Origin of the sequence: Microbacterium sp. NPDC012755, assembly GCF_042901325.1 — a bacterium.
Taxonomy (GTDB): Bacteria; Actinomycetota; Actinomycetes; order Actinomycetales; family Microbacteriaceae; genus Microbacterium; species Microbacterium natoriense.
Map to the genome: position 1 here is coordinate 1,468,426 of NZ_JBIBCT010000001.1, position 57,671 is coordinate 1,526,096.

Here is a 57,671-nt window from a genome sequence, read left to right on the forward strand (position 1 = left end):
CCCTTGTCTGGGTTGTGTGTTAACTAATTGGGGGGTGGGTACCAGGGCATCCCGAATTTTGCGACCCCTATTGGGGGGGGGGGGGGGGGGGGGGGGGGGGGGGGTACGGCTTGGGGGTGGGGGGGGGGGGGGGGGGGCCCCCCCCCCCCCCCCACCCCTCACAAGAGAGGCCCGCCCATGACGGCACCCAGGAGAGCGTCCAGACAGGCGCGCCATGAGCGCACCTGGAGCGTCGTCTTCGTCGCGCCGATCACCCTGCAGCTGCTGCTGTTCTTCGTCGTCCCCGTCTCGGTCGCCGTCTACGCCGGCTTCACCGACTGGAACGTGCTGAGCGGCGAGCAGCACTTCGTCGGAGTCGACAACTTCACGGCGTTCCTCTCCGACCGCAAGTTCTGGATCGCCTCGGGCAACACCCTCTTCATGCTGCTGCCGATCCCGTTCTACCTCGCGTTCGGGCTGTTCTTCGCGATCGCCAGCCACCGCCGCACCCCCGGCAACAAGGTCTTCCGGGTGCTCTACTTCCTGCCCTACGTGTCGTCGATCGTCGCGCTCGTGGTGATGTGGAAGTGGCTCTTCAACTACCAGTTCGGTCCCATCAATCAGGGGCTCAGCGACTGGTTCGGCATCCGCGGGCCCGACTGGCTGGGAGACCCCGCCTGGATCAAGGTCACGATCGTGATCATGATCGTGTGGAAGATGATCGGCATCACGTCGATCTACTACCTCGCCGCCCTCAACAACATCCCCGACAGCTACTACGAGGCCGCGCGGCTCGACGGGGCATCCGGCATCCGGACGTTCTTCTCGATCACCCTGCCGATGCTCTCTCCCGTGACCTTCTTCCTGATCGTGGTCGGCATCGTCGGCTCACTGCAGACCTTCGTCGAGGTGCAGCTGTTCACCAAGAACGGCGGGCCGAACTACAGCGCGGCCACCATCACCTACTACATCTGGGAGAAGGCCTTCGCCTCGAATCAGATGGGCTACGCCTCGGCCGTCGCGGTGTTCTTCGCGCTCGTCATCCTCGTCATCACACTGATCCAGTTCCGGGTGTCCCGGCGCTGGGTGCACACGGAGGACTGAACCGACATGGCCACTCTGCGAACCCTCACGGCGCGACGTCGCGCGACGACCGTCGTCTTCTTCGTGCTCGTCCTGCTCGGGGCGCTCACCATGGTGCTGCCGTTCCTGTGGATGGTGTCGACCTCGCTCAAGGAGTCGAAGATGGTCTTCGAGTTCCCGCCGCAGTGGATCCCCGACCCGTTCGACTTCTCGCACTACGTCGACGTGTGGAACGTGGTGCCCCTCGCCTCGGGCCTGCTGAACAGCGCCATCGTCACGCTGCTCGTCGTGGCGATCGGCACCTTCTCGACCACCATGGCGGCGTTCGCGTTCGCCAAGCTGAGCTTCCCGCTCAAGGGGCTGCTGTTCACCCTGCTGCTGGCGACCATGATGGTGCCGGTCATCGTCACGCTCATCCCGCAGTTCCTCGTCTACGCGGAGGTCGGCTGGATCGACACCCTGCTGCCGCTCATCGTGCCGGGCACCCTCGGCAACGTGCTCATGCTGTTCTTCCTGCGGCAGTACATGATGGGACTCTCCACCGAGCTGCTCGACGCCGCCAAGCTCGACGGAGCGGGGTACTTCCGCATCTACTGGAGCGTCTTCCTCCCGCTGTGCCGACCGGCGATCGCCGCCAACGTGATCATCGTCTTCATGGCGACCTGGAACGACTACCTCGGTCCGCTCATCTTCACCAACTCGCCCGACAAGTCGACCGTGCAGCTCGTGGTCGCCTCGCTCACCGGCTACTACGCCGAGCAGACCGACTTCCCGATGGTGATGGCGGCGTCCGTCATCGCCGTGCTCCCCGTGGTCGTGCTGTTCAGCCTCATGCAGCGGCACTTCGTCGACTCGTTCGCGATCAGCGGGATCAAGTGACCGTGGCCGTCTACGAGAACCCGATCGCCCGCGACGGCGACTATGCCGACCCCTTCGTGCTCCGCCATGACGGCCGCTACTACCTCTACTCGACGACCCCGCAGGTGGACTGCTGGAGCTCCGACGACCTCCTGCACTGGGCGCCGGAGGGGCCGACGATCGCGCCGGACGTCTTCCCCGGGCTGGTCCCGTTCGCGCCGGAGGTGGTCTACGCCGACGGGGAGTTCCACATGTACACCTCGCCGTCCGGTCAAGGACACCACGTGCTGCGGAGCGAGAGCCCCACCGGTCCGTTCGTCGACGTGAGCGGGAACGTCGGGCACGCGATCGACGGCAACGTGCTCATCGACGATGACGGTCGCCGGTACTTCTACTGGGCGGGCGACGAGGGCATCTGGGGGTGCGAGATGCCCTCGCCGACCGAGTTCGGGGAGCCCGTGCTCACCGGCATCCACATGAACGGCTGGACCGAGGGTCCCTTCGTGGCGAAGCGCGACGGCAGGTACCACATGACGCTCACGGGCAACCACTACCTGAGCGCCGGCTACCGGATCGACGCGGCGTCGAGCGATCATCCGCTCACCGGGTGGAGTCCGGGGCCGCTGAATCCGCTGGTGGTCAGCACCGACCCGGAGTACACCGGGCTCGGGCACAGCTGCAGCATCGTGGGCCCCGACCTGGTGTCGACGTACCTCGTGTTCCACAACATGAACCCCGACCTGACCCGGCATCTGAACATCGACCGTCAGGTGTGGGGCGGCGGTCGGCTGCTCGTGCTCGGGCCGTCGCGCGAGGCCCCCGCCCCCGCGGAGCCGACGCACCGCTGCGCCTGGAACGACGGCGACGCCGCGTCCTGGGAGGTCGAGGGAGGGATGCTGGCCGCCGGTCATCGTTCCGCCGTGCTGACCGGCGCGCTGGACGCCGCTGCGCTCTGGCGCATCGGGGCCGTGCCCGCGCTCACCGCCGAGGTGTCGCTGACGGTGTTCGATGCCGCCGAGCACGGAGTGATGCTCGAGACGGAGGACGGCCGTCGGATCGTGGTCGGGATCGATCGGGACGCGCATCGCGTGCACGCGATCGACGGCGGGGAGCCGGTAGGGAATGCACCGCTCCCGCCAGGCTTCGCGCACGCCGCGCTGCACACGTGGAGGATCGTCGCCGACCACGACCGCATCGAGGTCTTCCTCGACGGACGGCGTCAGCCGCTGGAGCTTGCGCCGCTCGACGCCCCCGCCCTCGTCGGCGTGCATGCGCGGGGCGGCGGCGTGCGCATCGGCCACGTCGCCCTCACCGACACCACTCCCGATGAGTCCGATCGCCGGGCCGTCGTCCCGGTGCCGGGGAGGCTCTGGGCCGCGCTCACGCCCGACGCCCCGTCGACGCAGGGCGAGAGCCTCGCGCTCGCCGCAGGGGAGTCCGCCGGCTACCGCCTGCACGCCGCGCGTGGGGGCGCGTTCTCCCTGCAGCTCGCGGGGGTGTTCTCCGCCGGAGACGTCATCGGGGTGGATGCCGGAGGGGAGAGCACCCGCGTTCCGGTGCGGCACGACGGTCACGTCGTGACGACGGAGATCCGCCTCACGCACGGGGAGAACCCGCTGCGGATCTCCGCCGTGGCAGGCAGGCCCGTCATCGAGCTGATCACGGTCTCGCCGGGACTCGGCGATGGTGACGCGGGCCCGGTCGACGGCGCGCTCTCGGGCTACGGCAAGGCCCTCCTCGATCCGACCCCGCGCGCGGACGTCGACATCGAGGCGGCGCTCGTGTTCACGGCGACCGAGAGCGGCGGACACGGAGACCTCCTGGTGAGGGCGAGCGCCCTCTCCGAGGGGGGAGAGGGCGCAGACACCCGACTCGGCGTGAACTTCCTGCTCGGGTACTCCGTGCAGCTGCACGTCGACCGGGTGGTGCTGGCCCGGCACGACTACGACGAGCGCATCCTCGCCTCCGCAGCGGCGGACATCGATTCCGAGGTGCCGCACCGTGTCGTCGTGAGGCTGCGCGGAGAGCGCATCGCCGTCGAACTCGACGGCGTGCCGATCATCGACGTCGCGGACGTCCTCCCTCACGCCACGGGCGCCACCGGCATCCGTGCGGCGGGCGGAAATCTCCGCGTAGAAGGGCTCGTGGTGCGCGGGATCGCGCACACCTAGACCGGGACGGCGAACGTCCGTCTCGACGAAGAGAAGGAGCAGCGTCATGCAGAGATCATCCACGGGGCGGCGACGACCCTCCCGTCTGACGGCCGTCCTCGCGGCGGCGGTGCTGGGGGCGGCGGGCTTGGTGGCCCTCCCCACGGCGGCTTCGGCCTCACCGGGTTCGGTGGTCGCAGCGCCGTCGTCGCCGAGCGGCGCGGAGAACAACGACTACCCGCGCATCATCCGGCTGGGCGCCAGCGCAGACCAGAGCCGGCGGGGTGACCTGCTGGTGATGTACAGCGTCAACGACACCGGCGTGCGCACCCACTCCGTCGTCAAGCGGAGCACCGACGGCGGCCAGACCTGGTCGACGCTGAGCACCCTCTACTCGCCGACCGCCGGGTGGGGCATCTACTTCGGATCGATGTACGAGCTGCCGCAGGCAGCCGGAGGTCTGCCCGCCGGCACGATCATCGCCGCGGGCAACGCCTGGGACAACGTGAACTGGTCGAATCAGGAGGTGCAGACCTTCATCAGCACCGACTACGGAGCCACCTGGATCCGCCGCGGCAACTGCGTGACGAAGTCGGGGGCGCCCAACCAGGTGTCCACGGGCCTGTGGGAGCCGGAGATCGTGCTGAACGCCAACGGCGACCTCGCCTGCCATTTCTCCGATGAGCGTCTGCGCTCCTCCGGCTACAGCCAGAAGCTCGTGATGACGACGTCGTCCGACGGCGGCGCGACCTGGGGCAGCCAGACGGACGTCGTCGCGGTGGGGGACAGCAGCTCGCGCCCCGGCATGCCGATCGTGCGGAAGCTGCCCAACGGCACCTACGCGCTGGGCTACGAGCTGTGCCGCGACTCGGTGGGCAACGCCGACCAGACCTGTCGCGTCTACCTGAAGACCTCGCCGGACGGAGCCTCGTGGGGGTCGGCGACCGACCTCGGCACCCTCGTGCAGACGGCGGACGGCCGTCAGCTGCTGCACACCCCCGCACTCGCGTGGAGTCCGGCCGGAGGTCCGAACGGCACCCTCATCATGTCCGGCCAGCGGGTCGTCACGGGGGCGGACGGTCCGACGACGGTCGTCAAGCCCGAGTCGGGACGCGTGGTGTTCACCAACACCAACCTCGGCGTCGGCGCCTGGGAGGCGGTATCGGCGCCGATGACGATCGACCCCACCGGCGACTACAACAACGGACCGGGCAAGCACTGCGCCAACTACAGCCCGAGCATCGTGCCGACGGCATCCGGGTCGGCGATCATGATGGTCTCCCCCAAGTTCGTCGCCGGGTCGACCACGAGGTGCGACGTGCGGTTCGGCACCGGCCCGGTGGGCGCTCTTCCCCTCTATGCGCCGTTCGACTCCGGCAACGACATGGGCTGGTCCACGTACGGCGGCGCATGGTCGGTGAGCGGCGGGGTCTACTCCCAGGCCGGAGCCTCCAGCGGACCGAAGTCCCTGGTGGGCTCGACGGGATGGACCGACGTGACGCTCGACACCGACATCCGCCTCGACACCACCGGTCAGGCCGGCGTGCTGCTGCGCACCCGCGCACCAGCGGTCGGCGCCGACGCGCACGCGGGGTACTACGTCGGCGTCGAGACCAACGGCACGATCTTCATCGGCAAGCAGAACAACAACTGGACCTCACTCGCCCTGCAGAACGTGACCGGCGGCGTGAGCGCCGGCACCTGGTACCACCTCACGGCGAGCATCGTCGGCTGCACGATCACCGCCACGATCAAGCCCGACAACGGCACGGCATCCACCACGGCGACCGCGACCGACGCCGGATGCTTCGCCTCGGGTCAGGCGGGGGTGCGCACGCACCTGAGCTCGGCGTCGTTCCGCAACCTCCAGGTCACCCAGGCCGGCGCGTCGACGGCGGCCGCCTACGCCGACTCGTGGGCATCCGGCGCCTCGACGGGGTGGACGGGGTACGGCGGCAGCTGGTCGACGATCGCCGGCGGCATCGAACGTCAGTCGGCATCCGCGACCGACGGTCCGAAGTTCGCGTCTCCGATCGCCGGTGACGCGTACACGGTGTCGTCCGACGTGCGGCTCACGTCGCTGACCGCGCCGAGCGGAAACGCCGGCGTGCTCGCGCGGATGACCTCTCCCGGAGTCGGCCCCGATGCGTACACGGGCTACTTCGCCGGCGTCGACGGCAGCACCGGACGGCTGTCGCTCGGCAAGGCGAACGGGTCGTGGACGCCGCTCGCCGACACCGGGGTGCCCGGCGGCGTGCAGGTGAACTCCTGGTACCGGGTCACGCTCCGCACCTCGGGCTGCACCATCACCGCGACGGGGCAGCGCACCTCGTCGTGGGACCAGGCCAGGGTGTCGGTGACGGATCCGTCGTGCGCGACCGGTGGAACCGCCGGAGTCCGCGCGATGCTCGCCGCGGCCGACTTCAGGGAGTTCCTGGTCTCGAAGGGCTGACGACAGGCATCCGCTCTTCGGGTGATCCCCCGTTTCTCGGACGATCCGCGCAGGATCGTCCGAGAAACGGGCATCCGTCCGATAAACGCATGGATGCCGGACGGATGCCGCGCCCTCACAGGTGCCGTCACGGCGGGTGTTCGAGAAACTGTTTGCGCTTAGCCTTTCTCAAACATTGACACAGTCCAAAAACAGCGAGAAGATCGCGCTCTCAGTGGTAACGCAAACATTCAACGGAGAGTGGGACACGATGGCGTGGACAAGACGACTTTCACTGATCGCAGCCGCGGGTGCGAGCATTCTGCTGGCGGGCCTCGCGTCCGTGCCGGCGGGCGCGGCCGTGACCGGGACGTACAAGGTGACGGTGGGCAGCACCGGCACCTGGACGAAGCCGGATGACACCCCGGCCGCGAGCTACATCGACAAGGACGGCACCTACTACTTCCAACAGGCGCACGCCCTCTACGGTGCGACACAGGAGCGACGATGGTCGTTCTACACCGGCACGAACATGGACACCGCGACCCTGTCGAGCGCGCTGACCGACTCGGTGAATCCGGCCAACGCGAACGACTCGAACAAGGACACCACCTGGCGCTGCAACAACAGCCCCACCGGACTCGTGTCCTCGTACGCGCCGAGCACGACCACGTACTCCCAGCGCAACTTCTGCGACCTCGCCGGGGTCTGGGTCGATCCGGACTCGGGCGACTGGTACGGCCTCGTGCACAACGAGTTCACCCCGCAGCCCTACGGCGACGGCATCCACTTCGACGGCATCGACCTCGCCGTGTCGAGGGATCAGGGCAGGACCTGGACCATCAGCGACCGGATCATCACCTCGCCGTTCGGAACCACACGCGGCAGCAGCACGGACTTCCCGCAGCAGACCTACCACTACGGAGACGGCGACCCCCGGCTCGTCGTGGATGCCGCGTCCGGCTACTTCTACGTCTTCTACGGCTCGCGGATCGTGAACAAGAACGGCAGCTGGGCGGCATTCCATGCGCACGTCGCTCGCGCCCCCATCTCCGGAAAGATGGCCCCGAGCAGCTGGCAGAAGTGGTACGACGGCCAGTGGTCGCAGCCGGGCATCGGCGGCAAGGAGAGCAACATGGTGCCGGTGACGACCTCGAACGCCAACGGGTACACGCCCGTCGGCGCCGAGTACTCGCCGTCGACCCCCGGCACGGTGGCCCAGCAGGTCGCCGCGGGCACGACTCCGCCGACCTCTCCGCTCTTCGTGATGGACGTGGCCTGGAACGCCTACCTCGGCCTCTGGATCGGCGAGCCGCAGGCCGTCGATCAGAGCGGCAACGCCCCGCAGCAGATCTACGCGACCGACGACCTGTCCTCGCAGAAGTGGACCCTGATCGGAGACACCGGGGCGTATCACACGGCATCCTGGTACCGCTGGTTCCTCGATCCCGTGAGCAAGACCAGCTCGGCCATCGTCGGCAAGGACTTCCGGATGTACTGCTCGTTCGGATGCTCCGGCGGCAAGTCGGGTGAGTACGTCAACGTCTCGCTCGGCGGTACGGTCGCGACCCCCGTCGACACGACGAAGACCTACCGCATCGGCTCGGGAGGACGGATGCTGGTGCAGTCGACCGCTGACACGAGCGTGACCTCCGCGACGGCTGACAACGGCCGGGCGACCTGGAGGTTCTCGCCGACGGGAGACGGGGCGTTCACCGTCGCGAACGACGCAACGGGCGCCCTGCTCGGGGTGTCGTCGCAGTCGCCGGCCGGACGCGCCTGGGGCGCCCCGCTCACGGCCGTGGCCGCGGCATCCCCGTCTGCGGGTCGGCAGTGGTGGGTCGTGCAGAACCGCTCGGCCACGACGAATGCGCCGGACGGCACCGTCCGTCTGGTCAACCGCTACAGCGGACTCGTCATCTCGGTGTCCGCCACGACCGGACGCCTCGCCGAGACCACCCCGGTCCGCAGCTGGACAGCCGCCGGAACCGCGGTCGGAGGCACCCGCAGCGTCGCAGAGCAGACGCTCTCCCTGACCCCGGTCGCGTCGACGGGAGCGCTCGACGGCATCCGCACCATCGGTTCGGGCGGGAAGTCCATCGACAACCCCAACCACAGCACCACGGCCGGAACGCAGCTGGTGATCTGGACGAGCAACACGGGAGCGAACCAGAAGTGGCAGTTCACCCGGCAGGCCGACGGCTCGTACGAGGTGAAGAACGTCGAGTCGGGGATGTGCGCCGACGTCGACGGAGGGTCGGTCGCCGCGGGGGCCAAGATCATCCAGTGGACCTGCAGCGGCGGGACGAACCAGCGCTGGACCGCGGCCGCCCAGTCCGACGGCACGTACACGCTCACGTCGGTGAAGAGCGGGCTCCTGCTCACCGCGACGGCGTCGACGAACGGCACGTGGCTGACTCAGCAGGCCGTGTCGGCGAGCGCCGTGCAGAAGTGGCAGATCCAGTAGCCGGATGACGCGACGGGCGTGTCGTCGCGCTGGGCGAGAGCGCGACGACACGTCCCCCGTCCGATCGTTGAGCGAGGAGCGCAGCGACGAGACGAAACGGGGTGCGGCGTTTCGTCTCGCTTCGCTCGCTCAACGACCGGGCGGGGAGACCGTTCAGCCCAGGAACTCGCGCGCCGCCGTCGACAGGGCGGTGACGCCGACCTCGATGGTCGGGTGGATCTCGGGGGCGAAGTAGGGCGAGTGATTGGTCGGGATGTCCTCGGCCACACGTCCGGCGGCGTTCGCCGCGGCGAACTTCGTCGGATCGGCGCCACCCCAGAACCAGAACACCAGCGGGACTCCGGCATCCCTCGCGAACCACGAGACGTCCTCGCTGCCGGTGAACATGCCGGGGTCGATGACCGACGCCTCGCCGAGCACCCGCTGCAGCGCGGCGGTCACACGCGCCGTGGCCTCCTCGTCGTTGATCGTGGCGGGCAGCGTGTGGTCGGTGCGGATCTCCGGCTCGCGCTCGGCGCCGGATGCCGCGGCCTCGGCGCGCACGATGCGCTCGACGCTGGCGAGCACCTTCTCCCGCGCGTCCTCGTCCGGGTAGCGCAGGCTGAGTTCGAGCTTCGCCTCTGCGGGGATGATGTTGTTCTTCAGGCCGGCGTGGATCGAGCCGACCGTCACGACCGCGACGCCCTGGGGGTCGATCTCGCGCGAGGTGATGGTCTGCAGCCGCATGACGGTCGCGGCCGCCATGACGACGGGGTCGATCGTCGCGTGCGGGCGGGAGCCGTGGCCTCCGCGCCCGTGCAGGGTCACGGTGAGGCCGTCGGATGCCGCCATCTGGGTGCCGCCGCGCACGCCGATGATCCCGGCGGGGAGCGGGGTGACGTGCTGTCCGAGCACGATGTCGGGCTTCGGGTAGCGGTCGAGGATGCCGGCGTCCAGCATGGCGCGCGCCCCTGCTCCGTACTCCTCGGCGGGCTGGATGAGCACGACGAGGGTGCCGCTCCAGTCGGCGCGCTCGGCGACGAGCTTCTCGACCGCGCCGATCATGGCCGTCACGTGCATGTCGTGGCCGCACGCGTGCATGACGGGGACGGTCGTGCCCGCGGGGTCGACGCCCTTCGCCGTGCTCGCGTACGCCAGTCCGGTCTGCTCCTCGACGGGCAGGGCGTCCATGTCGGCCCGGATCCAGACGACGGGGCCGTCTCCGGACTCCCCTGAGCCTGACGAGGGGTTGCGCAGCACGCCGACGACGCCTGTGACGCCGACGCCCTCCTCGACCTCGAGGCCGAGATCTCGAAGGTGCTGCGCCGCGATGCCGGCGGTGCGGGTCTCCTGGAACGACAGCTCAGGATGCTGGTGCAGGTCGATGTAGAGCGCTTCGAGGTCGATCGTCATGGCCCGAGCCTACCGGCGGGTCGGGTGCGCTCGACGGCGCCCGGGGCGAGCGTCGAGCTCAGTCCTCGCGCAGGCGCTGGGGGCCGGCGCCCTGGCTGCCGAGGGCGTCGTCGGGGTTCAGCAGCCCGCAGGCCTTCATGGACAGGCAGCCGCAGCCGATGCATCCGGTGAGTTCGCGTTCGAGCCGTTCGATGCCTTCGCGGCGCTTCTCCAGCTCGCGCTTCCAGCGGCGTGAGGCGCGCTGCCAGTCGGCGTGGCTCGGCGTCTGCGTGAGGGGCACGTCGGCGAACGCCTCCTGCACGTCGGAGAGGGGGATGCCGAGGCGCTTCGCCACGGTGATGAGGGAGACGCGACGGAGCATGTGCCTGGCGTAGCGGCGCTGGTTGCCGGAGGTGCGGGTGGAGGCGATGAGTCCGAGGCCCTCGTAGAAGTGCAGCGCGGAGGGGGCGACGCCCGTGCGTCTGCTCATCTCGCCGATCGTCAGAGGCTCGTCGGGGCCGTGCGGCGTGCGGTCCGTGTCTGCGCTCATCGGGGCGTCCTTCGCTCGATTTGACCTCAAGTGTACTTGAGGTCTTAGCGTTGCAGATGTGACCCGAACACGAGAAGCACGCGCCCCGCATCGGACGGTGCGCGCCCGATGACGATGAACGACACGCGACCGGCGGCCCCGGTCCCCACCGAGGTCGGCGAGGGCCTCAAAGCCGCTTTCCGACAGCATCCGGCCGGCGTCGCGATCATCACCGCGGCGAGCCCCGCCGGGCCCGTCGGCCTGACCGCGTCGAGCGTCGCCTCCGTCGCCGTCGACCCCGCCGCCATCGTGTTCTCGGTGACCAGGGCGACCGGCAGCGCGGGGGCGATCCTCGCGGCCGACGGCTTCGTCGTCCACCTCGTCGACGACGAGCACTCCGCCCTGGCGCAGAGCTTCGCCGTGAGCGGGTCGGAGCGGTTCACCCCCGAGCAGGGATGGCGCACGCTCCCGACCGGGGAGCCGTACCTTCCGGAGGCGAGGGTCGCCCTGCGCTGCCGTCCGATCCAGAGCGTCCCCGTCGGCTCCTCCACCGTCGTCATCGCCGAGGTGCTCGAGGTGCGGCACGGCCGCCCAGGGCGTCCGCTCGTCTACGTCGACCGTCGATTCCACGCGCTGCCACCCGGCGGCGAGCACTGACCCCCGAACCTCCATCGAAAGGAAGACGCATGTCCGCTCCGTACACCCTCCCCGAACTGCCGTACGACTACTCGGCCCTCGAACCGCACATCTCCGGAACGATCATGGAGCTGCATCACTCCAAGCACCACCAGGCGTACGTCACCGGCGCGAACACCGCCCTGGAGCAGCTCGCCGCCGCACGCGAGACGGGTGACCTCTCCGCCGTGAACAAGCTCGAGAAGGACCTCGCCTTCAACCTCGGCGGCCACATCAACCACTCGGTGTTCTGGGAGAACCTCTCGCCCGACGGCGGCGGCTCCCCCGAGGGCGAGCTCGCCGCCGCCCTCGACGACGCGTTCGGCTCGCACGACGCCTTCCGCGCGCACTTCACGGCCACCGCGCTCGGCGTGCAGGGCTCCGGTTGGGCCGTGCTCGCCTGGGACGGCGTCGGCGCGCGTCCGGTGATCTTCCAGCTCTTCGACCAGCAGGGCAACGCGCCCCTCGGCGTCACCCCGCTGCTGCAGCTCGACGTCTGGGAGCACGCCTACTACCTCGACTACCGCAACGTGCGCGCCGACTACGTCACGGCGTTCTGGGAGATCGTGAACTGGCCCGACGTGCAGCGCCGGTTCCAGCGCGCGCAGGAGGCGACGAAGGGGCTCATCGTCGCGAAGTGACGGATTCCCTCCGGATGCTGCCGCCGCAGCGGTCCGGAGGAGCACAATGTACTGCCGGGGGTCCGTCCGATCCCCGGCAGTACGCCGTCGAGAGGAATCGCGCATGACAGAGCAGCACTGGTCCGGTACGGGCACGGCATCCGACCCGTGGCGGCTGAAGACCGCTCCGCTCTCGTCGGAGTACATGATCCATCGCGACGACGAGTCCGATCCCGCGCTCCTCGTGTGCCAGGTCGGTTCCACGAAGCTGACGTACCTCGCCCGTGCGGTCGACGACCTGCACGCCGAGCTGCTGCGCCGCGGAGACTGGGTCGCGCTGGGGGCAGCGGACGAGAAGAAGGATGCCGCGCCCGACACGGTCGAGGCGTGGGGTCGCTCCGCCGACAACCCGGTGGGCGGCTGGTACGGGCAGCGCAAGGGGTACCGGGGCCGGTTCGGCATGTACGTGCCTCCGCTCCTCGAAGCGCTCGGGCTCGTCGAGCTGGAGCACAACCCGCGCAACAACAGGGTGCGCGCGCTTCCCTCCGCGTGATCGCCGCCGCATGACCTCCCAGGGAAGGCCGCGCGGCGCCCGGTAAGCTGGGCGGCGGAGAGTCGGGAAGCCTGGTCGACACATCGTTGTCGAGACCCCGGGAGATCCCATGACCATCCCTCCGCACGTCGCCCCTCAGACCTTCCCTGCGCGCGGCAGTCACCGCGAAGCCCGCCGCATCGGCGCGCTCCTGCGCAAGGAGAGCGTCGGGGGGATCCTGCTCGTCGTCATGGCGGGCATCGCCCTCGTATGGGCGAACTCGCCCTTCGCCGACGGGTACTTCGCCCTGCGGGACCTCGAGATCGGCTACGAGCCCTGGCACCTCAAGCTGAGCCTGGGCGCGTGGGCCGCCGACGGGCTGCTCGCGGTCTTCTTCTTCCTCGTGGGGCTCGAGCTCAAGCGCGAGTTCGTCGTCGGCGACCTCCGCGACGTGCGCACCGCGCTCGTGCCGGTGATCGCGGCCGTCGGCGGGGTCGTCGTTCCGGCCGTGATCTACCTCGCCGTGGTCGGCCCCGACCCCGTGCTGCTGCGCGGCTGGGCGATCCCCACGGCGACCGACATCGCCTTCGCCGTGGCGGTCCTCGCGATCATCGGCTCACACCTGCCGAGCGGGCTGAGGCTCTTCCTGCTCACCCTCGCGGTGGTCGACGACCTCATCGCGATCGTCATCATCGGCGTCTTCTACACCGACGACCTCAATCCGATGCCGCTGCCCGCCGCTCTCCTCGGACTCGCCCTCTACGCGGCGCTCGCGCAGCGCCGCCGCGGCTTCTTCCTCCGTCACCGGTTCGCGGCGTGGGTGGTCCTCCTCCCGATCGGCGTCGCGGTCTGGGCGTTCGTGCACGCCTCCGGCATCCACGCGACGATCGCCGGCGTGGCGCTGGCCTTCATGATCCCGGTGAAGCCCGCAGACGGCTCCTCCGACGCCGGTCTCGCCGAGGAGTTCGAGCACCGGTTCCGCCCGCTCTCCGCGGGGTTCGCCGTGCCCGTCTTCGCGTTCTTCGCCGCCGGGGTCACGGTGGTGGGCGACGGCTTCGTGCAGACCGTGACCCATCCGGTGACCATCGCGATCGTCTGCGCTCTCGTCATCGGCAAGCCGCTCGGCATCGTCGCGGCCACCTGGATCACCACGACCGTGACGCGGAGCCGCCTGAGCGACGGACTGCGCTGGGTCGACCTCGTCGGGGTGGGGATGCTGGCCGGCATCGGGTTCACGGTGTCGCTGCTCATCGGCGAGCTGAGCTTCCCCGCGGGGGTCGCGCACGATGCGGCGAAGACGGCGATCCTCGGCGCCTCGGTGATCGCGGCGCTCGCGGCATCCGTCCTCCTCGGCCTGAGGAACCGCCGCTACCGTGCGATCTCCGAGAGGGAGGCTCTCGATGAGGACGGAGACGGCGTGCCCGACGTGTATCAGCAGGACGCCTGACGTCGGGGCGTCGCGGTCGTGGTGGCGCCGACTCTGATTGGATGGCGGGGTGCGCGACGTCGAGGGGGAGAGGGCCGATGGCGCCCGTGGCGCAGGCGTCGGAGCGCTCGTGTGGCTCGCCGTCGCCACGTTCTCGATGGGCATCGACGGCTACGTCCTCGCGGGCCTGCTCCCGCAGATCGCCGATGACCTGAGCGTCGGACCGGCGGCGGCAGGTCAGCTGATGGCGGTGTTCGCCCTGACGAGCGCCCTCGCCGGACCCGTGCTCGGCGCGATCACCGGAGGGTGGGAGCGCAAGGCGACGATCGTCGGCGCACTCGGGGTCTTCGTGATCGGCAACCTCGTCGTCGCGCTCGCCCCCACCTACGCGATCGCCATGACAGGGCGGGTGGTCTCGGCGCTCGGCGGCGCTCTGCTCAACGCCGTGATCAGCGCCTACGTGGTGGCGAAGACGCCTCCGGAGCGCCGAGGGCGCGCCCTCTCGCTCGTCCTCGGCGGGTGGCTGACCGCCACGGCGCTCGGCGTGCCCCTCGGCCTGCTGCTCGGGCAGAGCGACTGGCGGATTCCGCTGTTCCTCGTCGTCGCCGTCGGCTCGGCCGCGCTCGTCGGCATCCTGCTCCGGGTCCCGCGGCTGCGCCTGCCTCCGCGCTCGCTCCGGGAGACGCTGCAGCCGCTGCGGGAGCCGCGTCTTCTGGCCGCGCTCGTCGTGCCCGTCGGCATCATGTGCGCGAGCTACCTCTGCTTCACCTATGCGACGCTCATCGTGGGTCCGAGGGTGGGCGGCGGGCTCGTCATGGTCCTGGTGATGTTCTGCTACGGCCTGCTGAGCCTGGTCGGCAACGTGCTCACGGGCAGGCTCACCGACCGACGCCCGCCCGTGCAGGTCGTCACCGGCATCCTGGGGCTGCTCATCGCCTCCGCGCTGCTCGGCTCGCTCGGACTGCTGCTGCCCGGCGCGCTGGGCACGGTCGCCGCGATCGTGTGGTTCTTCGCGTGCGCGGTCGGCAACGGCGGCTCCGGCGTTCCGCTGCAGGCTCGCCTCAGCGCGATGGCTCCGGACTCGGCGGCGCTCGTCTTCGCCCTCAACGGCAGCGCGATGGCGCTGGGATCGGCGCTGGGCAGCGGCCTGGGCGGGGCTGCCCTGGAGATCGGCGTGGCCCCCGATCGGCTGCTGCTGATCTCGGCCGTCGTGCTGGCGGCGACGACGCTCGTGCACCTCGCGGTGGGGCCGAGGTCCGTCGCGTCGGCGCTGCGCGCCTGAGGCTCTCGGCGGCCGAGGCCGTCAGGCGAGGAGCTCTCCCGCGAGGGCCTCGATGCGGCGGCGGATCTCGTCGCGGATCGGCCGCACGGCGTCGATGCCCTGACCGGCCGGGTCGTCGAGAGCCCAGTCCTCGTAGCGCTTGCCGGGGAAGAACGGGCACGCGTCGCCGCATCCCATCGTGATGACCACGTCGGAGTCCTGCACCGCCTCGGTGGTGAGCACCTTCGGCGACTCCGCGGTGATGTCGATGCCCAGCTCGCCCATCGCCTCGACGGCGATCGGGTTGATCTGCTCGGCGGGCAGGGAGCCTGCCGAGCGGACCTCGATGCGGTCGCCCGCGATGTCGCGCAGGAAGCCGGCGGCCATCTGCGAGCGCCCGGCGTTGTGCACGCAGACGAACAGGACGGAGGGCACGGAGGCGGTCATGGAGTGGCTCCAGGGGTAGGACTCAAGCGAGTGAGAGGAAGAGCTTCTCGAGCTCGTTCAGGGACATCGTACCGTCGGCGAGGGCGTCGGCGTCGGCATCCTCCCCCTGTTCGCCGAGGCAGTCCTTCATCGCCGTGGCGATGATCTGGAACCCCGCCCGGTCGAGGGCCGAACTCACCGCGGAGAGCTGAGTGACGACGGTTCTGCAGTCCTCCTCACGTTCAACCGCACCGATCACCGCGGCGAGCTGACCCTGCGCGCGCTTGAGACGGTTGAGGATCTTCCGCTGCACCTCGGGATCTGTGCTGGTCATGCTCGCCTTTCGCTCGGTTGGACAGGTGCAACTATACCCCTTAGGGTATATCAGGAGATACCCATGGGGGTATAAGAGCGGAGAGGGATCATGTGTCGTCCAGTTGATTGCAAGACGTGCGGGAAGACGACCTGGGCAGGGTGCGGACAGCACGTCGACTCCGTACGACGCACGGTGCCCGCGTCCCAGTGGTGCGCTGGTCATGAGAAGGAGCAGCGTCAGGGCGGCCTCTTCTCCAGGCTGTTCCAGCGATGAGCGCGGAACGGGGGCTCAAGGTCGTCATCGTCGGCGGTGTAGCCGGAGGGATGTCGACGGCCGCTCGCCTCCGACGTCTCGACGAGACGGCGGATATCGTCGTCTTCGAGCGGGGACCCGAGGTGTCGTACGCCAACTGCGGGCTGCCCTACTTCGTCGGAGGGGTGATCGCCGATCGCGAGGCGCTGCTTCTGCAGACTCCCGAGTCGCTGCACCGGCGCTTCCGCCTTGACGTGCGGGTCGGTCACGAGGTGACCCGCATCGACACCGACCGCAGGGTCGTCGAGGTACTCGATCTCGCGAACGGAGCCACGATCGAGGAGGGCTACGACCTGCTCGTCCTCGCCGCCGGAGCCCGTCCGCGGCGCGACGAGCCGGCTGGCGGTGTTCCGATGCGCAGTCTCCGCACGGTCGAGGATGCCGTCGCGATCGAGGCCGCCGTCTCTCGTGCGGGGGTTCGTGTCGTCGTCGTGGGTGGCGGGTACACGGGTCTCGAAGCCGTCGAGAATCTCGTGGCACGCGAGGCGAAGGTCACCCTGGTGCAGCGAGGGGGACAGCTGCTGGCGCCTCTCGACCCGGAGATGGCCGCGCCCGTCATGGAGGCTGTGCGGAGTCGCGGCGTCGATGTGCGTCTCGGCGTCGAGGTGATCGCGGTGCACGACGACGCCGTCGAACTGAGCGACGGCTCTGTCGTCGAGGCGGAGTTCATCGTCGATGCGTCGGGTGTGGTGCCCGAGACTCGGCTCGCCGCCGACGCCGGCCTGCTCCTCGGCGAGACGGGCGGCATCAGCGTGGACGAGAACTGCCGGACGAGCGATCCGCATGTGTTCGCCGTGGGGGACGGGGTCGAGAAGGCGGAACTGATCGGCGGGGGTGCGGCGCTCATCACCATGGCAGGGCTGGCCAATCGGCACGGGCGGCTCGTCGCCGACGTGATCGCGGGGCGCGAAGAATCCGCGCGGCCCGCGATCGGGACGGGGATCGTGCAGGTCTTCGGTCTCGCGGCGGCGAAGACCGGGCGGAGCGAGAAGCAATTGCGTGCGGAGGGCCGCGACTTCTACGTCGTACACGTGCATCCCGGCTCGCACGCCGGATACTATCCGGGGGCCGAGACCCTGTCGATCAAGCTGCTCGCCGATCCGGCATCCGATCGTATCCTCGGCGCGCAGGTCGTGGGACGCGATGGCGTCGACAAGCGCATCGACGTCATCTCCACGGCGGTGCACGCCGGACTCGTCGCGTCGGAGCTCGCGCACCTCGAGCTCGCCTACGCGCCGCAGTTCGGCTCGGCGAAGGATGCCGTGAACATCCTCGGATACGTGGCCGAGAACACGAGGACGGGGACGACTCCCTCGGTGCAGTGGCACGAGCTTGCCGCCGCGCGCGAGGAGGGCGCGTCGCTCATCGACGTGCGAACACCGGCGGAGTTCGCGGCCGGCGCGATGCCCGGAGCGATCAACGTCCCCCTCGACGAACTGCGGGAGCGCCTCGGAGAGCTCCCGGCGGGCCCGCTCGTCGTGCACTGCCAGGTCGGCCTGCGCGGACACATCGCGACCCGCATGCTCCTCCAGCACGGTCGGGATGTGCGCAACCTCGATGGCGGGTATCGCACCTGGTCGGACGGGGTGAGGAGCGATCGGTCGGGGGCTTTCGCGTCATGAACGGCGGATGCGCGGGTCTAGTGAGTAGCGCCAGTGTCCTTTCTGTCGTCAGAGCCACGTGGCTCGTACCCGGTGTCGGCACGACGGGGCCGGGCCAGCGCTGAGCCACAGGAGCCCCTCATGATCGATTGCCTTGCGAACACTGGTCCGCGCGACCTCACCCCGCTCGTGCTCCTCGCGGTCGGACTGTTGGTTCTCGGAGTGGCCGCTCTCCTGTATCCGCTGATGCGGAAGAGAAGGCCGTTGATCGCAGGTGCGCTCATCATCGGTGCCATCGCGGTGGTCGGCATGTCCTCCCTGTCGCCGTCTTCCGCATCCGCGGCGACCGCCGAGACCGAGCAGTGTAGTGAGGGCACGATGGAGCAGCCCATCGCCCCCGTCACCAGCGCCCCCACGGCGACTCCCACCCCGACTCCCACACCCACTGTGACGCCAGAGCCCGCCGGAACCGTGGATGCCCGTGCCGCTGTGACGCCCTCGAACATCGTCAACGGCAACGCGGGTTCGATGGTCCTGACCGTCGACAACGGCCCGTCCGCGACGTCCGCGGTGCCGGCGGGCTCGACCGTCCAGATCACCACGCACTTCGTCGGCGGCGATCTCGTGATCTCCTCGATCGACGCGAATCTCAGCTGCCCGACGGTGTCTGTCGGCCAGGTCGTGCCTGCCGTCGCGCTCAATCCGAGCCCGTACTACTCGACGGACTTCTCCTTCTCCTGCACGGTAATCGCGCCCATCACGATCGGGGCGAGCAGCGCCATCGTCCTGGATGCCGCGGCGGCGCCCGTGCCCGACGCGGTGAACCCTCTGCCGTACGTATCGACGACGACGATCTCCGTCAGCGTCCCCGCTCCCGCTGTAGACGTCGACAGCACCAATGACCTCGCGACGTACATCGGCACGCAGGTCTGATCCGAGAGTGTCGCGTGGATAACAACTGTGTGATTCCCATTTCGGATATCGGCATTTCGGTGTAGCTTGAGGCCAACTTCATAAAACCTGAGGATTGACTGTGTGAGCCCCCAGCGGCACAGGCGATCGTGCGAAGTGGGGAGCTTTGACATGGCGAAGAAGGCAGTGATCGGTGCGCGCGGAAAGTCCTTCCGCGCGCGGATCCGGGCGGTGACCTCAGGCGTACTCTCGAGCGCACTACTGGCGAGCAGCCTTGTCGCTGCAGGTCTCGTGCTCCCCTCTGCCGCGCAGGCTGCGCCAGGTGACCCGTTCGATCCTGCGGCGCCGGTGGTGTACATCGCGCAGGGGGCGCCGTCCCAACTCCAGCGCGCGGAGACCACCGGCACCGGAACCTTCGCGTTCACGGACGAGGGCGGTCCCGCTCCTGTCTCGTACAACGCCATCGGATTCAACCCGGCGAACAGCTACATGTACGGCATCGTCAGCGGCAACGGCACAGCCGCGTTGCCTATCGGCGCACTCGTACGCATCGGGCAGGGCGGCGTGGTCACTCGCGTGGGGACGACGATCTACACCCACCCGGCGACCGGATCGACCCGCTTCTTCGCCGGCGCCTTCAACCCGGCCACCGGTCTCTACTACGTCTCCGACTCCGGACCGAACACGACGATGCGGGTGATCAACGCGACGACCGGCGCCATCGTGCAGACGATCGACTTCGGACAGCAGCCCGGTGTCCAGGACTTCGCCTTCAAGGACGGATTCGCCTGGGGAGCGAACGCCGCCGGCGACATCAGGCGGCTCAACGTCACCACGGGTGCGATCGCGGTGTTCCCCGCGGTGATACCGCCTGGGGCCGGCGGATACGGCGGAGTGTGGACGTTCGGCAACGGCAACCTCGGCTTCTCCTCGAACTCGACGGGCGACGTCGTGCAGCTCGAGGTGCTGAACGGCGCGACCGCCACCCCGACCTTCCGGGTGGTCTCCGTGGTGCCCGGGCCGAGCTCGACCCTGAACGATGGCACGTCGATCCCCGGCCTCCCGGCAGACCTCGCCGTCGTCAAGACCGGCCCGCCCACGTACGAGTCGGGCGATCGGATCAGCTACTCGGTGACGGTCACCAACAACGGCGCCGGCGTCTCCAGCGGCTGGACGGTCACCGACACGCTGCCCGCGGGGCTGAGCAATCCGACCGTGACCGGAAGCGTCACCGCGACGATCGCCGGGAGCACGATCACGGCGAGCGGTGGGCGCCTGAACCCTGGCCAGAGCGTGACATTCACCATCGCGGCCGATACGAACGCCCCTCTCGGCACGTGTCTCACGAACACCGCATCGGTCGCGGGCAACGAGGCCGACCCCGTGAGCAGCAATAACCAGTCGGCCACGACGTCATGCGATCTCGGCCTCAGCCTCGTCAAGACCTCGAACGCGAGCGCCGACACGCGCCCCGGCGATGTGGTCACCTACACGGTGACGGCGACGAACACGGGTGCAGGCGCATTCACACCGTCGAACCCGGCCACCGTGTTCGACGATCTCACCGGAGTCCTCGACGACGCGACCTACAACAACGACGCGACCTCGAGCGTGCCCGGCACGATCGACTACGTGCAGCCTCTGCTCTCGTGGTCGGGCGCACTGGCCTCCGGCGCTTCCGTGAACCTCACCTACTCCGTCACCATCGGCAGCGGTGGCGACGGAACGGCCCGCAACGTGGCGTGGCGCCCCAACGACCCGGGCGACCCGACTCCTCCGACCTGCGATCCCGCCCCGGGCGGGGTGGATGCCGCGACCGGACAGCCCTGCGCGGTCACGAGCTTCCCGCTGCCCCGCCTGACGATCGACAAGTCGGCCGACCGGACAGACCTCCCCGCGGTCGGCGACACGGTCACCTACACCGTCGTCGTGACCAACCCCGGCCCCGGCGTCTACACCGCCGCCGCCCCGGCGACGGCGACCGACGACCTGACCGAAGTCCTCGACGACGCGACGTTCGAGGACGCCACTCTGACCGCCTCGTCAGGCACCGCCACACGCACGGGCAACACCATGTCGTGGAGCGGAGCACTCGGGGCCGGACAGCAGGCCACCATCACCTACTCCGTGACGTACACCGGCGACGGTGACCAGGTTCTGCGGAACTCCGCGTGCATCCCCGTCGGGGACACCGTCCCCGGCTCGCCGAGCTGCGACACGGTCCGCATCCCCGGCGCCGCGCTCACGCAGTGGAAGACGGCCACGCCGTCGTCGGACCCGGTCGTCGCGGGCTCGACCATCACCTACACCCTCTTCTTCGACAACGACGGCCAGACTGCGGCGACCGTCAACGCGATCGACGATCTCACCTATGTCCTGGATGACGCCGTCGTCACGACCGAGCCGACCTCGCCGAACGGCCTCGCCGTGGTCCGCAACGGGGCGGAGATCAGCATCACCGGATCGGTCCCCGTCGGCGCGACGTACACCGTCGTCTACACGGTGACGATCCTGCCCGACGACCAGCGCGCCGACAGCGTCGCCTCCAACTTCCTCCTCACTCCGGGGGAGGATCCGCCTCCCGGCGGAGTCTGCAACCCGGTCGACCCGCAGGCGCCGACCTGCACGTCCACGCCGATCACCGGCGTGACCTACACCAAGACGGTGTCTTCGTCCGAGACGCCCGTGCGGACGGGCACCGAGCTCGCCTACACGATCACGGTCGTCAACACCGGAGCCACTGTGGTCGACGTGCTCCGCGACGACGACCTCGGTGACGTCCTCGATGACGCGACGCTCACGAGCGGCCCGACATCCGATACCCCCTCGGTGACAGCCACGGGCCCTGCCGGCGGCATCCTCAGCCTGGGCGGGACCCTCGCTCCGGGAGCCACCGCGACGGTCACCTACACGGTGACCGTGAACCCGCTTGGCGACCGCGGCAACAACTCGGCGGCGAACTTCCTCGTCCCGCCCGGTACACCGCCGGGGCCGGTGTGCGACCCCGCCACCGAGCAGTGCACGGTGACTCCGATCCAGGGGTACACGGTCGCCAAGGCGGCCGACGTCGACACCGTGGTTCCGGGTGGAGTCGTCACGTACACGGTCACCGTGGTCAACGCCGGGGCGGTCGCGTTCACGGCGGCGAATCCCGCCTCCTTCACGGATGACCTCTCCGGGGTTCTGGATGACGCGGTCTACAACGGCGACGTCACCGCCGGCGGCAGTGTGGCCGGGAACACTCTCACCTGGTCCGGGCCCCTCGCGGTCGGGGAGACGGTGACTGTGACCTATTCGGTGACGGTGGACGATCCCCCTGCCGGCGATCTCATCCTCGGCAATGCGGTCGTGCCCACGGCTCCCGGGGGCGAGTGCGACCCCGAGGGCGCGTGCACGACCGACACCCCGGTGTCGTCGTTCACCGTCGCCAAGACCGTGGATGTCGCCTCAGCGATGGCGGGAGACACCGTCACCTACACGGTGACGGTGACGAACACGGGTCAGTCGGCGTTCACCGCGGCCGCCCCTGCATCGTTCCAGGATGACCTCTCCGGAGTGCTGGACGATGCCGCCTACAACAACGACGTCTCCGCGGGCGGCTCTGTCGCCGGTTCTCTCCTGACCTGGTCGGGTCCGCTCGCTGTCGGCGAGACGGCGACGGTGACCTACTCCGTCACGGTGAACGATCCGCTCACCGGAGACCAGGACCTCGCGAACGTCGTCACTCCGACCACGCCGGGCGGCAGCTGCGACCCGGCCGCCGAGTGCGTGACGAACACTCCTGTCGCCTCGTACACGGTCGCCAAGACCGCCAGCGCGGCGTCCGCCCGACCGGGCGAGACCATCACCTACACCGTCACGGTGACGAACACCGGAGACGTGGACTACACCAATGCCGATCCGGCATCCTTCACGGACGATCTCTCCGGTGTTCTGGATGACGCCGTCTACAACGGCGACGTCACCACCGGCGGCAGCGTGGCCGGTAACACTCTGACCTGGTCCGGACCCCTCGCGGCCGGGCAGACGGAGACGGTGACGTACTCCGTCACCGTCGACGATCCGATCACCGGCGACTTCTCCCTGCAGAACGTCGTCGTCCCGACGGGTCCCGGCGGCAGCTGCGACGGCGTCTGCACCACGACCACTCCGCTGGGTTCGTTCCGCGTCGTGAAGCAGGCGGATGCCGTGAGCGTGGTTCCGGGCGACGTCGTGACCTACTCGATCAGCGTCACCAACACAGGCCAGGTGCCGTACACGGCGGCTGATCCCGCATCCTTCACCGATGACCTCTCCGCCGTGCTCGACGATGCGACGTACAACAACGACGTGGCCAGCTCGAGCGGCGCAGGGACGGGCTACACCGCTCCGGTGCTCTCCTGGTCGGGGCCGCTGGCCGTCGGAGCAACCGTGACGATCACCTACTCCGTGACGGTCAACAGCCCGGCCACCGGTGATAGGAGCATGTCGAACACCGTTCTCACGCCTCCGGGCTCGGGTGGCAACTGTGCGGCGGGCTCGACGGATCCCGCCTGCGTGGCGAACGTCCCCGCGGCATCCTACTCCATCGAGAAGACCGCGGAACCGGCGACGGCCGGTCCCGGCGACGTGGTGACCTACACGGTGACGGTGACGAACACCGGCGCCCTGGACTACACGGCCGCGGCTCCCGCATCCTTCACCGACGATCTCTCGCGGGTCCTCGACGACGCCTCGTACAACGGCGATGTGTCGGTGGGCGGCTCCATCGCCGGAGACACGCTGACCTGGTCGGGTCCCCTCGCGGTCGGCGAGACGCTCCAGGTGACGTACTCGGTCACCGTCGACGATCCGGTCGACGGAGACTTCCTCCTCCGCAACGTCGTCGCCCCGTCGGCGCCCGGTGGTGAGTGCGTGCCGGATGCCTGCGCGACCGAGACGCCCATCGCGTCGTACACGGTGCAGAAGCAGGCTGACGTCGCTGACGTCGTCATCGGCGGAGTCGTCACCTACACGGTGACCGTCACCAACATCGGGCAGGTTCCCTACACCGATGCCGCTCCCGCCGTCTTCGACGACGACCTCTCCGGTGTGCTGGACGACGCCACGTACAACGGCGACGCGACCGGCGGAGCGATCGTCGCTGGTGGCCTGTTGTCGTGGACGGGGGCTCTGGCCGTGGGCGAGACGGTCACGGTCACATACTCGGTGACGGTGAACCAGCCCGCTACCGGTGATCAGATCCTGCGCAACGCGGTCACGGCCTCCGGGCCCGGCGGCGGCTGCGCGGAGCCAGGCGGATGCGTGACGGAGACCCCCGTCGCCTCCTACCGTGTCGACAAGAATGTATCGACCACGCAGGCGTGGGTGGGCGACAAGGTCACCTTCACGATCACCGTGACGAACACCGGTCGTGTCCCGTACACGAACGCACGCCCCGCATCGTTCACCGATGACCTGAGCTCGGCGCTCGCCGTTGGCACCTACAACGCCGATGCCAGCAGCGGGGCGACCTACAGCGCTCCGGCTCTCAGCTGGCAGGGCGCGCTCGACGTGGGACAGAGCGTCACCGTCTCGTACTCGGTCACCCTGCGCAAGATCGGCGACATCAAGAACGTCGTCGTGACGCCGCCGGGGTCGGGAGGGAACTGCTCGACGGGCGCGACCGATGCCGACTGCCGCACCGATACCAAGGTGTCTGCAGCAGGCCTCGCCATCACCGGTGGCGTCGTGTGGGCTGCAGGGGGCATCGGCGGATCGGCGCTGCTGGGCCTGGGGCTCCTGCTCCTGTCGCGACGGCGGCGAGAGGCGATGCGATGACGCGCTCTGACTAACTGATCGGGCTCGTCGACCTGCAGGTCGACGAGCCCGATCAGTGTGTCCTCCGCGGGAGTGGATATCCGGCCAAGGGGTTCCCTGCGCAGGAGGTGCCTGGCGACAGGCACCGTATCCTTGTACAGCCCGGGCGATGAACAGGGGACTCTCCCTGGGCGTGAAGACGTGCTTCCCCGGACGAGAGGGGAATCCACGTGAGGACGACAACTCGCGGCGCTCGACGCCGCAGACGACCCGTGTGGTTGGCGATGATCACGGCGATTCTGTCGGTGGTCGGCGGTGGGACCATCACTGCTGTGCCTGCCGTTGCGGACGCTACGCCGAAGAACGTCGTGATGATCATGGCTGACGACTTCTCCTGGGACCTTGTGCCCTACATGTCCGAGTTGCAGCGGCTCATGGCCGATGGAGTGTCGTTCGACAACTACTACGTGACGAACTCGTTGTGCTGCGTGTCGCGCTCCTCGATCTTGACGGGACGCTTCCCGCACAACACGGGTGTGTATCAGAACGCGGGCACGATGGGAGGTGTCGAAGCCTTCCGCAGGGGGCTCCAGCAGTCCGGCGCCAACCGTGACAACGAGCGCTTCACCTATGCGGTTCAAGCGCAGGACCGTGGGTACTACACAATGCTGGAGGGGAAGTACCTGAACGGCTACAACAGCGCGTTCGGCGTCGGTGATGTGGTGCGGCGGCCTCCGGGATGGACCATGTGGCGCCCGTACAGCGACGGCGCCTACGGCGAGATGGATTTCGCTATCGGGATTCCCGGCAGAGCGGCAGTCAAGAACGAGCTGTACGGCACAGACACTCAGATCGCGCGTGCTCATGCGTTCATCCCGTATATGGCGCGTACGGGCCAGAGCTTCAACGCCACTTTCGTCCCGTTCACGACGCACGCGGGCAACCTGAACCGCACGGACGTGCGCAGTTTCGTGCCCGCCCCCCGTGATCTCCCGAAGGGCATGAACCCCGCGGGAGAGTTCCCTGGCGGAGACTGCGGCACGCAGCCCAGCGGCTCGCGGAGGACGTGCACCAGCATCCTCATCGAATCCCTCCCCGGAAACGAGGGCTTGAACTGCGCGAAGGATCTCCGTGAGATTCCGTTCGCCAAACCTGATGGCAAGGACGACGCATGTGAGCTGCAGCAGTATCTGCGCGACCGAGTGCGGATGGCCCAGTCGTTGGACGAGCTGATCGGAGCCGTGCGCAGCGAGCTGGAGAAGAACGGGTTGTGGGAGTCGACCTATGTGATGTTCACGTCGGACAACGGATTCCACCTGGGTCAGGGCGTCGATCTCGGCCTGATCGACAACGGCGCAAGCGGCTACAAGATCGGCAAGGGCTCGCCATACGAGACAGATCTGCGGGTGCCGCTCGTCGTCGCGGGAGCGGACACGGCGACGGGCATCGTTCGCACCGAACTCACCCAGTCTGTCGATCTGATGCCGACGTTCGCAGCGATGCAGCCAAGCATCTCGGAGAAGAACACGACTTTCAGCGATCACGACGGTCTGAGCCTCCTGCCTCTGATCCGCGGCCAGGAAGTGACGAACTGGCGCCAGTGGGTGTACTCGGTTCACACGAAGGTCTCCGATCCGAGCACCGCGGGACCGGATTCCGAGCCTGGCACGCTCGTGCAGGACGGGTTCTTCTCGCTCCGCGCGAACGGCGAACTGTACGTGAAGCACGTAACGGGTGACGATCGCGGTTCCGTCTCCCGTTACAGCGTGCAGGACACCGCGAACGGTCGTGTGAATCTCCCTCTCGCCTGGGATGCCCTCCCAGAGGCGAAACGAACGCAGATACTGGAGCAGTTCACGAGGTTCGCGTCTTGTGGCGGCGGCGACGGTGCCGCGAACTCCTGCCAGAACGCTGCCACAGCGCCCGCGCTCTGACCGCTTCGCTGTCGAAAGACCTGTCGCCGCTGACGTGCGCAAAGGGCCCGGTGCCTCCGATACGGAGGCGCCGGGCCCTTCTGCTGCCGTCGAGTGCAGGGCATACGCGATCTCGCGAGGAGAAGACGAAGAAGAGCGACCGGGATCCGTCCAGGGGAGACTGACCCGGACCCCGGTCGCTCGGGGCGCCCCAGCGCCCGGAGGGCGTGTAGCCGGGGAGAGGAACACGCCTACTCCACACGATCCGCTCCCGCGGAGATCGTGACGTGGTTGACGAAGCAAATCCGGAAGTTCTCTGACGACGATGAAAACGGAGAAGTCGCGTCACGATCTCTTCCACTCGGTATCCGGTACGGCGAAGAGGTTCATTGCGCGCTCATGACGCAAGGGCCGTGAAGGGCCGAACGGCCAACAGGGAGGGAGAGGTTCAGGTGACTGAACGAAACAACACACGTCGTGCGTTGGCGCTTCTGGGAGCGACCGCACTCGGACTGGGGGCGCTGCTCAGCGCAGGCACAGCCGCCTACGCTGCGCCCCAGGACTACGGCAACATCGACCCGAGCCGCACCGGCTCGCTGACCGTGCACAAGTACCTGCACCAGAACGGCACCGTCGAGGGAGACATCAGCCAGGCGCCTGCCGCTGGCGACTTCACGGATCCGGTCGCCGATGTCGTCTTCACCGCGTACCCGCTGCTGCTGAACGGCACGCCGCTGGACCTGAACGTGGCGTCGAACTGGGATGGGCTGAACGCGATCACCCCCGGCACGGCATGCACCGCGCCGGCGGGGTACACCCTCGGCGCGCCGGTGGCCCTTCCGGCGACCGACGCCCAGGGAACCGCCACCGTGTCGCTCCCCATCGGCGCGTACCAGGTCTGCGAGACCTCCGCACCGGCGCAGATCGTCGACCGCGCCATCCCGTTCATCCTCACCGTCCCCATGCCCTATCAGAGCGGATGGGTGTACGACGTGCACGCGTACCCGAAGAACGGCGAAGGCACGATCGAGAAGACCGTCGACCCGCAGCAGGACACGGGCCTCGGCTCCGTCATCCGCTTCCCGGTGACCGTGCCGGTGCCGACCATGCAGCAGGCATGGACGGGCTTCGCCATCCGCGACACGCTCGACACCCGACTAGAGCCCGTCGCTGCGGCCGATGTTGTCGTCACCGCAGACGGCGTGGCGCTCGACCCGTCGTTCTACACGATCGATGTCGTGGGCCAGCAGGTCACGATGAACTTCACCGCGGCGGGCATCGCCTGGCTCAACGAGGGTCCCAATGCTCACGTGGGCTCGGAGATCCAGGTCATCTTCGCCGGGAAGGTCGTCTCGGTCGGCGACGGGACGATCACCAACCAGGCTGAACTGTGGCCGAACAACCCCGGATTCGACCCGGCAGGTCAGCCGCCGCTGCCGTCCAACGAGGTCAAGACCTATTGGGGCAGCCTCGAGGTGCAGAAGCGCGTCGCGGGCACGACCGGCGCCCAGGGCACGCTGAACGGCGCGGTCTTCGAGGTGTACAACGCGGTCGACCCGTACGCGGCCGACTGCTCCACGGCGCAGCCGACCGGATCGGCGATCACCGTCAGCGGCCAGACCGAGTTCACCTCGGCGGGCACCGGTCTGATCTCGATCGCCGGGCTGTTCGTCAGCGACAGCGTGAACCCCGCGATCGACGCCCAGCAGCGCTGCTACGTGCTCAAGGAGATCGCGGCACCGGCAGGATTCGTCCTGCCGGCCGACCCGTTCACCGCGGTCGCCGTGAAGATCGGAACCACGACGCCGGCGGACAATGTCGAGATCGAGAACACCCAGCAGACGGTGCCCTCGCTCCCGATGACCGGTGCCGCAGGCCAGGTCATCCTCATCACCGCGGGGATCGGCGCTCTCGGCGTGGCCATCGGCCTGCTCCTGCTGAAGCACCGTCGCCGCTCTGAGGCGAAGAACTAGTCAGCGGACCTCCGGGTCGGGTGGATATCCGCCCGACCCGGAGAACCGTCGATCACACGAACCATCCGGGGAGGAATGGGGAGATGACCATAGTCGAAGACGCGGGGAGCGTCGCGCTGCAGGATGACGGCGGGGCTCTCGACGCCTTTCCTGACGTGAGACGCAGGTGGAAGCCGGGCTGGCTCACGCTGTGCATCGCCATGCTCGCCCTCGGCGGCGTGGTCGCGGGACTGTACCCGATGACGGCGGCCTGGGTCTCCTCATACAACCAGTCGCGGGTGCTCGTGAGCTACGAGTCCGAGGTCCGCGATGTCAAGCCCGACGCGAGCGAGCAGTTGCGAGAGGCTCGCGCGTACAATGACGCGCTGAGCGCCGGTGTGCAGCTCAACAAGAACGCGAACGTCCCCGTCGGCGATGGTGCACTCGACGGGGGAGAGTTCGACTACGACTCCATCCTCAGTGCGAACGCCGAAGGTCTCATGGCACGAGTCAAGATCCCTGCCATCGACGTCGATCTCCCTGTCTTCCACGGCACGAGCGATGCGGTGCTCAGCCGTGGTGCGGGTCATCTGGAGGGCTCGCACTTCCCGATCGGCGGAGAGGGCACCCGCTCGGTCATCACCGCGCACCGGGGACTGGCGAACGCCACGATGTTCACCGACCTCGACAAGGTGGTCGTGGGCGACCGCATCATCGTCGAGACGTTCGGCAAGACGCTCACATATCGCGTGCGCGACATCACGATCATCGAGCCGCAGGAGAACAGCACCATCCGTGCGGAGGCCGGCTCCGACCTCCTCACCCTGATCACCTGCACGCCACTGGGCATCAACACGCATCGCATCGTCGTCACGGCGGAGAGGATCACTCCGACGCCGGAGCACGACATCCGGAACGCGGGTGAGGCCCCGTCCATTCCCGGGTTCCCATGGTGGGCGGTCTGGGGCGGGCTCGGTCTCGTGCTCATCGCCGCCTACGTGATCTGGCAGGGCTACGTCGACGCTCGCCAGGCGAAGGCCCGGAGGACGACCCCAGAGGGCGACATGGCCAGCGAGCATGGCGTCGACGAGGACCAGCCCGCGGGTGGATCTACCCGACCGCCGTACCGCAGGCGCGGAGTGAGACGCGGGACAGCAGAGACGACACAGATTTTCGAGCCGGAGGGGCGAGAGTGATGTTGAGCAGGAAAATGATGAGGAAGAGGATGACGCGGCGTCGCGCCCTCGTCCGGAGTGCGATCTCGGCGTTCTCGGTGATGATGATCGTCGCCCTGGCGGCGCTCGGCGGGCAAACGTCGTCGGCGCAGGCTGCGATCGTGGCGTACGAGTTCACGGGCGCCTGGGAGAACCCGCCGGCGACGGTCACCTCGGGGTCCAGCAGCCTGTCGGCCGTGTGGCGGTTCGACATCAACGACGACAGCCCCGCGCCGTCGAACGCTCCCGTCGACAACAATGTGGTGACCTTCGTCGCCCAGAACGCGACCTTCACGCGGCTGCCCGACATCTGTCTCACGAGCGGTGTGACACCGGCATCCAGCGTGTCGGCCGACGGCAAGACGCTCGTCTGCAACATCGGGACGCGGAATCTCGGCACGGCGCAGGTCGCCTTCACCGGCCTCGTCCCTGTGGGGAACAGCGGCGACAAGGTCACGGTCACCGGATCGTTCCTCGGCAAGACGGCGACGCTGCCCGAGATCCCCATCGACAACAAGTTCGTGATGGACGCGAAGTTCGATGGCGGTGCGAAGAGCACGCAGTCGGGCACGCAGCAGCTCCTGTCGTTCGGCTGGTCGCTCAGTCATTCGACGGGCTCTCTTCCCGGCCCGTCATCGGTGAGCTACGACCTGACCCTCTCCGCGTCCAACGGCGAGACGATCTCGCTCGACGGCACGGGGTGTGCGCCGATCGACACCACGTACATGGGGTTCCCTTACTCGGATGCGACCCATGCTGCGTCCCAGACGACGCGCTTCCCCACCTGCAGCCTCACGTCGCTCGGCGCGGGGAAGTACCGGATGACGCTGTCCAACTTGAACTACTCCGGTCCGTTCCCTACAACGGACAGCACGGGTGCGGCGCTTCCGCCGGGGATGGACGTGATCGCGTCGGGTGTCGTCAAGTTCAAATTCACCTACTCAAGTCCGGGCACTTTCAACCTGAGCGCGACGGCGCCGACCTATGTCGCCGCGGGTAACCCGGCTGTGACGTCGGTCGACAGCGCGGCGAACAACACGAACAAGATGGCATACACCCGCGGTGTATGGACGCACGGCTTCGTCTCCATCGGGGCTCTGTCACAGGGCACGGTGTGGACTGACACGTACCGGACGTATGCCGGGGCGACGGTCACGTCGAACGCGGGAGTCGCGGCGAAGGTGGGCAACGCGATGTGCATCGCTCTCGACACGAAGTACGTGACTTTCAACTCGGCGTACATGAATGACCCCGATCCGAGCACACCGGTGACTGGTGTCACCTACTGGTACTACACCGGCACGGCAGGCGGCCTGCTCGATCCGGCGAGCGCGAGCTACAATCCCAACGCCTGGACGGGCTGCGGCAGCGACGCACCGGCGCTCAACGGATGGACGACGACTCTTCCGGCGAACCTGACGACGGTGAAGGCCGTCATGGTCGTACAGACGCAGTCGATGATCGATCAGGGCCTCACCTCCTCTGGCGGCCTCATCAGCCTGCGCGTGGACCAGACCATCAAGGCGTCCACTCCCGTCGGGATGGACGTCTGGTCCTGGGGCTCCTACAAGCTCGACGGCACCTGGAACTCCCCGAACCGATCCCTGAACGTCGCCGACAAGCCCGCGTCCGGCACGGCCACTCCCGGCGCGCGCTACCCCTATGCGGCGGCCGGTCGCGACGTGCTACGGATCATCGGGTCGACGCCGCTCCTCGAGAAGGAGGTCGTGCAGAAGGAGGCGGGTCCTGGTTCCGTGGTCGACTACGTGCTGCGGTACGGGCTCTACTCGCCGGCCGGCACAGGTAATCCCGCGCAGGTCGTCGTCGTTGACACCCTTCCCATCGGTCTCGACTACGTGGCGGGGAGCTCCACGCTCACACCCGTCGTCTCCGGCACGCCAGCCACAGGAGTGACGCTGACGTGGACGATCCCGAATGTCACGGTGAACAAGTCGCCGCTCGACGTGATCACGTTCAAGGCCTCGGTCCCCGCCTCGGCGACCCCAGGGGCCACCTACACGAACAGCGCCACGGCGACCAGCCAGGGCCTCAGCGCGACGGCATCCGCACAGTTCGTCGTGCCGAAGGCCGGATACACGACGCTCACCAAGACGGCCGCCAGTGCGTCGGTGCCCTCGGTGAACGGCGTGGCCTCTGACTCGTGGACGGTCGAGATGAAGTCCTTCGACCCGGTCGCGGCGGCGAAGACGGATGTCGTCGACATCCTTCCCTACAACGGCGACGGTCGCGGCACGCTGTTCAACGGTACCTATGCGCTGAGTGGACCGGTGACCGCGGTCGCCGGCGCCACGGTGTACTACACGACGGCCGCTCCGGCGACGCTCAACGAGGATCCCAAGGACCCGAGCAACGGCGGCTTCGCCACGGTGACCGGCAACACGGTCGGGTGGACGACCACCTTCACCGCGTCGGCGACCGCGGTGCGCGTGATCGGCCCGTCGCTCGCCTACGGCGCCACGCAGAGCTTCACGGTGCCGGTTGTCACGACGGGCAGCGAGGGCAGCGACACGTTCGTCAACCTCGCGGTCGGACGTTCCTCCGACACTCAGCTGAGGATGCGCACGTCCGCGGCCTTCGCGGTCACGCCGAATCCGGCGGTCACGCTCAAGAAGTACGTACAGGATGCCGCAGGCGCCTGGCACGACGCCCAGGACGCGAGCGACTTTCCGGTGTTCACGGTGGAGGACAGCCCTCGATACCGGATCGTCGTGACGAACATCGGCAACGTGGACCTCTCTGACCTGCCGCTGACCGATGACAAGGCCGACCTCGCTCAGCTCTTCGACGACGGCCAGCTCTCGCATTCGGTCCCGCTCGCCACCGACGGCGCCGGCGGTCTCACCATCCCCTCCCTCCCCGTCGGCGGCGAGGCGGTCGTCGAGTACGACCTCCCGCTGCAGGGTCTGGTGGGTGAGTCCGAGACGCTCGTGAACACGGCCTGCGTCGCCCCGGGAACCGGAACGACTCTGCCGGCGGAGGTCTGCGACCCGGCCGGAGTGAGGACTCTCTCGAGCCTGTCCTGGAACAAGATCGGGCCGCATCTGACGACGGACTTCCTCGCAGGGTCGGAGTGGGCACTGGTCGAGGTCGAGTCCGATGGCGGTGCACCGGTCGCCGGTGCCGTGGAGTCGACGGTCGTCGACTGCGTCGCGGCATCCGATGCGGACTGCACGGGCGCGGATCGTGACAGCCGCACCGGGCGGTTCAGGGTGACCGCACTCGAAGACGGCTGGTACCGGCTCACCGAGACGAAGGCGCCCGCAGGCTATGCGCTCCTCTCGGCGCCGCTCTTCGTGTACGTCGACGGCACCGCGGTCGCGGGGGGCGCGGGGATCGTGAATCAGCTCACCGAGGTCCCGCAGATCCCGCTCACGGGCGGCGTCGGGTCGTTCTCGTTCTGGGTGGCGGCGGTGGCGATGACGGTGATCGCCGTCGGCGGCATCGCATGGCAGCGCAGGCGGGCGCGTCGAGTCTGACGAGGCTACGAGAAGGGCTGAACCGGCCGGGCGGGTGCCAGAGCGCACCGCCCGGCCGCTCGTCATGGGTCACGCCGATCAAGGTCAGGGGAGAATGAGTACCGGTATACTAAGTGCAGCGGTTCGGGGGTTCGCCCTCAGTGACCTCTCATCGGCGGTTGTTCGGGCAACGTGCGAGACGCTCTGCGACGGGGAGGTCGGGGATGACAGGTGAGGGCGCGGTCGTCGACTCAGACGATCATCTCGTGGAGCTGGTGCGATCAGGAGACTCGCGCGCCTACGGCGAACTCTGGAAGCGCCATGCAGGGCCGGCGTTCTCCGTCGCCAGGACCTTCGTGTCCCTCGACGCGGAGGACATCGTCTCCGAGGCGTTCGCCAGGGTGCTGCGCGCCATCAGGGCGGGCGGCGGGCCGACCTCGGGATTTCGTCCGTATCTGATCATGGCGGTCCGCAACGTCGGGCGGCGTTGGTACAACCGCGACACCTCGGTGAACATCTCCGAGCTTGAGTACGTCGTGGACCCCGATGCGAAAGAGGGGGAGCTCGAGGCGGTTGCCGAGTTCGAGGGTGGAGCCGCCCTCGCCGCGTTCAAGGAGCTGCCCAAGAGGTGGCAGGAGGTCCTCTGGTACAGCGAGGTCGACGAGCTGAAGCCGCGGGAGATCAGCGTGCTCCTCGGTCTTGCCCCCAATGCGGTATCGGCGCTGATCGTCCGGGCGAAGCGGGGCCTGCGCGATGCGTGGATCAGCGCCCAGCTGACGAGTGCGAGCACGCCGGACTGCCGGGCGGCTCTCAAGGACATGGGCGCGTATACGCGCGGTGCGCTCTCCGCGCGAGCGACAGCCTCTCTCGATCGCCATCTGGCCACCTGTGCGACCTGTCCCAGCGCGCTGACGGAGGCGAAGAACCTCGCCACCCTCGCGCTCACCGTGGTGCCCGCTGTCGCCGGCACCGCAGGGGCGGCGGGCTACGTCGCCGCCACTCAGGCGCCGCCTATGTCGGCGGCGCTGGCCTCGGCGGAGGGAGCGATCGCTCCATCTGCCACGACGCCTGATGTGAAGGATGAGGACCGCAAGAGGCGACCGTGGCTCGTCTTCCTCATCTGGGCCCTTGTGGCGGTGATGATCGCGGGAGCCGTCTATCTCGGCGTGCGCACGTTCACCGGAGCGGGCGTCGATGGCGAGATCGGTGAGAGCGCCGGGCCGGCGGAGGTTGCATCGGACGACCCGCCCTCTCCCTCGCCCTCGGCCACGCCCTCACCCACGGCGTCACAGACGCCCTCGCCATCGCCGTCATCCTTCGGTTCCCCTTCGGCGATCCCGAGCCCTCCGCAGCGTGGAACGAACCCGCCGGCTCCCGTGGTTCCCATCGCCCCTGCTCCGCCTGCGCCCACTGCCGGGCTCACGCAATTCGACGGACGCATGTACCCATGGGTGGCAGGCGTCGACGCCGTGCCCGGCGCACGCGTCGAGGTGATGAGCGGCGGGACGGTCATCGCCTCGGCGACCGCGAGAAGCGATGGCTCATGGAAGGCTCACCTCGTCGGAGAGTCCCCGGGTGGCTACTCGGTCGCGGCCCGGCAGACAGCGAACGGCGTGCAGTCGCCGACCGGCGCCTCGCTCTCCTACACCGTTTCGCAGGCGCCGACGCCAACGGATCCGGCATCCGGAGCGACTGTCGTGGCAGCGCGTTTCCACTTCGGATTGGCAGACGTCCCCGGAACCGTCCTGCAGCGAGAGATCGTCGGAGCCACACCTGTGCAGACCATCCGAGTGCCGTCGAGCGGCGTCTGGAACGAGTATCTCGCTGTCAACCCCGGCACCTATGAGATGCGACTTCGCTACGCGAATCCCGCAACAGGCGACTACGGTCCTTGGATGAGCAGGAGCTTCACCGCCGAGTAGGCCCGCGTTACGCGGCCTCGAGAGATAGGAGGGGGCGACACGGCGACGTGTCGCCCCCTCCCCCCGGGCGTGAAGGCCGGTGATGTGCACTGGCGGGGACAGCCTGTGCGGTATCCGATCGGGGAATCGGGCTCGGGGTTTGGCCCCTTACAGAGAACAAGATCACGGCAGAACGAGAACGTGACGCGATCTCGCGAAAGTTCCCTCTTCCGTCGCTCGGTGGAGTGTGGACAGCGCCGAGCGACGGCGAGTCGATGGGCAACGATGCTCGAATCGAGAGGGCGCTCATCCGTTGTCGGCCACACGGAAACCGTCGACGGTGACGACCCCTGTGCTTGTGGCCGAGCCGGCTCGGCTTCCGTGCACTCCCACGGCGCCGGCCGTGAGGATCCCCTTCGCGTCGGTCGCCTCGATCTGCCATGCCGAAGGCTCGGGCGTACCCTGCCTCCAGATCTTCGCGGAGATCTTCGTCGAGGTGTCTCCCGACACGTCGACCTTCAGGGTGAACACGTCGCTCGCGCCCCGGGTCAGCCCAGGCACCAGATAGCTGGAGAGCACTGTCGAGCCGCGCTGGATCACCAGCGACACCGTCCCGTTGGCGTTCAGCCAGGCTCGCGTCGTGTAGCCGTCGGTCGCGCTCGACCGGGCGATCAGCCCGACATACGTCGAACCCGTCGCCGGGACTGCATCGAGGCTGAAGTCGGCCAAGAGGGTCACGTTCTTTGCCGACACCGCGTTCAGGGTCAGATTGCGAGTGCTGCCCGCGCCGAGTGTGAGCCTGCCAACGCCGTCAGAGACGGATGCCGCGGATGCCGCGCCGCCTGTCAGCGTCCACGCGCCGCCGATGTCGGCGGTGCCCCAGCCAGAGGCGCCGGTGCGCTCGAACGCGTCGCGTGCGATCGACGGCGTCTCCGCGACCACGATATCGGCGGTCTTGACGGCCTCACCGCCGCGGTCATCTGTCACGGTGAGCGTGATCGTGTAGGTGCCGGCCGTCGCGTACGAGTGGGTCGCCGTCGCGCCGACTCCCGCGGCACCGCCGTCGCCCCAATCCCAGGCGTACGAAGAGATCGACCCGTCAGAGTCGACGGATGCGGATGCGTCGACGGATACCGACAACTCCGAGGCGGTCGCCACGAAGTCGGCGGTCGGGAGAACGTTCGCTGCAGTGACCGTCACCTGCTTGCTCAGGCTCCCGGTCAGCCCTCGGCTGTCGGTGAGGGTCAGAGTGACCGTGTAGGAGCCTGAGACGGCATAGACGTGGGTCGCAGTCGGGAGCCCGGTTCCGGTCGTGCCGTCCCCGAAGTCCCACGCGGCGTTGACGATCTTCTGCCCGGCGTCGACGAACGTCGCCTCGCCGCTGAACGTCATCTCCGGCCCGGCGGTCGTCGTCGTCCACGACGCCTGCGGGGCCTTGAAGCCCATGCCTGCGGCGTAGTGCTGCGTCACCTGCGCAGCGCTCAGCGTCGTCGGGTAGGCCGCGAACTCGTCGAGACTCCCGGCGAATGCAGCGGACGTCGGAGGGGTGGGCCACGACGCGAGACTGCCGTCCCAGCCGAGCCGCCAGTACCCGCTGTAGTTCTTCTGCGCGGCGGTGATCGCCTCGTCTTGGGCCGCGACCTTTCCATCGACGTAGAGCACCGTGCCCTTCAGCCCCATGGACACGACGACATGATGCCACTTGCCGTCGTTGTACGCCGCTGTGCTGGCAAGCGTCCCTCGCTCACTGCCCGGATACACCCCGAAACGAAGCCGTCCGTTGTTCTGCATGTAGAGGTTGCGATCGCTGGAGCTCGAGGTTCCCGTCTGCGACGAGCCGTAGCCGAAGAGCTTCCCTCCCTTGGTGGTGGTCGTCTTGAACCAGACCTCCGCGGAGAAGTTGTCGTCGCCCTTCGCCGGCGTCGCAGAGGAGACGCGACCGCTCGTCGTGCCGTTGAAGACGGAGGCCGCCGGAGTCGTCCCCGCCACAGCTCCTGCTGTCGTGGTCGTGACGCCGGTGCCGAACGGAAGCGCGGCGCCGCTGATGTAGTCGGTCTTCGCGTTGCCGAGCGGGAAGTAGGCGTCAGCGCCGTCACGTCGCACGATCTTCGCATAGGTCGACGTGTCGGCGTTCGTCGCCGTGACCGTGACGGGAAGACTCAGCGCGGAGTTCCCATCGGCATCCACGGCTCGGACGGTGTACGTGTAGGTAGAGCCCGCGACCGCGGTCGGATCGTCGAGCGTCACCGTGCCCTTGTCCCACCAGACGGACGTGGCGACGGTCTGTGCGACGGGCTCGGCCGTGCCCGAACGCATCAGCTGATAGGTGAGATCGCGGTTGTCGCGATCCCAGTTCGTCTCGATCGAGACCCGGACCGGAACATCGGACCAGACTTTCGGCGTAGCCCAGGCCGCGTCCTTCCGGTACGGGCCCTGAGCGGCCCCGCCCGCCGGTTTCGTCGAGAAGCGCACGATGCCCTGATAGCGCTTGTTGTTCACGCTGGTGAACTCGCCTGCAACCGCGACGTAGTCGCCCGAGCCCGTGATCGACAGCCCCGCCTGGCCGAGGCCGGTGGCGGTCCCGACGGCGAAGTCGGGTGTGACGGCATACGCCGAAGGGGAAGGGGTGCCACTCCAGTCGGAGTAGGTGCCGCTGAGGAACTGGCTTCGAGAGAGCGTGCCCTCCGCGGAGGGGGTGAACGCGGTGAAGTAGCGCCACGTCCGCGGGCTCTGCTCGGGCCAGAGATTCGCGCTCTCGCAGGTGTGCGTGTGATTCGTCGTGTAGACGGTCTTGCCCGTCGAGTAGACCCCGTAGCTGTCTCCGTGGCAATCGGCCACCCAGCGGATCGCGCCGCTGCCCACCTCGGCTGCGAAGACGCCTTCGAGGTTTCCTCGCACCTCGGGCTTGTCTCCCATCGACCAGCCGGTGCCGTACACCGTCGTGGCATCGGCAGTGAGGCCGAAGATCCCCGAGTAGCCGGTCGTGTTCACGCTCATCGGCGTGGAGTTCTTCACCGTCTTGGGGGCAGCCCATGCGGTGTCGGTCCCGCCGGTGACAGGGTCGAGCGCGACGAGACCGCGCTGGATCGAGCCGTTGACGCTGTCGAAACGCCCGCCGGCGAGCACACGTTGCCCGCCGGGTTCGATGATCATCGTGTCCACCTGCCGGTCACTGGTGGGTGCCCACGGACGCAGCGCGGCATTCGTCGTCGCGAAAGCCGCGAAGTTCTTGCGCGCCACGCCGTTGGCCTGCGTGAACAAGCCTCCGACGTAGACGCTGTCGGTCGTCGCCGCGATGGCGTAGACGCCAGTACCGCCGACCGCCGGCGCGAACCCGGGGACGAGTTCGCCCGTCTTGGCGTCGAGCGCCGCGAAGTTGTATCGCGTCGCGCCGTTGACCTGCGTGAACGTGCCGCCGATGTAGAGACGGCTGCCGTCAGGCGAGGCCGCAACGGCCTTGATCACTCCGTTCACCTGCGGCGCGAACGGCAGCAGGCCCCCGGTGGTGATGTCGTAGGCCAGAATGTTGCTGCGCGGTGTGAGGTTCGTGCCGGGATCAGCCAGTGGTGCCCTGGCGTTCGAGAAGCTGCCCCCCGCATAGACCACGTTCCCGATAGTCGCCTGCGCCCACACGTACCCGGAGTCGATCTGCACGGTCGGCAGCGGATCGGATGTCACCACGTCGGACGTGCGTTCCAGCAGCGGCGCCTTCGGCATCGTCACCTCAGCCGTGGCGGATGTCGGAACCGACGCCAACGCGGACGCCGCCAAGATCGCCCCGACGATGATGGCCAGCCCTTGTCGGACGCGAACGGCTCGACGGCTCACGCGGCCGGTCGAAGACAGCGGATCAGTGCTTCTTCGCGCACTCCAATGAAGCTTCACGAAACCCCCCAGATTTCATTCCCCACGCATGCGAATCCCCACGAGACGCACAGTCATCCTAGCCGAGGACACGCTCACGCCCACCTTCCGGGGTCGCCGCGCGGGCTCTTCGACGCTGCGGAGAGCGAGATTCGAACTTTCGCGTCATGGACGCGCGCCACGTGTATCTGTTAAGCGGGTGACTATGCGGAGGGCTAGTCATCTGCTGGAATCCAGCGCTGTCCCCGCTGGGGTGGGGGACAGCTGTGGGGCTGCGCGTCGGGGGGAGCGCAGCCCCACCATTCCCCTTCCTTCGCACAGGCTAGAGCAGGCGCGCGGTCGTACCGCGGACGTTCAGCTCGTACGGCAGCGCGACGGGCGCGCGGGTGGCGCCGTCGGCGGCGAGCTTGGCGAGCACGGCATCCGCCGCCCTCTCGCCCTGGCCCAGCGGGAACTGGTCGACCGTCGTCAGGCGGAAGAACTCGCCGAGTTCGTGGCCGTCGATGCCGACGATCGAGAGGTCCTCCGGCACGCCGAACCCGAGGTCGCGCGCGGCGAGGATCGCGCCGATCGCCATCTCGTCGGATGCCGCGAACACCGCGGTCGGACGAGGACCAGGCCGGCCGAGCAGCTGCTTGGCCGCGCGGTATCCGCCCTCGACGGTGAAGTCGGCGGGTTCGAGGAACGCCGGGTTGAGCGGGATGCCGGCCTTCGCCAGCGCCTTCTCGAAGCCGAGGCGCCGGTTGGTCGGGATGTGGAAGTCGATGTCGAACTCGGGGTTCGCGCCGATGTGCGCGATGTCGCGGTGGCCGAGGCCGATCAGGTGCTCGGTGGCGAGCTGCGCGACGGCGACGTCGTCGACCGTGAGGGTGTCGAGCTTCGGGTTCGGACCGCCGATCGCGATGACGGGCAGGCCGAGGTCGAGCAGGTACTGGGTCTCGTCGTCGTCGAGCTCGATCGAGACGGCGATGACGGCATCCACCCGCTGGCGGCGCAGGAACGTGTCGAACACGTGGCGACGCACGTCCTTGTCGGCGGTGATGTTGTACAGCGTGATGTCGTAGCCCTCGCGCATCAGCGCCGCGGAGACGCCGGAGAGCACGGTGCTGAAGAACCACCGGTCGAGGAACGGCACGATCACGCCGATGTTGCGGGTGCGTCCGGACGCCAGGCTGGACGCTCGCGACGACACCACGTAGCCCAGGGCGGATGCCGCCTCCTGCACCCGCAGGCGCGCGGACTCGGAGACGTGCCCGCGTCCGCTCAGCGCGCGCGACACGGTCGCCGTCGAGACCCCGGCGAGCCGGGCGACCTCATCGATGCTCGCCATGGGTGTTCCTTTCGGGGTTCCTCGTTCCGGTCGCGGACCCGGTCGTGATCTGACGGCGCAGAGGACCAGGTTCGCGACCGGAACGGGGGAGTCGGCTCAGGCCGTGGTGTACCAGACGGCCGTGTCGACCGGGAGGGCGTCGCCCGTGAAGGGCTGGCTCTTCAGGACCACGGCGGCGCCGGCGGGCAGGGGCAGCGGCGCGGTGCCGAGGTTGGCGAGCACGTGGACGTCGCCGCGGCGGAAGGCCACGGCATCCTTCCCCGCGTCCTCCCACACCAGCGAGCCGGAGCCGAAGCCGTGCTCACGGCGCGCGGCGAGCAGCTCCTTGTACAGCGACAGGGTCGAGACGGGGTCGCCCTCCTCGGTGTCGCGCGCGTAGCTCGCCCAGTCGGCCGGCTGCGGCAGCCACGAGAGGCCGGTGTCGTTGAAGCCGAACGCCGGAGCATCCGCCTCCCACGGCAGCGGCACGCGGCATCCGTCGCGTCCATAGCGCTCGCCGTCGGTCCGGAACCACGTCGGGTCCTGACGGAACTCGTCGGGGATCTCCATCGCCTCGGGCAGGCCCAGCTCCTCGCCCTGGTACAGGTACGCCGAACCGGGCAGGGCGAGCATCAGCGTGGTCGCCGCGCGGGCGCGGGCCAGGCCGATCTTCGTGTCGGGCTTGTGCGGGGTGTTCGGGCCGATGCCCTCGCCCTGCGGGTTGTCGGCCGTCAGCGCGAGGCGCGAGGCGTGCCGCACGACGTCGTGGTTGGAGAGCACCCAGGTGCTGGGGGCTCCGACGGCGCCGAAGTCGTCGAGCGACTCGCGGATGACGTCGCCGAGAGCCTTCGCGTCCCACGGGGTCATCAGGTACGGGAAGTTGAACGTCTGGTGCATCTCGTCGGGGCGCACCCAGAGAGCGGTCTGCTTCAGCGTCGGCATCCACGCCTCACCGCACAGCGCGCGGTCGCCGTCGTACTCGGCGAGCACCTTGTGCCAGTCGCGGTAGATGTCGTGCACGCCGTCCTGGCCCCAGTACGGCACGTCCGATTCGCCGCCGCCCATCGAGTCGGCGTCTGCGGGGGGCGTGTAGTCGGGCAGCCCCTCGGCCTTGATCATGCCGTGCGCCACGTCGACCCGGAAGCCGTCGACGCCGCGGTCGAGCCAGAAGCGCAGGATGGAGCGGAACTCCTCGCGGACCTCTTCGTTGGTCCAGTCGAAGTCGGGCTGCGTGGCGTCGAAGATGTGCAGGTACCACTGGCCTGGCGTGCCGTCGGGCTCGGTGATGCGCTCCCACATGCCGCCGCCGAATACGGACTCCCAGTTGTTCGGGGGGAGCTCGCCGTTCTCGCCCCTGCCGTCGCGGAAGATGTAGCGGGCGCGCTCGGGGCTGCCGGGGGCCGCCTTCAGGGCCTCCTGGAACCAGACGTGCTGGTCGGAGGAGTGGTTCGGGACGAGGTCGACGACGACGCGGATGCCGCGGGCGTGGGCCTGCGTGAGCATCTCGTCGAAGTCGGCGAGAGTGCCGAACAGCGGGTCGACGTCGCGGTAGTCGGCCACGTCGTAGCCGGCGTCGCGCTGCGGGCTCGTCATGAACGGGCTCAGCCAGATCGCGTCGACGCCGAGCTCCCTGAGGGAGTCGAGGCGGCTCGTGATGCCGGGCAGGTCGCCGATGCCGTCGCCGGAGGCGTCCGCGAAGGAGCGGGGGTAGATCTGGTAGATGACTGCGCTGCGCCACCACTCGGAACCGGGGGCTGCGATCTGCTCAAGCTGTGCCATGGGATCAGGCTAGTGCAAACGCTTACATTCTCGCCAGAGCAGGAATCGAATCGGTTCGACGGAGGGCTCTCCGGTGCGGGTCAGGGGCTTGTTGCATCCGTGTGGGCGGAGTGGAGGCGGGATCGCGCAGGCGGGACGGCGCCGCGGGATCGTGCAGGCGGGGCCCTCCGTCGGCGAGGCGGCCCGCGGCCAGGGGGATGCCGGGGAGTAGTGTGGCGGCATCCGACGAGTGGAGGCTGTCATGGTTCCCGAGATCAACTACTGGGCCGTCCTTCTGGCGACCGCGTCGAGCATGCTCGTCGGGTCGATCTGGTACGCGCCGAAGGTGTTCGGCACGCGGTGGTCGAAGCTGGCGAACGTCGACATGGACCGCCCCGGATCGAGCGCGACGATGGCGATCATCACGACCGTGATCGTGAGCTTCATCACGGCGTGGGTGCTGGCCGGAGCATCCGCCATCGCCTGGCACTTCTACGGAGGATTGTTCTTCTGGGGCGCGATCATCACCGCGGTCACGCTGTGGGCCGGATTCACCGCCGCGCGCTTCATCACCCACGACGCGTTCGAGGGGCGCCCGACCGCGCTGACCACCATGAACATCGCGCACGAGCTCGTGACCGTGGTGGTCATGGCCGTGCTGATCGGCGTGTGGCCGCCCGCACTCGGCTAGTCCGCGGAGAACTGATCGCGATGGCGTCTCCTCGGTCGCGGCGTCGGCATTCGACGAACGGACAGGGGGTGCTGGACCTTCGCCGCTACCCCGTTGTCAACCAGCATGCCAGGATTCTGAACACGACCTCCTGGTCGTCCGCGCGTCCGCGCCCGCGGACCGCGGCTGAGTCCGAGAGGTCTCCATGCCGGGTTCTCCGCGTCGTTCCGCGCTGTGGGCCGCCGTCGCCGCGCTCGTCGTCGCGGCTGCGGTCGGGGGAGCGGCGCCGGCAGCATCCGCCGTCGTCACGATGCACGACCCTTCGGCGGCCGACGTGACCCCGCTCGACCCCGCGCTGTCGGTCGCGCGGGCCTACGAGTTCCTCGATGCGCGCGTCGACGAGTTCTGCGACGGCGACGGACACTGCCTGCCCCGCAGCTACCAGGGCGGGTTCTTCACCACCCCGAGCTGGGACTTCACGCCGTCGTTCGTGTATGACGACGCCCTGGTCGTGATCGCATACACCGCCCGAGGGCTGCCCGACGACCTCCGCCGCGCGCGGACGATCGGCGACACGCTGCTCTTCGTGCAGGCGAACGACCCCATCGGCGACGGCCGCGTCAGGACCTCCTACGAACCGCACGGGATCCGACAGGGGCGGGTGGAGATCACCGGGCCCGGAACCTTCACCGGCAACGAGGCCTGGGTCGGGATGGCGCTCGCTCGGCTCTTCCACGCGACCGGGGACCAGCGGTACCTCGACGGGGCGCTGCGGATCGGCGGGTGGATCCAGACGAACACGGCCGACATGACCAGAGCCCCCTACGGGTACACGGGAGGGCAGACGGATGCCGGCGCCTCCCTGACCTGGAAGTCGACGGAGCACAACGCCGACGTGGCGGGCTTCTTCACCCAGCTGGCGCAGCTCACCGGTGACGCGGTGTGGGCCGACAGGGCGGCCGTCGCATCCGGATTCGTCGCCGCGATGCAGGCGCAGGACGGACACGTCGACACCGGCACCCTTCTCGACGGCTCCACCGTCAACACGCATCCGATACCGCTCGACGCGCAGACCTGGAGCTCGCTCGCCACGGGAGACAGCCGCTACGGAGCGGCGCTGGACTGGACCCTCACGAACCTCATGGCGACCGACGGTCCGTACCAGGGGCCCTCGATCAGCGACGTCGACGTCTCGAAGGTGTGGTTCGAGGGTGCCGGTCACCTGGCGCTGTCGCTCCGGCTCCGCGCCGGCGCAGGAGACGCCGATCGTGCGGAGAGTCTGCTGAGCAGCATCCGCCTGGCGCAGCGCGACGCCCCGAACGGCGACGGCAAGGGCATCGTCGCCACCTCGAGCGACGGCCTGGACTCCGGCTTCGGCGACCTCTACTACGCGAGCCTGCACACGGGGACGACGGCGTGGTACCTGCTCGCGGCGGCGGGCGACGACCCCTTCCGCCTCCCGGCCGACTGGCCGGGTCCCGCCGACTGACGGCTCACCGGACGACTGGCGGGCCCCGCCAGCGGGCAGCCTCCCGACCTACTGACCGGGCCCCGCAACGACGAAGACGGATGCCGCAGCTGCGGCATCCGTCTTCGGAAGGCTGATCAGGCGGCGACGCGCGCGACCGCGGCGATCGCGCTCGCGAAGAAGCCGACGCCGTCGACGCCGGAGCGCATGGCGGCCGCCGTGTCGGGTCCGAAGCCGGGCTCGGTGGCGTGCTCGGGGTGCGGCATGAGCCCCACGACGTTGCCGGCTTCGTTCGTGAGGCCGGCGATGTCGCGGAGAGATCCGTTCGGGTTCACGCCCGCGTAGCGGAAGGCGACGAGGCCCTCGCCCTCGAGACGGTCGAGCGTCTCCTCGTCGGCGATGTAGCCGCCGTCGGCGTTCTTCAGCGGGATGACGATCTCCTGACCGGTGCGGAACGTGTTCGTCCACGCGGTGTCGGAGTTCTCGACCGTGAGCCGCTGGTCACGGCGCACGAAGTGCTGGTGGTCGTTGCGGATCAGGCCGCCGGGCAGCAGGTGCGCCTCGACGAGCATCTGGAATCCGTTGCAGATGCCGAGGATCGGCATGCCCTTGGCCGCAGCATCCTTGACCTCCGACATGATCGGCGAGAGCGCGGCGATGGCGCCTGCACGCAGGTAGTCACCGTAGCTGAAGCCGCCGGGGAGGACGAGCGCGTCGACGCCGTCGAGATCGTGCGAGCCGTGCCAGAGGGCGACGGGCTCGGCGCCGGCGATGCGGACGGCGCGCTGCGCGTCGCGATCGTCGAGCGAACCGGGGAAGGTGACGACCCCGATGCGGACGGTCACTCGGCGACCTCGATGCCGACGACGTCTTCGATCACGGAGTTGGAGAGCACCTCGTCCGCGATGCGTCGGGCCTCGGCGAGGACCTCGTCGGTGACCTCGCCCTCGACGGTGAGCTCGAAGCGCTTGCCGATGCGGACGGCGGTGAAGCCCTCGACGCCCAGGCGGGTGAATGCTCCGGACACGGCCTTCCCCTGCGGGTCGAGCAGTTCGGGCTTGGGCATGACGTCGACGACGATGGTGGGCATGACGGCTCCGGAAGTCGTGGGAGGACGGGCGGTTTCAGTCTACCGGCTCGCGCGCACCGCCTTTTCGCGGGTCCCCGCCGACCTCACGCGATGTCGCCGAGGGAACGGGATATCGCCGAGTGAACGGGAAGTCGTCGAGGGAACGCGAGGATGCCGTGCACTCGGCGAGTGCACGCGACGTCGACGCCGCTGGGTGGAGGGCGGGTCAGGCGTGGAAGACGGTGTGCAGGTCGCCGATGGCCTCGCGGCCGCCGAGCCCGTCGATCTCGAACAGCACCGAGATGCCGATGACGTGGCTGCCCAGGCGCTCGACCAGTTCGCGGCCCGCCGCGAGGGTGCCGCCGGTGGCGAGCACGTCGTCGATGAGCAGCACGCGCGACCCCGCGGGGAGGTCGTCGTGCATCTCGATCGTCGCGGTGCCGTACTCGAGGGCGTAGTCGACGGATGCCGCTGGGCGAGGGAGCTTGCCGGCCTTGCGGATCGGGATGAGCCCCACTCCGGCCGCGATCGCCGCGGCCCCGGCCAGGATGAACCCGCGCGCCTCGATGCCGGCGACGACGTCGAACTGTCCAGCGAAGGGCTCGATGATCGCCTCGGTCGTCACGCGCAGCGCCTCGGCGTCGGCCAGGAGGGGCGTGATGTCGCGGAAGACGATGCCGGGCTCCGGATAGTCCGGGATGGAGCGGATCAGTGCTTCTGCACGGGTGAGGGCGGGGGAGAGTTCGGGCACCGGTCAAGGCTACTCGGCGTGCCGGCATCCGCCGGCATCCGCCGGAACCGCCGGCATCCGCCGGAATCCGGATGCTGGCCCGAGACGCGGATGACGGCGGGGGAAAGGACCGGATCTCGGGCGAGTGACCGGCTCTCGGAGGCACCGGTCCGCGCTTGACACTCGTGGGAGCGCTCCCATAGAGTGCTCAGAAGTTCGTGGGAGCGCTCCCACGAACGGATCACCCCGCACCACGAACATCCCCACCACGCACACAAAGGAGTGCCCCGTGAATACGCATGCACGCAGACTGACGACGGTCGCCGCCGTCGCCTCCGTCTCCGCCCTCGCTCTCGCCGGCTGCGCCGGAGGCGCCGCCGAGTCCGGCGGATCCGGCGGCGAGATCACCCTCACCGTCGCGACCTTCAACGACTTCGGCTACACCGATGAGCTCCTCCAGGAGTACATGGACGAGCACCCGAACGTGAAGATCGTGCACAACAGGGCCGCGACCAGCAACGAGGCCCGCGAGAACTACTTCCAGAAGCTCGGCAAGAAGGGCCTCGCCGACATCGAGGCCATCGAGGTCGACTGGCTGCCGGAGGTCATGAAGTACTCCGACCTGCTCGCACCCGTCGACGACGGCCTCAAGGACCGCTGGCTGGACTGGAAGACCGCGGCAGCCACCGACAAGGACGGCAACCTCATCGGCTACGGCACCGACATCGGCCCGGAGGGCGTCTGCTACCGCAGCGACCTGTTCGCCGCCGCGGGGCTCCCCACCGACCGCGACGAGGTCGCGAAGCTCCTCGAGGGCGACTGGGCGCGCTACTTCGAGGTCGGCCAGCAGTACACCGACGCCACCGGCAAGGCCTTCTTCGACTCGGCCGGCGGCACCTACCAGGGCATGATCAACCAGGTCGAGGCGGCCTACGAGGACCCGAAGTCGGGCGACATCATCGCCACCGACAACGACGAGGTCAAGGACATCTACGACCAGGTGCTCACGGCATCCGCCACCCAGTCCGCGCACCTCGGCCAGTGGTCGGACGACTGGATGGCGGGGCTCGCCAACGGCTCCTTCGCGACCATGCTCTGCCCCGGATGGATGCTCGGCGTCATCGAGGGCAACGCCAAAGACGTCACCGGCTGGGACATCGCCAACGTCTTCCCCGGCGGCGGTGGCAACTGGGGCGGGTCGTACCTGACCGTCCCCGCGAACGGCGCCAACGTCAAGGCCGCGCAGGAGCTCGCCGACTGGCTGACCGCACCCGAGCAGCAGATCAAGGCGTTCTCGAACGCGGGCACCTTCCCGAGCCAGAACGACGCGCTCACGGATGACGCGCTGCTCGGCGCCACCAACGCGTTCTTCAACGACGCCCCGACCGGTCAGATCCTCTCGGAGCGCGCACAGGCCGTCACGGTCGCCCCGTTCAAGGGCGCCTTCTACTTCCAGATCAACGACGCGATGCAGAAGGCCCTGACCCGTGTCGAGGAGGGCACGCAGGATGCCGATGCGTCCTGGACCCAGTGGACCGAAGAGGTCAAGGCGCTGAAGTAGCCGGACTCCCGGGTCGTCGAGCGGGCGCGTGTCGTCTGCTGCGCTCGCTCGACGACCCGCGGGGAGACTGCCCCCGCCCGACGGCCCGGACCCACGACTGAGGACTCGACATGACCACCACTGCACCGCCGAGGCGATTCGGCTTCGGGTCAGCGCGGCTCTCGCGCTGGGACCTGAGGCTCTCGCCCTACCTCTACATCTCCCCGTTCTTCATCCTGTTCCTGATCGTCGGGCTGTTCCCGATCGCCTACACCGCCGTGATCTCGTTCATGGACTGGGACCAGGTGCGCGGCACCGGAACCTGGATCGGCTTCGAGCAGTACGCGTATGTGCTCGGCCAGCCGAAGTTCTGGATCGCGCTGCGCAACACGTTCAGCATCTTCGTGCTGTCGAGCGTCCCGCAGCTCATCGCCGCGGTGTTCATCGCCGCGATGCTCGACCGCAACATCCGGGCCAAGACCTTCTGGCGCATGGGCGTGCTGGTGCCCTACGTGATGGCGCCGGTCGCCGTGGCCCTCATCTTCTCGAATCTCTTCGGCGACAAGTACGGTCTGGTGAACAGCCTGCTGGAGGGCATCGGCCTCGGCCCCGTGCCGTGGCACTCGAACGCCTTCGCGAGCCACATCGCCATCGCGACGATGGTGAACTTCCGCTGGACGGGCTACAACACCCTCATCCTCCTCGCCGCGATGCAGGCCGTCCCGCGCGACTACTACGAGGCCGCGACGGTCGACGGGGCCGGCGCCGTGCGCCAGTTCTTCGCCATCACGCTGCCGAGTCTGCGGCCGACCCTGATCTTCGTGATCATCACCTCCACGATCGGGGGGCTGCAGATCTTCGACGAGCCGCGCATGTACGACCAGTACGGCACCGGCGGCGCCGACAGCCAGTGGCTGACGATCACCCTGTACCTCTACAACATCGGCTGGGGCGAGTGGAACTTCGGCAGGGCCTCGGCGCTCGCCTGGATCCTGTTCCTCATCGTGCTCGTCATCGGCGCGATCAACCTGCTCATCACCCGCGCCCTGGTGCGCAGCGAGGGGAAGCGCTCATGACCGTGATCGACAGGACGGATGCCGCCGCCGGCGACGCCGCAGACGACCGGGCGCCTGTGTTGCCGAGAAGAGGAGCAGGTCGCACCCGCCGCATCCGCGGCTCCCGACCGGGGTGGTTCGTGTACGGGGCCCTCGGGGTGGTGCTGCTGAGCAGTCTCTTCCCCTTCTACTGGTCCTTCCTCATCGGCTCGGGCGACGCGTACACGCTGCGCGACCCGAACCGCTCCTGGATCCCCGGGGGCAACTTCATCCAGAACGCCCTGGAGGTCGTGAACGACCCGGCCGTGAACTTCTGGCGCGCGCTGTGGAACTCGATCTACACGTCCGCCCTGATCGCGGCATCCGTCGTGTTCTTCTCCACGCTCGCGGGCTGGGCGTTCGCGAAGCTGAAGTTCAAAGGCCGCGGCTGGCTGCTCGCCTTCGTCGTCGGGACCATGGCCGTGCCGACGCAGCTCGGCGTGGTGCCGCTGTACGTGCTGTTCAGCGAGCTCGGCTGGACCGGCACCCCCGGAGCGATCATCGTTCCCGCTCTGACCAGCGCGTTCGGCGTCTTCTGGATGACCCAGTACCTCACCCAGGCCGTGCCGGACGAGCTCATCGAGGCGGCGCGCATGGACGGCGCCTCCTCGTTCCGGACGTTCCTGACCATCGGGGTGCCGGCCGCCCGTCCCGCTGCGGCCATGCTCGCGCTGTTCACGTTCGTGTCGGCGTGGAACAACTTCTTCTGGCCGTTCATCGTGCTCGACCGGCAGGACCCGACCCTGCCCGTCGCGCTCTCCCTGCTCCAGTCGAACCACTTCGTCGACTACTCGATCGTGCTCGCCGGAGTGCTGCTCTCGACCATCCCGCTCCTGCTGCTCTTCGTGTTCGCGGGTCGGCAGCTGGTCAGTGGCATCATGGCGGGCGCGGTGAAAGGATGACCCCTATGACCCGCCCCTTCCCTCCGGAGTTCCTGTTCGGCGCCGCCACCGCGGCCTATCAGATCGAGGGCGCCGCCTTCGAGGACGGCCGCACGGCCTCGATCTGGGATGCGTTCGCGCGCGTGCCCGGCGCGGTGATCAACGGCGACGACGGCGACGTCGCGTGCGACCACTACCACCGCTACCCGCAGGACGTCGCGCTGATGAAGGAGCTCGGGCTGCAGACGTACCGCTTCTCCACGTCGTGGTCGCGGGTCAGGCCAGACGGCGGCGCGGTCAACGAGAAGGGCGTCGACTTCTACAGTCGGCTGGTCGATGAACTGCTGGATGCCGGCATCGTGCCCTGGCTCACGCTGTACCACTGGGACATGCCGCAGGCGCTGGAGGCGCAGGGCGGCTGGACCAGCCGCGACACCGTCGACCGCTTCCTGGAGTACGCGGGCACCATGCACGACGCGCTCGGCGACCGGGTGCGGTACTGGACGACGCTCAACGAGCCGTGGTGCTCGTCGTTCCTGTCGTACACGGCCGGCATCCACGCCCCCGGGCGGATGGATGTCGGAGACGGCATGCTCGCCGCGCACCATCTGCTGCTCGCCCACGGGAAGACCGTGCAGGAGCTGCGCTCGCGCGACTCCTCCCTCGACCTCGGTGTCACGCTGAACCTCACGGTGGCCGATCCGGCCGACCCCGATGCCCCCGGTGATGTCGACGCCGCCCGCCGCATCGACGGGCAGTTCAACCGCTGGTTCCTCGACCCGATCTTCCGCGGCGCCTACCCCGCCGACGTCATCCGCGACTTCCGCACCGTCGACTCCTCGGCTGTGGCCCGGTGGGAGCAGGCCGTGCAGCCGGGCGACATGGAGGCGATCTCGTCTCCGCTCGACGCGTTCGGCGTGAACTACTACCACGGCGAGCTGCTCGCCGGCACCGCCCCGGCCGAGGAGCCGCCGGCGGGAGACGCCCCGACCGAGCGGGCCGTCGCCTCCCCGTTCCCCTCGCACGAGGGCATCCACTGGGTCGAGCGCGGGCTGCCCCGGACGGGCATGGGCTGGGAGGTGCAGCCCGAGGGTCTGACGCGTCTGCTGCAGCGGGTCGGGTCGGAGTACGCCCCCGGCATCCCGCTGTACGTCACGGAGAACGGCGCCGCCTACGACGACGTCCGCGAGGGCGACACGGTGCGGGATGCCGATCGCACCGCGTTCCTCGTCGCGCACGTCTCGGCGGTGCGCGACGCGATCGATGCGGGCGTCGACGTGCGCGGCTACTTCTACTGGTCCCTGCTCGACAACTACGAGTGGGCGTGGGGGTACGAGAAGCGCTTCGGCATCGTGCGGGTCGAGTACGACACCCAGGAGCGCGTCGTCAAGGACTCCGGCCTCCAGTACGCTCGGATCATCGCAGCGCGCGCCGTCTGAGGCTGCCGCCGCGACAGCATCAGAGCGGGGAGCAGGCGATGGTCAGGGCGACGATCGAGGAAGTCGCAGCGGCGGCGGGGGTGTCGCGCTCGACCGTGTCCCGCGTGGTGAACGGTTCGACGTCCGTGAGCCCCGAGGCGCTCGCCGCGGTGCAGGACGCGATCGCCCAGCTGCACTACGTGCCCAACCCCGCGGCCCGCACGCTCGCCAGCAGGCAGACGAACGCCATCGCCCTCGTCGTGCCTGAGGACACCACGCGCTTCTTCGGCGACCCGTTCTTCGCGACGATCGTCTCGGGCATCAGCGCCAGGATGACGAGGTCCGACTACATCCTCAACCTCCTGATCGCGAGCGAGGAGGGCGGCGCGAAGACCGCCGGATTCGTGCGCAACGGAGGCGTCGACGGGGCGATCATCGTGTCGCACCACACCAGCGACTCCTTCGTCGACCGCATCGCCGAGGCCGTCCCCGTCGTGTTCGGCGGACGCCCGGTGCGCGCGCGTCCCGGAGACTACGTGGTGGACGTCGACAACGTGCTGGGCGGCCGCATGGCGACGCAGTATCTGCTCGACCGGGGCCACCGGCGGATCGCCACGATCTCGGGTTCGCTCAGCATGCCCGCGGCGGTCGACCGCGTACAGGGTTTCCGGGACGCGTTGGCGGATGCCGGCATCCCCCCGGCCGCAGAGCTCGACGGCGACTTCACCGAGGAAGGCGGGGCGGAAGCCGCCCGACGTCTTCTCGCCGCGGGCTCGCCGCTCCCCGATGCCGTGTTCGTCGCGAGCGACCTCATGGCCAGGGGCGTGATGCGTGTGCTCCGCTCGGCGGGCATCCGGATCCCCGAAGACGTCGCGATCGTCGGGTTCGACGACTCTCAGGTGGCGGTCGCGGTGGACCCGCCGCTCACGACCGTGCAGCAGCCGATGTACGCGCAGGGCGAGGCGATGGCATCCGTCCTGCTCGACGTGCTCGCGGGGCGCGAGGCTCCGCGGTCGACGATCCTGCCGACCGAGCTGGTGGTGCGCGCCTCGGCGTGAGATGTGGCAGCGGCGCTCCCGGCGGCGGTCTCTCCGCGTCTGCGCGCAGAAGGGGCCCGGCCGACTGGGCCGGACCCCGCTGAGACGTCACGCCGTGTTCGGGCGATGAGCCTCAGTTTCCGTACAGCGCGACGATGCCCGCGCGGTCGGTGCTGGTCATCGACAGGTCGTCGGACGAGCCGTTGCACTGCGGGTAGTGCATGATCGACGCCGAGTCGTACGGGGTCAGCGGGCGCCAGTTGTTGTCCTCGAAGCAGGTGCCGGACTCCGGACGGGTGTGCTCGTGCCGGAACCCGAGGACGTGCCCGAGCTCGTGGCCGAGGATGTTCGTCGGGGTCCAGGAGCCCGAGCTCCAGATCGAGTCGTCGATGAGGACGTTCTGCTGGCGGTCCGGCGTGCTCGGGAAGAACGCGCGGGCGATGTACTGCGTCGTCTGCACGGGCTCGACCGAGAACACGACCGACTTGTTGCGCGTCGTGCAGTTGCCGTCGGCACTGCTCACGTACTGGAACTTGATCTTCGACGATGCGGCCTCCCAGAGTGCGGCGCCGCTGGCCATGGCGTTCACGACGTCTGCGTGACGGGTGCCAAAGGCGGTGCTGACGCAGTATGTGAGGTTGCCGACCTGCTGCGCCGACCACTTGTCGTCGGTGCCGCTGACCGTGTTGACGATGAGGCCGTCGATCGGTGTCGCCGGGCCCACGAGCACGTCGTAGAACTTCCGCAGCTCGCCGCGGTTGGAGATCACCTCGTCTCCGTTGACGATGTAGCTGCCGTCGACGTCCCGGAAGGTCGACGCGGCGAACTCCTGGAAGGTGGGCACGTCGGAGCCGTCGTCCGGACTGGTCGCAGCGGCGGCCGGGATGACCGCGCCGATGCAGAGCGCTGCTGCCGCGGTGGCGGCGAGCGCGAGTGTTCTCGTGAGTCGCATGGATGATCCTTTTCGATCTGAGCGATGCCGCACGCCCGGTCGGCGAGCGGACTCCGATCCGGAGGACGGGCTTCCTTGCGCCGCCGCCGTGCCGAAGCCCGCTCACGGTAACCGCGTCGATTCGAGCGGGTCAAGGTCGGCGACGGCGTGCCCACGAATTCTTGTACTCAGGTAAACAATTGCGTGCGCTCAGCCTGGCCAAAGGTGTCGGCCGGGCTCGACGGACGTCGAAGTCTGACGTCCGTCGAGGAAGACGGGGGAACACGGGTGCGGACCTGACGCCCCTCCAGGCAGGTCCGCACCCGTGGGTCATGATCACCCGGTGAGGGTGCGCAGGATGTCTCCGCCGAACAGCGAGAACGCCGTCACCCCGGCGGAGAGCAGCAGCACGCCGGCTGTCGCGGCGATCGCGATCACCGAGACGCCGCTGCCGCCGAGGCGCTGTCCGCGCAGGCCGACCGAGACGCCGGCCCTGGCGGCGAGCTCGCCGGCGTTGTCGTCGCGATACAGCTCGGTGCGCGCGGCGAAGCGACGGTGGAACTCCTCGGCGAGGACCACGGCCGCGGCCATCGTGTCGGCGCGGTCGAAGCGCGTCCGCGCCGGCAGATACACGTAGAGACGGTCGGAGACGAGCTCGATCTCCGCGCCCGAGCCGAGATCGAGCACGCGGGCCATGAGGTCGGGCGTGAAGATGTAGAGCGCGTCCTGCTGATATCCCTCGGGCACGATCAGGCGGAACACCGACGCGAACTCGCCCTCGAGCTGCATCTTCGCCGCGCCACGGCCGAGACCGAGGGTGGGGATGATGCTGCGTCGGCGGTTCGCCAGCACGATATGGGGCACCGACGACGGCAGCGGCAGCTCGATGAAGGCGAAGGGACGCTGGATCGTCGCCGCCTCCTGGCCGCGCGCCACCGAGTGGTGCATGCCCAGCTCGAACGGCATCCGCTCGTCGTCGCAGGCGACGACCGCGCGCTCCTGTCCCCGGTTCACGCGGGCGAACGCCGCGCCGGGGCGTCGCGTGCTCTCCAGGAGATCGGCGTAGGCCCAGCCGTTGCACCAGGCGAACGCCGCCACCTTGACTCTGCGGCCCAGCCCGATCGCGTACCAGACGAACCCCACGGCGGCGAGCACCGTGTAGCCCACCACGAACACCCCGAGGATCGGCGCGACGGCGAGGATGTCGCTGCGCCCGAGGAACCAGAGCGCCCCGAGCATCGCCACGGCGAACAGCAGCACCGCGACGAGGATGAACACGAAGCGGCGGTGCAGCGGAGTGCGGCAGATGCGCTCGTACGCGAGGATGTCGCGGAAGCCGGCCCCTCGTCGAAGGGGGTCGAGGTCTACGGTCACAGGCTCCATGACAGCGTCGCCCACGGACCGTTGCGCTTCGCGGTCGCCGCGGCCTGGAAGTCGACGCACCCGTCGCCGAACTTGTCGAAGGACTTCTCCTCGACCTTGCCGTCGCTCCAGTGCATCACGCGGCCGGCGATGTAGCTGAGGCCGAAGTCCGCCCACGACGAGAAGGCGGGGCGGCCCTCGACGTTGATGCGGTGGATGATCTGGCGCGCCTCGGCGACGTCGCCGTGTCCGAGCGCCACACCCCACGTGGTCATGCCCACGGCCTGGCCGAGCGCGTAGCCGTCGAGGGTCTTCACGAACAGGTCGGGCGTGACGATGTCCTTGCCGACGCGCTTGCGGATGAGGCCCTCGGTGTACTCGATCGAGGTGACGAACGTGCGCGCATCGCGCTTGTCCCCGCCCTCGGTGACGATCGCGTTCAGCCACTCCTTCGCCTTGGGGACGCGGCCGAGCTGCTCGGCGAGCTGCGCGCGCACGGCGAGGTAGAGGACCCACATCTCGCGGCGGCGGCGCACGGTGACGAGGCGCTCGATGTTGTCGAGCCAGTCCTGGCGCGTGGGGACGCCCCACTGGTCGACGAGCACCTTCTTCTCGCGGTCGCCGAGGATCGACGCCGTCGGGTCGTTCCAGTGCCCGGACGGGAGGTTCACGATCTGCAGGAGGCCGAGAGCGATCTCGTTGGCCTCGGTGTCGGTGGTGGAGAACTTCTCATCGGCCTTGACCTTGAAGCCGGGCATGAGCCAGACCACGATGAAGAAGAGCACCACGGCGCCGACGATCGCCCACACCCACCACTGCGAGATGAGCCACTCGATCAGGGAGCCGAGGTCGTTGAGATCGACGCGGGCGAGGGGATGCATGGGGGCTCCTGGAAGTGGGGGATCTGACCGATCCTCATAGATTGAACGATTATTCAGTGAGTAATCTATACGGTGGGGGCCGTTCAGCAAAGACACTCGTCCGCATCGCAGAGGAGGATGCCTCGTGGCACGCTCCGATGAGCAGAACCGCATCGCCAGGGAGAGGGCGCGGGAGAACATCCTCCAGGCCGCGATCACCGTGTTCTCCGAGCGAGGAGTGGCCGGCGCCAGCATCGCCGAGATCACCTCCAGGGCCGGCGTCGCCCAGGGGCTCGTGAACTACCACTTCGGCGGCAAGGAGCAGCTGGTCTCCGCCGTGATCGACCGCTGGTTCGAGACCGTGCTCTCGTTCGCCCGCGTCGACGGCACGCCGGACGAGGCGCTCGCCGCCGTGATCGACGGCGCCCTCATGGCCACGGCCTTCGCGGTGCCCCTGCAGCGGGCTGTCCTCGCGATGCAGCAGCAGCCCGCGACGCACCGGCTGTTCGCCGAATCCGAGCGGCGTCACGCCGATGCGGTGACGGCGACGGAAGACGCCGTGCGCGACCTGTTCCGCGCGCGCGGCGCGGCAGACCCTGGTCTCGAGGAGGTCATGCTGCGCAGCCTGCTCGAGGGCGTGTTCGTGAAGTTCGCCGTCTTCGGAGACACCTATCCGCTGGAGGACGCTCGGCGCTGGGTCCGCCGCAGCTACGGGCTGCCGGAGCCGAAGGAGCCGCTGCCGTTGGCGATGCCTCCGCGGCGGGGCGAGCCGCGTCCGCGCGCGTCCGGTGCGGTGTGCCCCGACACGGGCACGGTGGCCTGAGGTGCGTGGAGGGGGACGGATGCCGCGGCATCCGTCCCCCTCCAGGCGGGTCAGGCGGGGTCGCCGCCGAGCGGGCCGACCGCGGGGATGGGGCCGCCGTCGTCGGCGCCGCTCCGGCGCCAGCGGGCGATCGCGTTTCCCAGGTGGTAGATGACCAGAGCGGCGACCGTGCCCAGCACGATGGCGCCGAGCTGGAACGTGCCCCAGCTCATCATGAAGCCGGCGATCGCGATGACGAACGACACGGCGACCGTGTACTGGTTGACCGGACGCGAGAAGTCCACGCGGTTGTCGACCCAGATCTTGATGCCGATGACGCCGATGAGGCCGTACAGCGCCGTCGTCACGCCGCCGAGGACGCCGGCGGGGATGCTGTTGAAGATGACGCCGACCTTCGGCGAGAACGCGAGGAGGATCGCGACGATGCCGGCCACCCAGTACGCCGCCGTCGAGTAGACGCGGGTCGCCGCCATGACGCCGATGTTCTCCCCGTAGGTGGTGGTGCCCGAGCCGCCGAAGCCGCCGGCGAGGGTGGTCGCGAGGCCGTCAGCGACGAGGGCGCGCCCGGTGTGCTTGTTGATCTCCGGGTCGTTCGTCATGGTCGCGACGCCGCGCACGTGGCCGACGTTCTCGGCGATGAGCACGAGCACGACGGGGAGGAACATCGGCACCAGCGCCCACGCCTTCGGGTCGCCGACGGCGGCGAGGTGGAAGTCGGGCAGGCCGATCCAGGCGGCCTCCGCGACGCCGTCGAACTTCACCTGTCCGGTGAAGAGGGCGACGATGTAGCCGACGACCACGCCGAGGAAGATCGAGATGCGGCCGAGGAACCCGCGGAACAGCACGCTGAAGAGCACGACGGCGGCGAGGGTGACCGTGGCGAGCTCCGGCTGCTTCTGGAAGTTGCCCCAGGCGGCCGGCGCGAGGTTGAAGCCGATCAGGGCGACGATGGACCCGGCCACGACCGGGGGCATGAGCTTGTCGATCCAGCCGGTGCCGACCACCTGCACGAGGAAGCCGATCGCGGCGAGCAGCACACCCGCGGCGACGACGCCGACGAGCGCCTGGGTGATCTGCTCGGCCGACTCGAGGGCCTTGCCGCCGTTGAGCGCGGTGATCGGCGCGATGAACGCGAACGACGAGCCGAGGTAGCTGGGCAGCCTGTTGCGGGTCAGCAGCAGGAACAGCAGGGTTCCCGCGCCCGAGAAGAGCAGGGTCGTCGACACCGGGAACCCGGTGAGGATGGGGACGAGGAACGTCGCGCCGAACATCGCGACGACGTGCTGGACGCCGATCGCGATCGTGCCGGGCCAGTTCAGGCGCTCATCGGGGCGCACGACGGCGCCGGGGGCGACGGTGCGGCCGTCTCCGTGCAGCTTCCACAGGGGCATTGCGGGCTCCTCAGGGTCGGGGGTGTCGGAGTGCTGGAGCCACACTACCGATTCCTGAGTGTTGCCTGGGTGTCCTTCGACTCGCTCCGCTCGCTCAGGAACCACGCGGGATGCCGCGATTCAGGCTCCGAGGCGCTCGATCAGCTCGCGGTAGCGGGCGGCGGTGCGCTCGACGACGTCCTTCGGCAGCGCGGGCGGCTCGCCCTGCTTGTCCCAGTGCAGCGCCAGCCAGTCGCGCACGATCTGCTTGTCGAAGCTCGCCATCCGCGCGCTCGGAGTGGTG

Annotated in this window: 41 protein-coding genes (1 of these 41 running past the window's edge); 26 read left to right on the plus strand and 15 right to left on the minus strand. The window is 68.8% G+C overall.

Features of this window, described 5'->3' with window-relative positions; genetic code table 11:
* The first annotated feature begins 177 nt into the window (after nucleotides 1-177).
* From ACFY5A_RS06960 to ACFY5A_RS06980, 5 genes are all read left to right on the plus strand, one after another.
* Entirely contained in the window at nucleotides 178-1,083 is a 906-nt protein-coding gene (locus tag ACFY5A_RS06960; RefSeq protein ID WP_387232641.1) for a carbohydrate ABC transporter permease, read from the plus strand.
* 6 nt (nucleotides 1,084-1,089) lie between these two features.
* Nucleotides 1,090-1,941, plus strand: coding sequence for a carbohydrate ABC transporter permease (locus ACFY5A_RS06965; protein WP_341940550.1), 852 nt, complete (start codon nucleotides 1,090-1,092; stop codon nucleotides 1,939-1,941).
* Complete coding sequence (locus ACFY5A_RS06970; protein ID WP_387232644.1) at nucleotides 1,938-4,091, plus strand: family 43 glycosylhydrolase; 2,154 nt, start codon at nucleotides 1,938-1,940, stop codon at nucleotides 4,089-4,091. Before ACFY5A_RS06965 ends, ACFY5A_RS06970 begins: the two co-directional genes overlap by 4 nt.
* A gap of 46 nt (nucleotides 4,092-4,137) precedes the next feature.
* The gene (locus ACFY5A_RS06975; protein WP_341940548.1) at nucleotides 4,138-6,522 is read left to right on the plus strand and encodes a family 16 glycoside hydrolase; all 2,385 of its coding nucleotides are present in this window, start codon (nucleotides 4,138-4,140) and stop codon (nucleotides 6,520-6,522) included.
* Between the two features lie 250 nt (nucleotides 6,523-6,772).
* Nucleotides 6,773-8,968: an RICIN domain-containing protein gene (locus tag ACFY5A_RS06980; RefSeq protein ID WP_387232647.1), complete on the plus strand. Its 2,196-nt coding sequence runs from the start codon at nucleotides 6,773-6,775 to the stop codon at nucleotides 8,966-8,968.
* A gap of 153 nt (nucleotides 8,969-9,121) precedes the next feature.
* Here ACFY5A_RS06980 and ACFY5A_RS06985 read toward each other — a convergent pair whose 3' ends face one another.
* Together ACFY5A_RS06985 and soxR are read right to left on the minus strand one after the other, a co-directional pair.
* Complete coding sequence (locus tag ACFY5A_RS06985; RefSeq protein WP_387232650.1) at nucleotides 9,122-10,360, minus strand: amidohydrolase; 1,239 nt, start codon at nucleotides 10,358-10,360, stop codon at nucleotides 9,122-9,124.
* Nucleotides 10,361-10,418: 58 nt separating this feature from the next.
* A complete protein-coding gene (gene soxR / locus ACFY5A_RS06990; RefSeq protein WP_387232653.1) occupies nucleotides 10,419-10,889 on the minus strand; it encodes a redox-sensitive transcriptional activator SoxR in 471 nt (156 codons plus the stop codon).
* Nucleotides 10,890-10,997: 108 nt separating this feature from the next.
* Here soxR and ACFY5A_RS06995 point away from each other — a divergent pair, with 108 nt between their 5' ends.
* The 5 genes from ACFY5A_RS06995 to ACFY5A_RS07015 all read left to right on the plus strand — a co-directional run bounded on the left by ACFY5A_RS06995 (nucleotide 10,998) and on the right by ACFY5A_RS07015 (nucleotide 15,403).
* Nucleotides 10,998-11,525 (plus strand): flavin reductase family protein, encoded by a 528-nt coding sequence (locus ACFY5A_RS06995; protein ID WP_387232656.1) that lies wholly within the window; start codon nucleotides 10,998-11,000, stop codon nucleotides 11,523-11,525.
* Between the two features lie 29 nt (nucleotides 11,526-11,554).
* Nucleotides 11,555-12,184 carry a superoxide dismutase gene (locus tag ACFY5A_RS07000; RefSeq protein ID WP_387232659.1) on the plus strand — a complete coding sequence of 210 codons (630 nt, stop codon included), beginning with the start codon at nucleotides 11,555-11,557 and terminating at the stop codon, nucleotides 12,182-12,184.
* A 103-nt stretch (nucleotides 12,185-12,287) separates the two neighbouring features.
* Nucleotides 12,288-12,716: a DUF6855 family protein gene (locus tag ACFY5A_RS07005; RefSeq protein ID WP_387232662.1), complete on the plus strand. Its 429-nt coding sequence runs from the start codon at nucleotides 12,288-12,290 to the stop codon at nucleotides 12,714-12,716.
* A gap of 109 nt (nucleotides 12,717-12,825) precedes the next feature.
* A complete protein-coding gene (gene nhaA / locus ACFY5A_RS07010; RefSeq protein WP_341940541.1) occupies nucleotides 12,826-14,142 on the plus strand; it encodes a Na+/H+ antiporter NhaA in 1,317 nt (438 codons plus the stop codon).
* Nucleotides 14,143-14,191: 49 nt separating this feature from the next.
* On the plus strand, nucleotides 14,192-15,403 hold the full coding sequence (locus ACFY5A_RS07015) for an MFS transporter (RefSeq protein ID WP_341940540.1): 1,212 nt from the start codon (nucleotides 14,192-14,194) through the stop codon (nucleotides 15,401-15,403).
* Nucleotides 15,404-15,424: 21 nt separating this feature from the next.
* Here the strand turns inward: ACFY5A_RS07015 and ACFY5A_RS07020 are convergent, their stop codons facing one another.
* On the minus strand, nucleotides 15,425-15,829 hold the full coding sequence (locus tag ACFY5A_RS07020) for an arsenate reductase ArsC (protein ID WP_105673201.1): 405 nt from the start codon (nucleotides 15,827-15,829) through the stop codon (nucleotides 15,425-15,427).
* A gap of 22 nt (nucleotides 15,830-15,851) precedes the next feature.
* On the minus strand, nucleotides 15,852-16,142 hold the full coding sequence (locus tag ACFY5A_RS07025; RefSeq protein ID WP_341940539.1) for a metal-sensitive transcriptional regulator: 291 nt from the start codon (nucleotides 16,140-16,142) through the stop codon (nucleotides 15,852-15,854).
* 251 nt (nucleotides 16,143-16,393) lie between these two features.
* Here ACFY5A_RS07025 and ACFY5A_RS07030 point away from each other — a divergent pair, with 251 nt between their 5' ends.
* From ACFY5A_RS07030 to ACFY5A_RS07065, 8 genes are all read left to right on the plus strand, one after another.
* Nucleotides 16,394-18,058: an FAD-dependent oxidoreductase gene (locus tag ACFY5A_RS07030; RefSeq protein WP_387232667.1), complete on the plus strand. Its 1,665-nt coding sequence runs from the start codon at nucleotides 16,394-16,396 to the stop codon at nucleotides 18,056-18,058.
* 120 nt (nucleotides 18,059-18,178) lie between these two features.
* The gene (locus tag ACFY5A_RS07035; protein WP_341940537.1) at nucleotides 18,179-18,970 is read left to right on the plus strand and encodes a hypothetical protein; all 792 of its coding nucleotides are present in this window, start codon (nucleotides 18,179-18,181) and stop codon (nucleotides 18,968-18,970) included.
* Between the two features lie 150 nt (nucleotides 18,971-19,120).
* Nucleotides 19,121-24,748, plus strand: a complete 5,628-nt coding sequence (locus ACFY5A_RS07040; RefSeq protein ID WP_387232670.1) for a DUF6923 family protein — start codon at nucleotides 19,121-19,123, stop codon at nucleotides 24,746-24,748.
* 263 nt (nucleotides 24,749-25,011) lie between these two features.
* Complete coding sequence (locus ACFY5A_RS07045) at nucleotides 25,012-26,661, plus strand: sulfatase-like hydrolase/transferase (RefSeq protein WP_341940535.1); 1,650 nt, start codon at nucleotides 25,012-25,014, stop codon at nucleotides 26,659-26,661.
* Between the two features lie 431 nt (nucleotides 26,662-27,092).
* Complete coding sequence (locus tag ACFY5A_RS07050) at nucleotides 27,093-28,613, plus strand: SpaH/EbpB family LPXTG-anchored major pilin (RefSeq protein WP_341940534.1); 1,521 nt, start codon at nucleotides 27,093-27,095, stop codon at nucleotides 28,611-28,613.
* Between the two features lie 83 nt (nucleotides 28,614-28,696).
* Entirely contained in the window at nucleotides 28,697-29,788 is a 1,092-nt protein-coding gene (locus tag ACFY5A_RS07055) for a class C sortase (RefSeq protein WP_341940533.1), read from the plus strand.
* A gap of 29 nt (nucleotides 29,789-29,817) precedes the next feature.
* Entirely contained in the window at nucleotides 29,818-33,303 is a 3,486-nt protein-coding gene (locus tag ACFY5A_RS07060; protein ID WP_341940532.1) for a SpaA isopeptide-forming pilin-related protein, read from the plus strand.
* Nucleotides 33,304-33,506: 203 nt separating this feature from the next.
* Complete coding sequence (locus ACFY5A_RS07065; RefSeq protein ID WP_341940531.1) at nucleotides 33,507-35,204, plus strand: sigma-70 family RNA polymerase sigma factor; 1,698 nt, start codon at nucleotides 33,507-33,509, stop codon at nucleotides 35,202-35,204.
* 285 nt (nucleotides 35,205-35,489) lie between these two features.
* Here ACFY5A_RS07065 and ACFY5A_RS07070 read toward each other — a convergent pair whose 3' ends face one another.
* The 3 genes from ACFY5A_RS07070 to ACFY5A_RS07080 all read right to left on the minus strand — a co-directional run bounded on the left by ACFY5A_RS07070 (nucleotide 35,490) and on the right by ACFY5A_RS07080 (nucleotide 42,135).
* Nucleotides 35,490-38,900: a PKD domain-containing protein gene (locus ACFY5A_RS07070; protein WP_387232676.1), complete on the minus strand. Its 3,411-nt coding sequence runs from the start codon at nucleotides 38,898-38,900 to the stop codon at nucleotides 35,490-35,492.
* A 469-nt stretch (nucleotides 38,901-39,369) separates the two neighbouring features.
* Nucleotides 39,370-40,377, minus strand: a complete 1,008-nt coding sequence (locus tag ACFY5A_RS07075; RefSeq protein WP_105673202.1) for a LacI family DNA-binding transcriptional regulator — start codon at nucleotides 40,375-40,377, stop codon at nucleotides 39,370-39,372.
* Nucleotides 40,378-40,473: 96 nt separating this feature from the next.
* Nucleotides 40,474-42,135 (minus strand): glycoside hydrolase family 13 protein, encoded by a 1,662-nt coding sequence (locus tag ACFY5A_RS07080; protein ID WP_387232679.1) that lies wholly within the window; start codon nucleotides 42,133-42,135, stop codon nucleotides 40,474-40,476.
* Between the two features lie 241 nt (nucleotides 42,136-42,376).
* On the opposite strand from ACFY5A_RS07080, the gene ACFY5A_RS07085 reads away from it, so the two are divergent.
* Together ACFY5A_RS07085 and ACFY5A_RS07090 are read left to right on the plus strand one after the other, a co-directional pair.
* Nucleotides 42,377-42,805, plus strand: coding sequence for a DUF1761 domain-containing protein (locus ACFY5A_RS07085; RefSeq protein WP_105673204.1), 429 nt, complete (start codon nucleotides 42,377-42,379; stop codon nucleotides 42,803-42,805).
* Between the two features lie 184 nt (nucleotides 42,806-42,989).
* Complete coding sequence (locus ACFY5A_RS07090) at nucleotides 42,990-44,273, plus strand: hypothetical protein (RefSeq protein ID WP_387232682.1); 1,284 nt, start codon at nucleotides 42,990-42,992, stop codon at nucleotides 44,271-44,273.
* Nucleotides 44,274-44,389: 116 nt separating this feature from the next.
* On the opposite strand, the gene purQ is transcribed toward ACFY5A_RS07090, so the two are convergent.
* The 3 genes from purQ to ACFY5A_RS07105 all read right to left on the minus strand — a co-directional run bounded on the left by purQ (nucleotide 44,390) and on the right by ACFY5A_RS07105 (nucleotide 46,072).
* Nucleotides 44,390-45,097 (minus strand): phosphoribosylformylglycinamidine synthase subunit PurQ, encoded by a 708-nt coding sequence (gene purQ, locus ACFY5A_RS07095; RefSeq protein ID WP_105673206.1) that lies wholly within the window; start codon nucleotides 45,095-45,097, stop codon nucleotides 44,390-44,392.
* On the minus strand, nucleotides 45,094-45,342 hold the full coding sequence (purS, locus tag ACFY5A_RS07100) for a phosphoribosylformylglycinamidine synthase subunit PurS (RefSeq protein ID WP_105673207.1): 249 nt from the start codon (nucleotides 45,340-45,342) through the stop codon (nucleotides 45,094-45,096). Before purS ends, purQ begins: the two co-directional genes overlap by 4 nt.
* A gap of 205 nt (nucleotides 45,343-45,547) precedes the next feature.
* Nucleotides 45,548-46,072, minus strand: coding sequence for an adenine phosphoribosyltransferase (locus ACFY5A_RS07105; protein ID WP_223587248.1), 525 nt, complete (start codon nucleotides 46,070-46,072; stop codon nucleotides 45,548-45,550).
* 268 nt (nucleotides 46,073-46,340) lie between these two features.
* Here ACFY5A_RS07105 and ACFY5A_RS07110 point away from each other — a divergent pair, with 268 nt between their 5' ends.
* The 5 genes from ACFY5A_RS07110 (at nucleotide 46,341) to ACFY5A_RS07130 (ending at nucleotide 52,042) form a co-directional block, all read left to right on the plus strand.
* Complete coding sequence (locus tag ACFY5A_RS07110) at nucleotides 46,341-47,612, plus strand: ABC transporter substrate-binding protein (protein WP_105673209.1); 1,272 nt, start codon at nucleotides 46,341-46,343, stop codon at nucleotides 47,610-47,612.
* A gap of 110 nt (nucleotides 47,613-47,722) precedes the next feature.
* On the plus strand, nucleotides 47,723-48,667 hold the full coding sequence (locus ACFY5A_RS07115) for a carbohydrate ABC transporter permease (RefSeq protein ID WP_105673210.1): 945 nt from the start codon (nucleotides 47,723-47,725) through the stop codon (nucleotides 48,665-48,667).
* Nucleotides 48,664-49,587 (plus strand): carbohydrate ABC transporter permease, encoded by a 924-nt coding sequence (locus tag ACFY5A_RS07120; protein ID WP_387232685.1) that lies wholly within the window; start codon nucleotides 48,664-48,666, stop codon nucleotides 49,585-49,587. The genes ACFY5A_RS07115 and ACFY5A_RS07120 overlap by 4 nt, the downstream gene beginning before the upstream one ends.
* 5 nt (nucleotides 49,588-49,592) lie before the next feature.
* On the plus strand, nucleotides 49,593-51,005 hold the full coding sequence (locus ACFY5A_RS07125) for a GH1 family beta-glucosidase (protein ID WP_387232688.1): 1,413 nt from the start codon (nucleotides 49,593-49,595) through the stop codon (nucleotides 51,003-51,005).
* 38 nt (nucleotides 51,006-51,043) lie between these two features.
* Nucleotides 51,044-52,042: a LacI family DNA-binding transcriptional regulator gene (locus ACFY5A_RS07130; protein WP_105673213.1), complete on the plus strand. Its 999-nt coding sequence runs from the start codon at nucleotides 51,044-51,046 to the stop codon at nucleotides 52,040-52,042.
* A 112-nt stretch (nucleotides 52,043-52,154) separates the two neighbouring features.
* On the opposite strand, the gene ACFY5A_RS07135 is transcribed toward ACFY5A_RS07130, so the two are convergent.
* The 3 genes from ACFY5A_RS07135 to ACFY5A_RS07145 all read right to left on the minus strand — a co-directional run bounded on the left by ACFY5A_RS07135 (nucleotide 52,155) and on the right by ACFY5A_RS07145 (nucleotide 55,195).
* On the minus strand, nucleotides 52,155-52,973 hold the full coding sequence (locus ACFY5A_RS07135) for a M57 family metalloprotease (RefSeq protein ID WP_105673214.1): 819 nt from the start codon (nucleotides 52,971-52,973) through the stop codon (nucleotides 52,155-52,157).
* Nucleotides 52,974-53,288: 315 nt separating this feature from the next.
* Nucleotides 53,289-54,326, minus strand: coding sequence for a hypothetical protein (locus ACFY5A_RS07140; RefSeq protein ID WP_387232691.1), 1,038 nt, complete (start codon nucleotides 54,324-54,326; stop codon nucleotides 53,289-53,291).
* Nucleotides 54,323-55,195 (minus strand): DUF1266 domain-containing protein, encoded by an 873-nt coding sequence (locus ACFY5A_RS07145; protein ID WP_386948721.1) that lies wholly within the window; start codon nucleotides 55,193-55,195, stop codon nucleotides 54,323-54,325. The genes ACFY5A_RS07140 and ACFY5A_RS07145 overlap by 4 nt, the downstream gene beginning before the upstream one ends.
* Nucleotides 55,196-55,319: 124 nt before the next feature.
* Between ACFY5A_RS07145 and ACFY5A_RS07150 the strand changes: the two genes are divergently transcribed.
* Nucleotides 55,320-55,997 (plus strand): TetR family transcriptional regulator, encoded by a 678-nt coding sequence (locus ACFY5A_RS07150; protein ID WP_341940523.1) that lies wholly within the window; start codon nucleotides 55,320-55,322, stop codon nucleotides 55,995-55,997.
* 50 nt (nucleotides 55,998-56,047) lie between these two features.
* On the opposite strand, the gene ACFY5A_RS07155 is transcribed toward ACFY5A_RS07150, so the two are convergent.
* Together ACFY5A_RS07155 and ACFY5A_RS07160 are read right to left on the minus strand one after the other, a co-directional pair.
* Nucleotides 56,048-57,388, minus strand: a complete 1,341-nt coding sequence (locus ACFY5A_RS07155; protein ID WP_387232694.1) for a uracil-xanthine permease family protein — start codon at nucleotides 57,386-57,388, stop codon at nucleotides 56,048-56,050.
* A gap of 120 nt (nucleotides 57,389-57,508) precedes the next feature.
* On the minus strand, nucleotides 57,509-57,671 hold the final stretch of the coding sequence (locus ACFY5A_RS07160; protein ID WP_387232697.1) for a phosphoribosylaminoimidazolesuccinocarboxamide synthase. Its footprint extends 701 nt past the window's final position; the window shows 163 of its 864 coding nt (coding positions 702-864); its start codon lies off the right edge, out of view — the gene reads right to left on this strand; it ends in the stop codon at nucleotides 57,509-57,511.

Excerpts from the sequence above, each read along its gene's own strand:
- ACFY5A_RS06960 (WP_387232641.1), top strand. The coding sequence starts at position 178 with ATGACGGCACCCAGGAGAGCGTCCAGACAGGCGCGCCATGAGCGCACC.
- ACFY5A_RS06965 (WP_341940550.1), top strand. The coding sequence starts at position 1,090 with ATGGCCACTCTGCGAACCCTCACGGCGCGACGTCGCGCGACGACCGTC.
- ACFY5A_RS06975 (WP_341940548.1), top strand. The coding sequence starts at position 4,138 with ATGCAGAGATCATCCACGGGGCGGCGACGACCCTCCCGTCTGACGGCC.
- ACFY5A_RS06980 (WP_387232647.1), top strand. The coding sequence starts at position 6,773 with ATGGCGTGGACAAGACGACTTTCACTGATCGCAGCCGCGGGTGCGAGC.
- ACFY5A_RS06985 (WP_387232650.1), bottom strand. The coding sequence starts at position 10,360 with ATGACGATCGACCTCGAAGCGCTCTACATCGACCTGCACCAGCATCCT.
- soxR (WP_387232653.1), bottom strand. The coding sequence starts at position 10,889 with ATGAGCGCAGACACGGACCGCACGCCGCACGGCCCCGACGAGCCTCTG.
- ACFY5A_RS06995 (WP_387232656.1), top strand. The coding sequence starts at position 10,998 with ATGACGATGAACGACACGCGACCGGCGGCCCCGGTCCCCACCGAGGTC.
- ACFY5A_RS07000 (WP_387232659.1), top strand. The coding sequence starts at position 11,555 with ATGTCCGCTCCGTACACCCTCCCCGAACTGCCGTACGACTACTCGGCC.
- ACFY5A_RS07005 (WP_387232662.1), top strand. The coding sequence starts at position 12,288 with ATGACAGAGCAGCACTGGTCCGGTACGGGCACGGCATCCGACCCGTGG.
- nhaA (WP_341940541.1), top strand. The coding sequence starts at position 12,826 with ATGACCATCCCTCCGCACGTCGCCCCTCAGACCTTCCCTGCGCGCGGC.
- ACFY5A_RS07020 (WP_105673201.1), bottom strand. The coding sequence starts at position 15,829 with ATGACCGCCTCCGTGCCCTCCGTCCTGTTCGTCTGCGTGCACAACGCC.
- ACFY5A_RS07025 (WP_341940539.1), bottom strand. The coding sequence starts at position 16,142 with ATGACCAGCACAGATCCCGAGGTGCAGCGGAAGATCCTCAACCGTCTC.
- ACFY5A_RS07030 (WP_387232667.1), top strand. The coding sequence starts at position 16,394 with ATGAGCGCGGAACGGGGGCTCAAGGTCGTCATCGTCGGCGGTGTAGCC.
- ACFY5A_RS07035 (WP_341940537.1), top strand. The coding sequence starts at position 18,179 with ATGATCGATTGCCTTGCGAACACTGGTCCGCGCGACCTCACCCCGCTC.
- ACFY5A_RS07040 (WP_387232670.1), top strand. The coding sequence starts at position 19,121 with ATGGCGAAGAAGGCAGTGATCGGTGCGCGCGGAAAGTCCTTCCGCGCG.
- ACFY5A_RS07045 (WP_341940535.1), top strand. The coding sequence starts at position 25,012 with ATGATCACGGCGATTCTGTCGGTGGTCGGCGGTGGGACCATCACTGCT.
- ACFY5A_RS07055 (WP_341940533.1), top strand. The coding sequence starts at position 28,697 with ATGACCATAGTCGAAGACGCGGGGAGCGTCGCGCTGCAGGATGACGGC.
- ACFY5A_RS07060 (WP_341940532.1), top strand. The coding sequence starts at position 29,818 with ATGACGCGGCGTCGCGCCCTCGTCCGGAGTGCGATCTCGGCGTTCTCG.
- ACFY5A_RS07065 (WP_341940531.1), top strand. The coding sequence starts at position 33,507 with ATGACAGGTGAGGGCGCGGTCGTCGACTCAGACGATCATCTCGTGGAG.
- ACFY5A_RS07070 (WP_387232676.1), bottom strand. The coding sequence starts at position 38,900 with ATGCCGAAGGCGCCGCTGCTGGAACGCACGTCCGACGTGGTGACATCC.
- ACFY5A_RS07075 (WP_105673202.1), bottom strand. The coding sequence starts at position 40,377 with ATGGCGAGCATCGATGAGGTCGCCCGGCTCGCCGGGGTCTCGACGGCG.
- ACFY5A_RS07080 (WP_387232679.1), bottom strand. The coding sequence starts at position 42,135 with ATGGCACAGCTTGAGCAGATCGCAGCCCCCGGTTCCGAGTGGTGGCGC.
- ACFY5A_RS07085 (WP_105673204.1), top strand. The coding sequence starts at position 42,377 with ATGGTTCCCGAGATCAACTACTGGGCCGTCCTTCTGGCGACCGCGTCG.
- ACFY5A_RS07090 (WP_387232682.1), top strand. The coding sequence starts at position 42,990 with ATGCCGGGTTCTCCGCGTCGTTCCGCGCTGTGGGCCGCCGTCGCCGCG.
- purS (WP_105673207.1), bottom strand. The coding sequence starts at position 45,342 with ATGCCCACCATCGTCGTCGACGTCATGCCCAAGCCCGAACTGCTCGAC.
- ACFY5A_RS07115 (WP_105673210.1), top strand. The coding sequence starts at position 47,723 with ATGACCACCACTGCACCGCCGAGGCGATTCGGCTTCGGGTCAGCGCGG.
- ACFY5A_RS07120 (WP_387232685.1), top strand. The coding sequence starts at position 48,664 with ATGACCGTGATCGACAGGACGGATGCCGCCGCCGGCGACGCCGCAGAC.
- ACFY5A_RS07125 (WP_387232688.1), top strand. The coding sequence starts at position 49,593 with ATGACCCGCCCCTTCCCTCCGGAGTTCCTGTTCGGCGCCGCCACCGCG.
- ACFY5A_RS07130 (WP_105673213.1), top strand. The coding sequence starts at position 51,044 with ATGGTCAGGGCGACGATCGAGGAAGTCGCAGCGGCGGCGGGGGTGTCG.
- ACFY5A_RS07135 (WP_105673214.1), bottom strand. The coding sequence starts at position 52,973 with ATGCGACTCACGAGAACACTCGCGCTCGCCGCCACCGCGGCAGCAGCG.
- ACFY5A_RS07145 (WP_386948721.1), bottom strand. The coding sequence starts at position 55,195 with ATGCATCCCCTCGCCCGCGTCGATCTCAACGACCTCGGCTCCCTGATC.
- ACFY5A_RS07155 (WP_387232694.1), bottom strand. The coding sequence starts at position 57,388 with ATGCCCCTGTGGAAGCTGCACGGAGACGGCCGCACCGTCGCCCCCGGC.